Here is a 57,671-nt window from a genome sequence, read left to right on the forward strand (position 1 = left end):
ATAAAAACAAAACTCCATCATTGATTCTTGCATCTGAGCCAAATTCTAAGGGGAAAGTACCAACCGACTGGTCTTTAATCCCTGAATTTTCATTGACAAATAATAAGGCAATTGCGGTTTTGAATTTGAAAGGTGACATTAGTTTATATGGTGGTGGAGAAGTTACAGGACCATTATTGCGTAACGGTCAGTCTATAAAATTATGGAATACAGATACAGGTGCTTACAGTGTCGAAGGTGGTAAAAGATTATACCAGACACATCCATGGGTAATGGGTGTACGTCCTGACGGATCTGCTTTCGGGATTATTTTTGACAGTACCTGGAAAGCAGAGCTAATTACAAATTCTAATCAGATTATTTATAATTCTGAGGGTGCTTTGTTCAGAATATATATTATCGACAGAAAATCGCCTCAGGAGGTTATGAAAGGGCTTTCTGAATTAACAGGAACAATCAAATTACCTCCGCGCTGGGCATTAGGATACCATCAATGCCGATTCTCTTATGACAGTGAAAAGCGTGTTATGGAAATAGCTGATAACTTCAGGGAAAAGAAAATTCCATGTGACGTAATCTGGATGGATATTGACTATATGCAGGGATACAGGGTTTTTACATTTGACAGTATCAGGTTCCAAAATCCGAAACGATTAAATGCTAATCTGCATGCAAAAGGCTTTAAGGCAATTTATATGATAGATCCCGGAGTAAAAGTAGATAAAGAGTATGCAGTTTATCAATCCGGTTCAAAAAATGACGTGTGGGTGCAGCAAACTAACGGAGAGGAATATCACGGTAAAGTGTGGCCTGGAGATTGTGCATTTCCGGATTTTACAAGTCCTAAAACCAGAAAGTGGTGGGGAGGACTTTATAAAGACTTTTTAAACACTGGTATTGACGGAGTCTGGAACGACATGAATGAACCTGCCGTAAATGATAATGATTTCCCTGAAGATAAACGTCTGGGGACAATGCCTTATGATACTCCGCACAAAGGTGGCGGAAATTTACCTCAGGGTTCTCATTTGCTGTATCACAATGCGTATGGGCGATTGATGGTGGAAGCTTCTTATGATGGGATTCTAAAAACAAATCCTGAAAAGCGGCCATTTCTTTTAACGAGATCAAACTTATTAGGAGGACAGCGTTATGCGGCTACATGGACAGGTGATAATTATGCTGGTGAGGAGCATATGAAATTATCTGTCCCGATGTCGCTTACACTCGGATTATCAGGACAGCCATTCAGTGGCCCGGATATAGGAGGTTTCCTTGGAAATACTGATGGCGATCTATGGGCAAACTGGCTTGGATTTGGAGCCTTCATGCCTTTTGCAAGAGGTCACGCCTGTGCAGGGACAAATGATAAAGAGCCCTGGGCGTACGGTGCTGAAATAGAAAAAACATCCCGTATTGCTTTAGAAAGACGCTATCGTTTGTTACCGTATCTATATACTCTTTTTTATGAATCTTCTAAAACCGGAATGCCGGTTATGGCGCCAGTATTTTTTGCTGATGTTAAAGATTCACGCTTAAGAGCAGAGGATCAGGCGTTTTTATTAGGAGAAAATCTTTTGGTGGTTCCGGCATTTGCAAAAAATCCGGTACTTCCATCAGGAATTTGGGAAGAATTAAATCTTATTGAAGGAGAAAAGACAGACAAATACCAGGCAAAATTGAGTATCAGAGGCGGAAGTATTATTCCTGCCGGGAAAGTGATCCAGAATGCCGGAGAAAATTCATTCGATCCGTTAAGTCTTTTTGTTTGTCTTGATAAAGAAGGTAAAGCAAAGGGGGAATTATATGTAGATTCAGGAGACGGATTTGGGTTTCAGAAAGGAGATTATGCCTTGCTAACTTTTACAGCTGAGAAACACAATGATACTGTTATTGTTAAAGCTGCTCATGTTGAAGGCAAGAGAAATACCAATGAGGATATAAAAGCCGTTAATGTAAGTTTGGTACTTGACACTAAAACATATAGTGGTTCTGGTACGCTTAAAGCAGGTATTACAATTAGTTTGAAATAAAATCATTAATGAATACGGAGCAAATTGAATAATAGTTTAAACATGAAAAAAAATGTGGTGAGATTCTGGATTATAAGTGCTATCTGTTTAGTCAGTAATACAGTTACAAGCCAAAAATCAGATAAAAAGTTATCCGATTATGTAAAGCCTAATATTGGAACGGCACACAGCCGTTGGTTTTTTTATACTCCTGCTGCAATGCCTTTTGGACTGGCGAAACTTGGTCCGTCAACTAATGCGCATTTGGGAAACAAGGACGGATGGGAAGCTACAGGTTATGATGACAGGGATACTTCTATTGAAGGTTTTGCATGTTTGCATGAATTTCAGATTGGTGGTATTGTCCTGGCACCTTCAGTTGGAAAATTACAGACAATACCGGGAACTCTTGAAAACCCTGATGAAGGTTACAGGTCCAGATTCGACAGAAAGGATGAATATGCAACAGCAGGATATTATTCAGTATTGCTTAAGGATTATAAAATTAAGGCAGAACTTACGGCTACAAAAAGAGTAGGTTTTCAGCGATATACTTTTCCAAAATCATCTCAGTCCAATATCATTTTTGATATTGGAAACAGGCAAGGTGAAAGCGGAGCTGTTAAGGAATCAAAAGTGGTCATCACTAAAGAGGGAAGGATAGAAGGTTATGTGATTACCATGCCTGAATATGTAAAAAAATACCAGAAAGGTGCTGATGTAGCCATGTATTTTTCGGCTATTTTAGATAAAAAGCCAAAGAGTTTTGGTGTATTTACTAAAGAAGAGATTCTAGGAGGTAACAAAGAAATTTCAGGTAAAGGAGCCGGAGTTTACCTGACTTTTAATACAAAAGAAAATGAAACAATCACCGTTAAAATTGGTTTATCATACACCTCTGTAGCTAATGCCAGACTTAATCTGGATGCAGAAGCAAAAAAGTTAAATTTTGATACAGCAAAAAAACAGAGCCTTGAAGTATGGAATGATTATTTAGGCAGAATAACCGTAGAAGGTAAAAACCAAAATGATAAAATTAAATTTTATACTGGACTTTATCACGCTTTGTTAGGTCGCGGCTTAGGAAGTGATGTAAACGGAGCGTATCCAATGAATAACGGACAAGTAGGGCAGATTCCACTTGACGCGAAAAGAAAACCTCAGCACAATTATTACAATACAGATGCTATTTGGGGAGGGTTTTGGAATTTAACCCAATTGTGGGCACTTGCTTATCCGGAGTATTATGCTGACTGGGTTCAGGGACAAATATTGGTTTATAAAGATGCAGGCTGGCTCGGAGATGGTATTGCAAACAGTAAATATGTATCGGGAGTAGGAACAAACTTTACGGGGCTTGCGATAGCATCAGCATATAATTCAGGTATTCGAAATTTTGATGTAGAAAAAGGTTACGAAGCTGCATTAAAAAACGAATTAGAATGGAGAGATAGGATAGAAGGTGCAGGAAAGATGGATGTAAAACAGTTTGTAGAACTGGGCTATTCGCCATATTTAGATAATATGGATTATAATACGAATACTGAAGGCTCAGGATTTTCAGCTTCACATACGCTAGAATATTCGTATAGCGCTTATGCTGTTGCCCAATTTGCTAAAGCATTAGGAAAAACAAAAGATTACGAAAAACTTATAAAATTAGCTGACGGATGGAAATTGCTTTATGATAAAGAAACGACTTTTATAAGACCTAAATATGCAAATGGGGAATTTATAAAAGATTTTGATCCATCGCAGCCGTGGAGGGGTTTTCAGGAAGGAAATGCCTGGCAATATACGTTTTATGTCCCTCATAATGTTCCTGAATTAGTGGCGACTTTAGGAAAAGATACTTTCAATAATCGTCTGGATGATATCTTTATAAAATCTCAAAAAAATGTATTTGGAGGAGGAACTAAAATAGATGCATTTGCGGGACTATCAGGTTTTTATAATCATGGAAATCAGCCAAATCTTCATATATCTTGGCTTTTTAATTTTTCTGGAAAACCTTATTTAACTCAAAAATGGGTACACGCTATCTGTGATGAATTTTATGGAACCGAAGGAATTCATGGCTATGGCTACGGTCAGGATGAAGATCAGGGACAATTAGGTGCCTGGTATGTAATGTCTTCTATCGGATTATTTGATGTTAAAGGCCTTACTGATATCAATCCGTCATTTGAAATCGGAAGCCCGTTATTTGATAAAATCACTATTAAAAAAATGGGAAAAGAACGTAATAAAACTTTTGTTATTGATGTAGAAAATAATTCAAAAACGAATATTTATTTGCAGGAAGTGAAACTGAATAAAAAGAATCTAAATAAGCTTTCAATTGATCTTGATGTCATTAAGCTGGGAGGTGTTTTAAAAATGAGAGTAGGCGCAAAACCAGGAAATATGCCTTAATTGGTTTTGTAATTTTTTTTTCATAGTTATTTAAACTAAATACAGATATTATGAAACAAGTTTTATTTTTTCTTTTGATTATTTCCTATTCAAAAATAGCTGCACAAGCAAATCCTTCTGTATCCCCTAATAACAATCCCATATTCAAAGGCTGGTATGCAGATCCTGAAGGAATTATTTTTGATAAAACCTACTGGGTTTATCCTACTTTTTCTGCCCGTTATGAAGATCAGGTTTTTATGGATGCTTTTTCTTCAAAAGATTTGGTGCATTGGACAAAACATCCCAGGATAATAGATACCGCAGCAGTCAAATGGGCTAAAAAAGCAATTTGGGCGCCTTCGGTCATTAAAAATAAAAATAAATACTTCCTGTTTTTTGGAGCAAATGATATTCAGAGCGATAATGAACGGGGCGGAATTGGTGTTGCAGTAGCTACAAAACCTCAGGGGCCCTATAAAGATTATTTAGGAAAACCATTAGTTGATAAATTTTATAATGGAGCACAGCCCATTGATCAGTTTGTGTTTAAGGATAAAGATGGTCAGTATTATTTAATTTATGGCGGATGGAGACATTGTAATATTGCAAAATTGAAACCTGACTTTACCGGATTTGTACCTTTTCAAGATAAAACAGTTTTTAAAGAGATTACACCAGAAAACTATGTTGAAGGTCCGTTTATGTTTATCAGAAACAATAAATATTACTTCATGTGGTCTGAGGGAGGCTGGACCGGCCCTGATTATTGTGTTGCATACGCTATCGCAGATTCTCCACTGGGACCTTTTAAAAGAATTGGAAAAATAGTAGAACAGGATTCTAAAATTGCCAACGGAGCAGGACATCATTCAGTTATAAAACATCCTGATTCAGATGTTTATTATATTGTTTACCACAGAAGACCTTTAACAGAAACGAATGGAAATTCAAGGGAAACTTGTGTTGAAGAAATGCATTTTGATGAAAATGGTTTTATAAAACCTGTTGTAATCACAAATGAAGGTGTAAAAGCCCATTTGATTAAGTAATAAATAATATAGCCGTAGAACGTAATGTTACGTTATGGTGTAAAAAAATCAGGTTTTCTATTTTACTTTTCAGTTAGGTATTTCTGTTAGACGAATAAAACACTTTATTACTACGATTTCTTGCAGGGTATTTACTTTTGAAATTCACAATCCATTCAATGGTGGATTAAAATCACGATTTTTTGTCTCGTTTCAAAGTATTAACTTCTAACTTTCTTAAATTCAGTTATCTGTCAAATTTCAAAAATGTCTTTTCTGCTTTACATCGTTTGTTACAAATATTCTTAAAATATAATTGTCAAAGCTCGAAAGTATTTACTTTTCTACAAGGCTATTTAAAAAACTATTTTCAATGTTTTATGATAAAACCCTTGTATTTGCAAGAGGGGTCATGGCAGCATTTTTATCCAGACGATTTTCGATCATAATAAACATTAAATTCTATTTTGAATAAAAATTAAGCCTAAAAATAAAATAGAAAACCACGATTCTATCCTTGAAAATACTTCACTTTTATTGTAATTGTCAAAATAGATTTTCCGGTTGTAGCATATTACCTATTTATTTTAATCATAATGTATTTTTTCAGTGTTTTCGGGGCTCTGTGAACCATTTGAACATAATTTTGAAACAAAATGGGATTAAAATTACATGACCAATACCCTAATTTGGTCAAAAATTAAAATGATGTTTTTTGGACTATAAATTATTTTATTGATAAAAAAATGATATTAAAATTTAACATGCTTTAAAAAAGAATATAATTTGATGATTTATCAATATTTGAGATTTCTTTTACAAAATCAAGAAAGTACTAAAATCAAATTCATAAGAGCACATCTTAATTTAAAAAAAACTAACTAATTAAACCAAAAAATTAACTCAGATGAAAATCAAAACGACTTGGAAAATGCCATCCACGCCACCGAGCTTATTTGCCTTGAGTAAAAAGTTCAGTACAAGTGGATTGATTTGCTTATTTTTTCTAATGCTCTGCGCAAGAAGTGCTTATGCACAAACCAAAAATTCACAGGATCCCATAAAAATAACGGGAAAAGTAACGGATTCTAAAGGGTTGTCACTACCCAGTGCTACCGTTATTGAAAAAGGGACAAAAAATGCTGTGTCAACAGACTTTGATGGAACTTTTACTATCACGGTATCTTCTCCTCAGGCAATACTTGTATTTAAGTACATTGGAATGAAAGAGGTTGAAAAGCCTTTAAATAATGCTAAAAAAATAGAGGTATCGCTTGCAGAAGAAACCAGCGACCTGCAAACAGTTGTAGTTGTGGGTTACGGAACGCAGAAAAAAGCTTCGGTTGTAGGAGCCATAAGTACCATAAAACCTTCTCTGTTGCAGGTAGGAACTGCCCGTACATTAGGTAACAACCTGGCAGGACAAATTACCGGAGTAATGGCTGTTCAAAGATCTGGTGAGCCAGGTTATGACCAATCGGATATTAGAATTCGTGGAATCTCTACTTTTGCAGGATCAACAAATCCGCTTGTATTGGTAGATGGAATTGAAAGAAACCTAAATGACCTTGATCCATCAGAAATTGAGTCTTTCTCTGTTTTGAAAGATGCTGCTGCCAGTGCTGTTTATGGTGTAAGAGGTGCAAACGGGGTTATTTTGATTAATACAAAAAGAGGTTTTGTAGGTACTCCAAGAATGCAATTGAGAACTGAATATTCAGTTCAGGAGCCTACTAAATTGCCAGGTTTCATTGGTGCTGCTCCTTACATGAGTTTATTAAATGAATTATCTGGTACGCAACTATATTCTCAGGATCGTATTGAAAAAACGGCGAATAAATATGACCCTGATTTATATCCTGATGTAAACTGGATTGATGATATAACAAAAGATTATGCTTTTACGTCAAGGACTAATTTTAATGTTGCCGGAGGATCAGAAATTTTGCGATACGCATTAACTGTTTCTCATTATAACGAAAAAGGGATTCTTGCAGGAGACCCTAAACAAACGTATGATTCAGAAACCAAACTAAACAGAACAAATGTTCGTTCAAATGTTGATGTTAACTTATCAAAAACAACTTTATTGAGAGTAAATATTGGAGGTTTTTTACAAAATCTTAATAAAGGAAACAGCAGTACGGATGAATTATTTGGTTTTGCTTTTGAAACAACTCCTTTTGCGCATCCGGCTGTTTATTCAGACGGAACCCTTCCTAAAATTCCGCAACGACCAAATCCGTGGGCTGTAAGTACGCAGCAGGGATATTACAAACAGGGAGCCAGTAAAATCGAAAGTTTAGTTTCATTAGAACAGGATTTTAAAGCTGTTACTCCTGGTTTGAAAGCGAAATTTACTTATTCATTTGACTCTTTTTCTCAAAACAGAGTAACACGTGGTAAAACTCCTTTTTACTATAATGTTGCTACTGAAAGAGATCTGGACGGGAGTTTAATTAAAAGCAGGCTCGATAACAGTGGTCAGGAATATTTAGGATATACTACCTCTCAGGATTTTGGAAACAAACGTGTTTATCTGGAAGCAAGCACAACGTATAGCCGTACTTTTAATGGTAAACATGATGTAAACGGTTTATTGTTATATAATCAGGATGAATATCAGGATGATAGAGGTCCTCAGGCTTTCAGGCATCAGGGACTGGCAGGAAGAGCTTCTTATACTTTTGATCGTAAATATATTGCCGAATTCAATTTTGGATACAATGGATCAGAAAATTTCGAAAAGAAAGATCGTTATGGATTTTTCCCATCTGTAGCTCTAGGATGGATTGCAAGTGAAGAAAAATTTATGGAGCCATACAAAGACGTTTTTAATAAAATTAAATTCCGTGGTGCTTACGGACTTGTAGGAAATGATCAGATTGGGGCCAATAGAAGATTTGCTTATTTAACTACCATTAGTGATAATAATAATTCAGACTATACTTTTGGTACAGGAACCGGAGTGAAATTCGAAGGAATTGAGGAAGGTGAAATTGGAGTAGGAGGTTTGACCTGGGAAAATGTAGCCAAAGCAGATTTAGGTTTAGAATTAGGAATACTGAATATGATTGACTTGACAGTAGATGTATTTCAGGAAAAAAGAAAGGACATCTTTATTTCTAGAAATACTGTTCCAAGTCAGGCAGGTTTTATTAATGCACCGTGGGCCAATTTTGGAAAAATGGAAAACAAAGGGCTTGAAATCTCATTAAATATCAATAAACAAATAACACCTGATTTTTTTATGAGCTGGCGAGGTAACTTTACTTATGTTGAAAATAAAGTAACTGAAAGAGATGAAGCCGCTTCTTTAAAGGGGACTTACCGCTCAGCGACAGGTATTCAAAATAATACTTTGTGGGGGCTTACTGCAACAGGTTTATATACAAATGAAGATTTTGCTACTATCAGTGATAACCCTCAGCAAAATGTTTTAGCTCCAGGTATGCCTATACCGCAGTTTGGTGTAGTACGTCCGGGAGATATTAAATATAAGGATAGAAATGCTGACGGAATTATCAGTGGTTTAGACGAAGGTTATATAGGAGGAACAACTGACCCTCAAATTGTTTACGGTTTTGGAAATACTACAAAATACAAACAATTCGATTTTAGTTTCTTTTTTCAGGGTGTAGCAAAATCAGAAAGAATTATTGGTGGAGCTAATTTTATACCAGGAAGCGGTCAGGGTACTTTAGGAAATATTTATAGTAACTACAATGACCGTTGGACAGAAGAAAATCCAAGTCAGGACGTGTTTTGGCCTAGATTAAGTTATGGTACTAACGCAAACAATTCTGTTGCTTCTACCTGGTGGAAAAAAGATATGAGTTTTGGCAGACTGAAGACTTTGGAGTTAGGATATACATTGAAAAAAGCGGTAGCTGAAAAAATCAAATTACAAGGAGTAAGAGTGTATTGCAGTGGCAATAATCTATTCTACATCTCAGATTTTAAACTTTGGGATCCGGAGTTAGGTACATCAAATGGTTTAAAATATCCAACAACAAAATCTATCCTTTTTGGATTAGATGTAACCTTATAATTTAAAAAAAATGAAAATGAAACATATATATATCAGATCAATATTCCTTTTCTTAGGATTATTATTATCGTCATCTTGTTCAGATTACTTAGATAAAGAGAGCGATACTGAACTTACTCTTGATGCTGTTTTTCAGAGCAAAACAAAAGTAGAGAACTGGCTGGCTTCCTGCTATTCAAGGATTCCTGATCCTATCTGGGGAGGAACTGTTCGTCAGACCGGATGGGAAATCTTAGCTGATGATATTACTCCGTCTGAGAGATGGCGCCAATATGGCTGGGATGTAATACCATTTATATTGGGCGACTGGTCGGTAGGTTCGCAATGGGCACCAGGATACTGGAATGGACTTCCTCAAAGAATTAGAGAATGTAATATATTTATTCAGAATATCAAGCCATTACCTGAAGATGGTTTGACACAGGATGAGGTTAAGCTAATGATTGCGGAGTGTCGTTTTTTAAAAGCCTATTATTATACACTTTTATTAGATACTTACGGACCGATTCCTTTTAATCCGGATGCCATTACACCTGTTGATTATAATCTTTCAGATTTACAGGTAGGCCAGACTCCTTATGATGAAATCGTAACCTGGGCTGATAAAGAATTGAGAGAGGCTGCCCTGATTTTGCCAACCTCTTATTCAGATGGTAGAAAATTTGGACGCGCAACATCCATTATGTGCGAAGCTGTTAGGGCGAGAATGTTACTTTTTGCCGCAAGTCCGCTTGTAAATGGTAATCCTGAGTATGTTGGCCATAATACTAAAGACGGAAAGCCATTATTTAACCCAACCTATGATGCCAATAAATGGAGAATTGCTGCAGATGCCAGTAAAAAATTAATTATGGATGCAGAAGCTGCCGGTCATAAATTATATACAGAATTGAATGCAGCAGGAAAAATTGATCCTTTTATGTCTTGTCAAAACCTGCATCTTGTAGAGGCTAACAATGGTAATAAAGAAGTATTGTTTGCACGTCCAAGTGGTGATTACAGAGAGTATGACAGACATTCGGCACCAAGTGGAAATGGAGGAGCAGGCGGATTAGGAGTTACGCAGTCACTGGTAGATGCTTTTTTTATGGATAACGGTCTGCCAATCACAGATCCGTCTTCCGGATATGTTGAAACAGGTTTCTCTTCAGAAGATGGATACTGGACTGGCGGATCAACAAAATTTAATGAAGTTAAAAGCCCAGGTCTGGTTACAGTAGCAGGGACATATAATATGTATTGCAATCGTGAACCAAGATTTTATTTAGCAGTTAATTTTGATAAAGCCTGGTATACTGAAGGCGATAATGCCGGAAAAGATAATGGCAGAAAACTGGAATTTTTTAACGGTGGAAAAGATAATAATCATACGCATGATGCCCCGCAAAATGGTTATTTAGTAAGAAAAAGAACTGATCCGACAAGAAATCCGCGTTCAGGTTATTTTGCGGCACGCCACGGAATTCTATTTAGGTTAGGTGAGGTGTATCTGAACTATGCTGAAGCACTTAATGAATCAGATCCGGGTAATGCTGATATCCTGATTTACCTCAATAAAATCAGGGAAAGAGCTGGTGTAAGGACATATACAACAGGACCATCTGATGCTTCAAATATACATGTTAACAGTGATCAGGAAAGTATTAGAAAAATAATCAGAATGGAGCGCAGAGTTGAACTTTGCACTGAAGGAATACGTTATAGTGATTTAAGAAGATGGAAATTAGCAGAAACAGTTCTAAATGGTCCTTTCTACGGAATGAATTACAATGGTTCTAATGCAAATGATTTTTACAAAAGAACCGTTTATCAAAACAGAGTATACAAAAAAGCTTTTTACTGGTTTCCAGTATATTTAGCAGAAATTGAAAAGAATCCAAATTTAGTACAGGCACCTTTCTGGGACAAATAATTTAAACGAAACTAAAATGAAAAATATAAAAAATATTATCTCATTTATCATAATGAGTATCGTTCTTGTCTCTTGTGACGATAAAGGACTTGAGAATGCTGATTGGCTTAAAGAACCCAATTTTGATAATCCGATGACTTTAAGTCTTTCCGTTAACGAAGTTGTATTGGTAAAAGAAAATGAGGGACAAAATGCCATAACTTTTACCTGGACAAAAGGAAATGACAGGGGAGCCGGAACAAATTTGACTTACTTTTTCCGTATGGATATTGAAGGCAAAAATTTTGGTGAAGGTATGGAAGAGGATAATAGCAATTATACAACCATTACAGAAGAAATTCCGGAAGGCGTTTTTACTAAGTCCTACACAGTAAAGCAGTTAAACGATTTATTGTTGAAAAACTTTAAACGCCCTGGAGGTGTTGTAACAAACCTTCAGGTACAAATAATAGCAAGAGTAGATAATAGCAAACAGTTTCAGCTGCCTGAAGTATCTACATCCACTTTTTCTGCCACGAGTTATAGCCCTGGGCCGTTACCATTGTTTATGGTTGGAGATGCTATAAGCGGCAGCTGGGATTACAGTACAGGTACAAGCTTACCAGAAATTACTGAAAGAACAATTTATAATTATATTGGAAATTTTTCAGTAGGCTCATTCAAGGTTATTGAAAAACCGGGAAGTGAATTGCCTTCTTATGATCCTGCAGCGGGAAATACGCTTGTGTATAATGAAACTGATGCTAGAACTGCCGATAATGTTTTCAAAGTAGCTGAGTCAGGCCGTCATTCGTTATATATAGATATTGATCAGAAAACCTATGTTTTTGGATATGTGCCTTACGAAAATATTTATATGGTTGGAAATGCAATAACTGGTATAGGCTGGGATATTGGAAAAGCCAAACAAATGGCATGGGATCCTAAGAACCCTGAAGTTTTTTCATACAAAGGACAATTTGATGCGGGCGAATTTAAACTTTATACACAGCAAGGCAACTGGGGAGGCAGAGCTTTAATGCCTGCAGTAAATCTTACGAAACTCATACCTGATGCATCCCCAATACCAATGTCTTTGATGCCAAACGCTAATCCTGATAATAAATGGCTTATTGAAACGACAGGGAATTACGAACTTATTGTTAATCCTGCGAAAATGACTATTGCGCTAAAAAAACTGTAGATATAGTAATAAATATTTTCAGTTAATAAAATTGTCCCAACAAAATGAAGACAAAACTTTCCAATCTGATGTATTGGAAGGTTTTTGATTCTTTTTAGTATTTGTAATAATTATAATTTTCTAAGTAAACCATACAGGTGAATTTTAAGTTCTCTAAGTAAACGTTTGTCTACTGTTTGCTTAAATATTTATTGCTAAATATTAAAAAGCAATCACAAAAAATCCCTTAAAATAACGAAACAATTATGAAAAAAGGATTACAATTACTCCTATTGATTCCTTTATTGGTATTCAATGGACTTATAACCCGGAGTCAGACTTCACATATGACCGGGGACAATATTGCGGTATTTTATCCAAACAATTTTAATCCTTCAGGCACATTGCCGTCTCTGATTTTTATAAATGATCTTACCAATCAGGGCAGTGTTCCTGCAACATGGACCATAAAGCCTGTTTTTAGCATTGTAAATGGTAAAAGTGTAGTGAAAATTCCCTATACAGGAAGTATAGATTTTTATGGAAACGGAGAAGTAACAGGACCGCTGAGACGTAATGATACTCAGGTAACATTATGGAATAGCGAAGCACCAAATTACTGGATTGATAATGGTACCCGCCTCTATCAGTCCCATCCGTGGATTATGGGGGTTCGTCCTGACGGTACTGCTTTCGGAATTATTGCAGATCATACCTGGAAACAATCTTTTGTAATAACAAATCCGGTTACCATAACTTCGGATGGCCCTGAATTCAGAGTGATTGTTATTGAAAGAAGCAGTCCGCAGGAGTTATTAAAAACCCTCGCGGAGTTAACCGGTAAAATAGAGCTTCCTGCTTTATGGACACTTGGTTTTCAACAAAGCAGATTCACTTATACTCCGGACTCAAAGGTAAAGAGTATTGCTGATGAATTCAGGAATAGAAAAATCCCATGTGATGTAATCTGGATGGATATTGACTATATGGATCAATATAAAGTATTTACCTTTAATCAGGGTACATTTGGTAACCCTAAAGGGCTGAATGATTATTTGCACAGTAAAAATTTCAAAGCGGTGTATATGATTGATCCCGGCGTAAAAAAAGAAACGGGTTATTTTGTTTATGACCAGGGAAAAGCAGGCAACCATTGGGTACAAAATGCTGATGGTACAGAATTTAACGGTCAGGTATGGCCTCCTGTTGTAGCCTTTCCGGATTATACCAGGCCGGAAACCCGTACCTGGTGGGCTGGATTATATAAAAATTTCATGGCAACCGGAATAGACGGAATCTGGAATGACATGAATGAACCTTCTGTATTTGACACTCCGAACAAAACAATGCCTGAAACCAATTTGCACCGTGGAGGAGGTGGTTTGCCGGCAGGCACACATGCAAGGTATCACAACGTATTTGGTTACCTGATGGTCAAAGCCAGCCGTGAAGGCATCGTTGCATCTAATCCGGATAAACGTCCGTTTGTTTTATCACGCTCCAATTTTTTGGGAGGTCAAAGATATGCAGCAACCTGGACGGGGGATAATTCTTCTACTTGGGCACATTTAAAGCTGTCGATCCCAATGTCTATAACATTAGGACTTTCCGGTCAGCCTATTTCGGGTCCTGATATTGGTGGTTTCAACAACGATTGTACGCCTGATTTGCTGGGGCATTGGATGGCTCTTGGAGCGTATTATCCTTTCTCAAGAAATCATGCTGCTAACAACGCTGTTAATCAGGAACCATGGGTTTTTGGATCCAAAATTGAAAATGTTTCCCGCACAGCTGTGAATAGAAGATATCGTCTTCTTCCTTATATGTACACCTTGTTAAGAGAAGCTTCCCAAACAGGAATGCCTTTGATGAGACCTGCTTTTTTTGCAGATAATACTGATTTGAGTCTGCGAAATGAACAGCAGGCCTTTTTGGTGGGGAAAGATTTACTGGTTGTTCCGAGATGGGCTGTAAATCCGAATTTACCAAAAGGAAACTGGAATAAAGTAAAGCTTGAAAATACAGAAGACGATAAATATCAGGCCACTTTATATGTAAGGCCAGGCTCAGTAGTTCCAATTACTGATGTTGTTCAAAGCACGTCAGATTACAAAAGTGACAATATTACTTATCTGATCAATCCATTACAAGACGGAACTGCCTCAGGAGAACTTTACCATGATGATGGGGACGGATTTGGATACAAATCAAATGATTATGCACTTCACCGAATTAATGTGACAAAACACAACGCTGATTCATTAAAGATTGTAATCAATCAAATAGGAGGAAGTAAAAACATTAATCGTGTCAGCAGAATAGGATATGTTACAGATAACGGAATAGAATATTCTGAATGGTCAACTAATACTGTACGTTATATACCGATAATAAAAGATGAAAATCAGAACCCTGATTTAGGAATGATAAACACCATGTTTCTTAAAGGAAGCTTTAATGCAATTTTAGCTCCAATGGTAAATGTTGGCGAAAAGAAATGGAAGTTTGATTCCCTTAATTTAAAAGCGGGGCAGACATATACTTTCAAGTTTATTCAGAGTAAAAATGCAAACGGATTAGAATGGGGAGGCGCAACGGGCTTAACCGGAAAAGCCACACAAACAAATGATAGCAGTAATACAATTTCATTTTCTGTAAATACCGATGGTAATTACAGTATAACATTTGATGAATCCACATTAAATTATGTAATTCAGAAAACACCGGCAATCAATTCGCTATCGATTGTAGGGGATGCTACAGATCTTATGAATTTTGATATGCTGGGATTGCCAATGAATTAGTCCCTTGAAGATTTGAATGTTTTTACATGGACAGGTCATTTATTTACCAGTAATGGTAAAACGGAAGGGAAATTTAAATTTCACAGTGGTACAGGCGGACAATGCGATGATGTTTGGATTTATTCACTCTCAGCAGATCAGGCTTTAGCTTCAACATCAATGGTTATAGCAAATGGCTGTTCGTACCCGGATAACAAATGGAAAGTAAAAGCGGGGGAAAATGGTACATATAAGATAACTGTTAATACTGCTACAAAAGTAGTCAAGATAGAAAAGATACATGGATTTGCAACTTTGGCTATAGTTGGAGATGCTACATCAATAGGGTGGGATCCTAAGGGACTGCTAATGGATCATTCTCCGGATCAGCCAAATATTTTCAAATGGACAGGGAAATTAACAGCAAGTAATGGTACAACAGAAGGAACATTCAAGTTTCATTCCGGGCCTAATAATTTTTGCGATGATATTTGGCTGATGGCCACAGACGTAGATCAGGCTTTATCCGGAACTACATATAAAGTAGAAAACGGCTGTAATAATGATAAAAAATGGAAAGTTCGTGAAGGTCAGACAGGTACCTATAATATTACTATTGACGTAATAGCGAAAACAATAAAAATAGAACAGGTTGTAAATTCTCTGTCAATAGTTGGTGATGCTACATCAATAGGATGGAATCCAAAAGGAATTCCGATGCAGCAGTCTACTGAGAATATAAATGTTTACACATGGACAGGAGTATTGTTGGCAGGGAATGGCAGTACTACAGAAGGAAAATTCAAGTTTCATTCCGGCTCGAATAATTTTTGTGATGATATTTGGCTGAATGGTACTGTTGCCGATCAATCGCTGTCTGCAAACTCATTTATAACAGTAAACGGATGTGCTTCAGATAATAAATGGCAGGTAAAGCCTGGAGAAACCGGGATTTACAAAGTAACTGTGAATCTTGGAACTCAAAAAGTAAGTTTTCAAAAAACACAAGTTCAGTCGCTTTCCATTGTTGGTGACGCCACTTCTGCCGGCAATGATACGAAAGGCTTATTGATGGAACAATCTGCAACGGATTTAAATATTTTTATCTGGACAGGAATACTAGCGGCTTCAAATGGCAGTACTGATGGAAAATTCAAATTTCATTCAGGCACTGGCAGCTGTGATGATACATGGTTGTACGCATCAGTAGCAGACCAAACACTATCCGGAACCGCATTTACAAAAGCAGCAGGCTGTACAGCTCCTGAAAATATGTGGAAAGTACCTGCAGGAGGAACAGGAACGTATAAAGTGACGGTTAATTTGGGAACTAATAAAGTAAGTATTAAAAACATTTCTGGAAATCTTGGTCAGCCTGATTTTACTAAGGAAGAAAGTTTTATTTATCCAAATCCGGTAAAAAACACACTTTTCTTTAATATAGATATGAAAGGAATTCAGGTTCGTGTTTTTTCTCAAACAGGAAGTTTGGTTATGGAGCAAAACACAAAGGATAACAGTTTAGATGTTTCGGATTTAGCAAAGGGAATTTATTTTGCTGTTTTTGAAAAAGAGAGTGAAAAAATTACGAGACAATTTATAAAGAAATAATGTGACAACATGTTTTTAAAATAACAATTAAGTTAATGTAAACATCTCTAAAAATGCCCTTTAAAATTCAAATAAAAAGGTAACTTTTTAGGGATGTTTTAAAAATAAAAATTATGATACGAATTTTACAAAAAAGTTACAATCTGCCTGATCAGCTAAAATTACGCCTTGCCGTCTTTTTTATGTTGATGATTTTCGCTGCTCCGGTACAGGCACAATTAAGTGGTAATCCGTTGTTTTCCGGTGCAGATCCTGAAATTCATTATTTTAACAACAAATATTACATCTATCCTACGGCGTCGGCAGGGAAACAATTTCATGCTTACTCATCGGTAGATTTGACAAACTGGACAGATGAAGGGGTAATTTTTGATATTGGTCCCCAATGCAGCTGGGCCGAAAATAATGGCTGGGCTCCCGGAGTTGCATTCCGAAATAATAAATACTATTTCTATTATACGGCAGAAGTTAAGATTGGGGTAGCAGTGGGGGATTCCCCAACTGGTCCTTTTACAGATTTAGGTGCGCCGCTTATCGGAACAGATCCATTTACAGATGATATTATTGATGCCATGGTATTTACAGATGATGACGGTCAGGCATACATTTACTACGGAGGTTCTGGCAAAAGCAAACTGGCAGTACGTAAATTAAATCCGGATATGATTAGTTTGTCTTCGGCATCAACCAACATAACACCTCAAAATTATACCGAAGCTCCTTATATGGTAAAGCGCAAAGGAATTTACTATATGATGTATTCTAATGGATATTGGGGTAACGATTCCTATAATGTACAATATTCAACATCCAATTCTCCTATGGGGCCATGGAGATATCGCGGAACTGTACTTAGTTCCAATGTACAGGATAAAGGACCGGGACACCATTCTGTTATAAAAATGGGTGATTGCGACGAATATTATATTGTGTACCATCGTTATGAAAATGCATCCAGCGGGGACAGAAAAGTGGCGATTGACCATATGTATTTTAATGCAAATGATTTAATTGAACCGGTAAATATGACTAATTATGGTGTGAAGCCAAGAGTACCGGATAATTCATGTTCTGCATTGCCTGTAGCACCAATTGTTTCGGGAGGTATTTACAAATTGACGCACAAAGGAACGACGCAGGTTTTAGAAGTGGCCAACAATAGTAATCAGCCGGGCGCTAATGTACAGCAGAATACCGACAATGGTAATGATTCGCAGCGTTGGGTTATTACGCTTGAGTCGAATGGGTTTTATAAATTGACTCACAAAGGAACCAATCAATGTTTGGAGGTAGATAGTAACAGTAATCTGCCTGAGGCAAATGTGCAGCAGGGAACCACTGGTACAGGAAATGATTCTCAGTATTGGAGTTTTGAAAAGATGACAGACGGTTATTTTAAGCTGACCCATAAAGGAACCAATCAATGTCTGGAAGTAGATCAAAATAGTAGCGCTCCTCTTGCTAATGTGAGACAAAATACAGACAATGGAAGCGATGGACAGCGGTGGAAACTGGAATTAATCGATGTTCCAATTGTTTCTGGAGGATTATACAAATTAACACATAAAGGAACGAATCAGGTTATTAGTGTAGACAGGGATCTTACGACACCGGGAGCCAATGTTCACCAATGGACAGACAGTGGGAATGTGGATGCTCAGCGTTGGTATATTACATTAGAAAGTGATGGATTTTATCAGTTGAAACATAAGGGAACCAACCAGGTTTTGGATGTTGTTAACAATAGCAGTAATGACGGTGCCAATGTACACCAATGGGATGATACAGATAATGATGCCCAACGCTGGAAAATTGATTTAATGCCTGACGGTTATTTTAAATTAACGCACAAAGGCACTAATAAATGTCTTGATGTTGCCGATGACTTTGCTGAGCCGGGAACTAATATTCAGCAGTGGTCAGATTTTAATAACAATGCCCAGCGCTGGAAACTGGATTTAATACCGGATGTAAATCCGGTAATTGGTACCGGAACCGGTTTGTCAGCGAATTATTTCAACGGAATGAACTTTGAAACATCTGTATTGAACAGGGTAGATGCGACCATAAATTTTGACTGGGCTTTTGGTTCTCCTGCTTCGGGTGTAGTAAATGCTGATCGTTTCACAGTGCGCTGGACAGGTCAGGTGCAGCCAAAATATAGTGGCGAATATACTTTTTATGTAACCAGTAATAACGGAAGAAGACTTTGGATCAACAATCAGTTAATTATTGATAAATGGCTGGATGACACAGGAGAAAACAGAGGAAAAATTTACCTGGACGCTGGCCAGAAATACAATATCAAATTAGAATATTTTGAAAACACCAGCGCCGCTACCTGTAAACTCGAATGGTCAAGTTTCCTTCAGGGCAGGGAAGTGATAACAAAGTCGCAGTTTTATGAAACGACTTTAGGGATTAATGAGCAGCAGTTAAGCCATCAAATTATGCTGACAAATCCTGTAGATCAGCTATTGCATATTACGTCAGATATTGATTTAGCAGCAGCAGATATGAAAATATATGATATCCAGGGCAGACTAGTGAGTAATCCTTTAAAGTTCTACAACGATTTATATGTCGGAAATCTGACATCAGGCCTTTACATACTGCAGATTCAGCTAAACGGAGCCAGATATGTAAAGAAATTTATTAAAAAATAAACTCCGAATAAAAAGCATATACTTCAAATTAAGGATTAGATTATAATGTGGCTGTTAGGTTTAATGAAATAATTTGAAGTATGGATTGAGATTAATTTTAAAAGTGAATATGAAAACAAAACAATTTTTAGTTACCATTTTTTATCTTGCGTCGGCTGCTCTATCGGCTCAGGAATACAAACCTGAAGCCAATCCACAAGCAGTAGTTGTTTCAGGAAATGCGAGATTTACAGTACTTTCACCCCGCGTAATCCGTATGGAATGGAACGCAGACGGTAAGTTTACAGACAATGCTTCATTAACGTTTGTAAATCGAAACCTTCCCGTGCCAACTTTTAGTAAAAAAGAGAGCAAGGGTGAATTGCAAATTGCTACCGATGTGCTAAAACTTAAATATAAAACAGGATCAGGTAAGTTTAACGACAAAAATTTAAGTGTAGATTTTATTGTAAATGGTAAACCTGTTTCATGGAAACCTGGTTTGGCGAACAATAAAAACTTATTAGGAACAACCCGTACTCTGGATGGAGTTGACGGTCCTGCCAAAGAACTTGAAAAAGGAATTATCTCACGCGATGGATGGTATATGATAGACGACAGCGAGCGTCCGCTTTTTGATAATTCGGAGTGGCCATGGGTAATGGCACGTCCCGGAGATAAACCACAGGATTTATACCTTTTTGCTTATGATTCGAATTATAAAGCGGCTTTAAAAGACTATACTGATATCGCAGGTAAAATAGCCATGCCTCCACGATTTGCCTTTGGTGCCTGGTGGTCAAGATACAGGGAATATTCGGATACTGAATTCCGTGACCTTGTGGGTGAATTCAAAATGCACGATGTGCCGCTTGATGTTTTTGTAATTGATATGGACTGGCATATTAAATCATTACCTGAATTTTTCAAAAACGGACAGAGACAAAGAGACCAGGCTGGAGAAGATTCAGGATGGACCGGATTTACATGGAACAAAAATCTGTTTCCTTCTCCTGAAAAATTTTTGAAATGGACCAATGAGCAGCATCTAAAAACGTGTCTGAACCTTCACCCGGCTTCAGGAATACAGCCTTACGAAGAAGCATATCCTGAAATGGCGAAAGCAATGGGAATCGATCCGGCTTCAAAAAAATATGTGCCTTTTGATATTACCGATAAAAAGTTTGCAACTAATTATATGGATCTTGTATTACGCCCTATCGAAAAAGCGGGAGTAGATTTTTGGTGGTTAGACTGGCAGCAATGGGGAAGTACCAATATTCCAGGTGTTAATCCTACGATTTACTTAAATTATGTACATTATAGTGATATGGAACGTCAGAACAAAGTGCGTCCATTAATTTTTCACCGTTGGGGAGGTTTAGGAAATCACAGATACCAAATCGGATTTTCAGGAGATACGCATGTAACCTGGGAGTCATTGAATTACCAGCCTTATTTTACGGCTACTGCTGCGAATGTAGGATTTGGTTACTGGAGTCATGATATTGGAGGACATCAGGGCGACGCCGGAACTGCTGAGCTTTACACCAGATGGATTCAGTGGGGAATCTTTAGTCCAATATTCAGAACACATGCAACGGCTGCACCTCAGCACGAAAGACGTATCTGGGCTTACCCAATCGACAATTTCCTTATTATGAGAGAGGCGTATCAGCTGCGATATTCACTGGTTCCTTATTTATACAATGAAGCACGTAATACTTATGAAACAGGAGTTTCTACCGTTCACCCAATGTATTATGATTATCCAAAAGAAGAGAATTCATATACTATCCCAAACCAATATATGTTTGGTCGTGATATGGTTGTGCATCCTATTACAAAGCCTATCGAAAAAGGAAATGTATTTTTATCACATGAAACGTGGTTACCGGAAGGAAAATGGTATGAATGCAGTACCGGGAGCATCATAAAAGGAGGCAGAAAAGTTACAATGCCTTTCACTATAGGTGATATTCCTGTTTTTGTAAAAGAAGGAGCCATTATTCCGATGCAGTCAAAAGTTGAAAGAACGGATGAAAAACCATTAAATCCGCTGATTCTTTCTTTTTACCCGGGTAAAAAAGGTGCTTTGAAATTGTATGAAGATGAAGGAAATAATAACAATTTCAAGAAAAACGCTTTTAGTTTCACACCTGTGACTTCAGAGCAAACCGGAAACAAAATGAATATTGTGATAGCTCCTGTCGAAGGATCTTTTCCTGGAATGCTGGCGTCAAGAGGTTACGAACTTCGTTTCCCATGTTCATTTCCTCCAACAGCGGTATCAGTAAACGGACAAAATATTCCGTACAGTGAAGAACCCAAAGTGGGCAGATGGTCTTATGCCGGAAACGATTTTGAAACACGTGTTTATTTACCGGAATCTCCAACGAATACAAAAGTTGCTGTTGAGGTTCAATTCCCTGACTACGATCAACAACTTCTTTCAGGTAAAAAAGGACAAATCAAATACATGAAAAATTTCGAAGCATTCCGTTTGTTAAATAATTGGAATGACGGATTGCACAGTCCTTTTGAAATTATGTCTCTTTCACAATTTGGTCAAAATCTGGAGTATAATATTGCAGATATGAAAAAAGAAATTGATGGATTTTCAGATCGTTGGAATAACGCGCTTCTAACTATTCAGTCTGTCAGCGAAGCAGATAATGTATACAAACCATATTATAATTTGCTTAAAATCTACGGTAAAATTGCCGAAAGACCAGAATTTGCCAGTAATGCTACCGAATTAGACTCCGATACAAAAGCAAAAGTAGCGTTTGTACAAAATGGTACTGATAAAATTTACTATACAACAGACGGTTCTATTCCAACACGCAGTTCTCAACTGTATACAAAAGCATTTGAAGTGGCAGTTCCGGCTCGTGTAAATGTGATTGCTGTTCCGGCAGGTGAGGGTTCTCAAAGTTCTGTTGTTTCAAAAATATTCTATAATAAAAAGACAGGTTTAAATTATAGTTTATATAAAGGAAGATGGAGTAAAATGCCTGACTTCAGTAAACTTACCCCGGTTGATAAGGGATTTGCCCCTGATTTTGATCTGAAGAAAATTAAACATGATACATACAATTATGGTTTAGTGTACAATGGATTCATCAACATCCCGGAAGACGGAAAATATACTTTCTATATGGCTTCTGATGATGGAAGTAAATTATATATCAATAATCAATTGATTATCGATAATGATGGTTTACACGGTTTTGACGAAAAGAAATCCGAAGTAACACTGAAGAAAGGTCTTCTGCCTATTCGTTTAGAATACTTTCAGGAAAGTTACGGCGATGGGCTTTCTGTTGATTTTTCATCAGATAAAATTACCAGAACAAGTCTTTTTCCTTCAATTTGATAGTGTTACAGGACTTATAGATTAGATTTAAATTCAAAGTAAAAGTCACATTTAAAAAAATGTGGCTTTTTTAATTTGATGCTGGATTACAGTATTTTGCATCATAAAAATTCCATGATATTATTTTTTTTAGGTAAAAAGAAAACCAAATCCTATAGTACAGCGTAAATCATCTTATAACTTAAAACATTCATTATGAAAACTAGAAAATTTTTAGCAGCAGCAGTTTTAGCTTTAGGATTTGCATTTACATCAAACGCACAAAAAACAGTAATGGTTGGCGGAGCTGCCATGTATCCGAGTAAAAATATTATTGAAAATGCTGTAAACTCAAAAGATCATACCACATTGGTTGCAGCAGTAAAAGCGGCGGGATTAGTAGAAACATTACAAAGTAAAGGACCATTCACTGTTTTTGCTCCAACAAACGCAGCGTTTGATAAATTACCAAAAGGAACTGTAGAAACATTATTAAAACCGGAGAACAAAAAGAAACTTCAAACCATTCTTACTTACCATGTGGTTGCCGGAAAAATGAACGCTTCTGACATTGCAAAAGCAATAAAAATGGGTAAAGGAAAAGCAACGCTTAAAACTGTCAGTGGTGGAACTTTAACAGCCTGGATGAAAGGTAAAGACTTATACATCTCAGACGAAAGTGGAAACAAATCTAAAGTTACAATTGCTGATGTCAATCAGTCAAACGGTGTAATACATGTAGTGGATACTGTATTGTTACCAAAAATGTAAAATAAAAATATAAGGTTAATTGATTTTTTTATAAGTGTTTTAAGTCCCGGTTTTATTGTATTAATGAAACCGGGACTTTTAAATTATATCTTCTTAACGTATTGCGTAATAATGACAATTTGCTGACCATCGACTTTTCCTTCAATATATTCAGCATTTTCATGGTCCAGACGTATGTTACGAACAGCAGTTCCTTGTTTGGCAACCATACTGGATCCTTTTACTTTCAAATCTTTTATTAAAACAACAGAATCTCCGTGCTGTAAAACTACGCCGTTGCTGTCGCGATGAACCAGTTTATTTTCGTCATCTTCACCTTCGCCCGTAGCTTGTGCCCATGCCAGAGTATCTTCGTCTAAATACATCATGTCAAGTAGTTCCTGAGGCCAGCCGGCAGAACGCATACGGCTTAACATTCTCCAGGCCACAACCTGAACCGGAATGTTTTCATTCCACATACTGTCATTCAGGCATCTCCAATGATTTAAATCGACATTGTCCGGATTTTCAATTTGGTCAATACAAGTGCTGCAAGCTAATACAGCTTCATCAATACCTCCTTTTTGAGTCGGTAAAACCTGATATGCTTTTAGGTTTTCTTCTGCGCCGCAAAGTTCACATTTAGATCCGCTGCGTTTATTTAATTCTCTTTCGATGCTCATGGTTTGATTTTTATTTGAGGGAGCGAAATTAGTTTTAATTTGTAAGGGTTACAAATTTATATTTTTGTTTATTTTTTAGAGCGATGAGACATTCTGGATGTGCACAAGAATTATTAAAATTAATTTTATTGAGGTTTAATTCGAACTATTTTGCCGTCTTTCAGAACAACTAGTTCGCTATTCATTTTCTTTTTGAACTCTATTAGTTTTTCATAAACCTGATCCATTCCTTCAAGAATTTTAGTTTGGTTTTCAGTTCTTTTATGAGTTTTCATTGTAGTAATTTTTTAAATTATTGAATTTTGTTTCGTTTAAAACGGTAATTTCTGATTCTAAAGTTTTTTCTGCAATTAATTCAGGCTTTCCATATGAGTTGTCGAATATCATTGCTTCGTCAACAAGAGACAAATATATTTCGAATAAATTTTTGACTCCATTTTTATACCTGCGATAAATAACATCAGTTTGAATATTGTGACCGCCTTCTAATACTCTTGTTTTAACCCTTTCTATAGCCAAATCGACATTTTCTAACCAAAAAAAAAGAAGTGTAACCGTATAATTATTTTTTTTTGCATCAATCACTTTTGATTTATAGCTTTTGGTAGCCAAAGTAGTTTCGAAAGCAAAATTTTCATTCAAAAGTAAAAGATCATTTATTCTGTTTAGCATTATTCTTCCTGCTTCAAACGAAACTTTTTCTGGTTGAAAAGGAGACAGACCCTTTGCAATTTCATCGGCATTTACAAATTCTTTACAATTTAATATTTCTGGCAAAATTGTAAAAGAAGCGGTAGTTTTACCAGCTCCATTGCAACCTGCAATTATGTAAAGATTTTTTTTCATTACTACAAATGTACTTAATTTGGAATCAAATATTTATTTCTTAATCCTCACCGCATCCGGAACCAGCATTTCATATTCACCTCCGTGGCGTAATACATCACGAACAATACTCGAACTGATGAACGAAGTACCTGCAGCAGTTAATAAAAAAACCGTTTCAATTTTAGAAAGTTTTCTGTTCGTGTGGGCAATGGCTTTTTCGAATTCGAAATCAGCCGGGTTACGCAAGCCTCTTAAAATGAAATTGGCTTTTAGTTTTTTTGCGAGATCTATAGTCAGGCCTTCGTAAGTAATCACCGAAACTTTAGGTTCATCTTTGAAAGTTTCTTCAATAAAGCGTTTTCTTTCTTCCAGTGAAAACATGTATTTTTTTTCGGCATTAACTCCAATAGCGATTATAATCTCATCAAACAAAGGAATGCCTCTTTTGATAATGTCTTCATGTCCAAGAGTAATAGGATCAAAAGATCCCGGAAATATAGCTTTTTTCATTTTTTAAGTTAAGGTTTAATTCAAATGCGGATCTAGGAGATTGATATTAACATTGACATTGAATTTGATTTTTGAATCTGATATTGATTTTTGTCAGCTAACTCTTTTTGTATTTATAGCTTCAACCCATTCTTCTTTTTGGCAGACCTGGCATTTTGCGGTTCCTGCTTTTTGTTCTTCGGTATGCCCACAAAAAGTGCAGGAATAAGTACCGTCAGTTGGAATAATTTTGTTTTTTTTATTAAACAAAGCTGGTAAAATCGGTAATCCATATCCAACTTTTTCATCTTCGTAATAAAAGATGCTTACTTCACCGCTTGGTTCTATAAATGCATGTTTTACCTGTCCTAAATGTTCAACAGAATTTACACGGAGCTCAGAGAAAAATTCATCCTGGGCCAAAGTCTCTTTTTTGAAACTGGTTACAGAGAATTTTCCGTCATTAATAAGGCATTCCGTTTTGCCTTCAATAAATTCTTCAAACTTTTTGCTTTTTCCGGTCAGCCAGGTTACAGCCCGGTATAAAATCATAATAACAGCAAAAACGATAATAGCCGGTACAATCCCGACATCTTCATAAAACATAGGGTCTCCGGCTGCAGAACCTAAAGCAATGATAATTACGGTTTCGAAAATAGACAATTGTTTTACGCCACGTTTTCCGGCAAGTTTCATCGTTAATAGTAAAATGATGAACATCACGCTGGAACGAAATATTACTTCGAGAAGGAATACTACGGGTAATTCGTTAAATAACAATCTGTCCCATTCAAATATTTCTTTCATTTTTTTGAGGAGCTAAGGTTCTAAGTTACTAAGATTCTGAGTTTTTTAGTTTAATTGCTGAAATCTAAATCAGATTTTTTGCGTATTATTTTTAAAATACCATCTTCCTGATAAAGTTTTAATAACCCTTTTCGGGAATAATTAACTTTTTTGTCTGAATAGTTTTCAGTTTTATTTAAATTATCAATTTCATAAGGCATATAGGCATCAAAATCATTATGAGTTGTATAAATGCTGTCTTTGATTACTTTATCAATTCTCATATTTGAATAAAAACCGTTAGAAAATTTCAAATTATAGACATCTCCTTCAATTGGATTTTTTATCAGAATGCTGGTTTCGTTTTTTTTGTCAAAATAATTCGTAATTGTAAAAATAAGAAATAATGCTAAAATAAAAGAGCCTGCAAACATCCAAATTGGATTCTCTACTTTTTCAGTTCGTAGTTTTAACTGAATACTTTCTGATAAATCTTCGTAATCAAATGATTCTTTGCAATGGCTGCATTTTATAAAAACAAGTTTGCCCACAGGAAACAAAGGGATCAAAGTCAGGTATGTGTATTTTCTGTAAATGCTAAAAAGCAATGTGCTTTCTGCTTTACATTTCGGGCATTCTTCGTTTAAAATTTCTCCGTTTTTAATATTTGAATCACGAGTTCCAACTAGAAAGAGCATATTGTTTGATTTTGTGAGGTATGAAGATTAGACTTGAAGTACTTCAACTCCGCTCAGTCTGACAAGTTTTATGAATTTAATAAAAAGGTGCTAAAAATCTTAGCACCTCAGTATCTTAGCATCTTTAAGCCAGCGCCAGCTCAATTGCATTAGTAAATAAATCTTCAAGCGAAATTCCCGCTGCTTTGGCTTGCTGTGGAATAAGGCTTTCGGTTGTTAAACCCGGAATAGTATTCATTTCCAGCATGTGTGGTTCGTTGTTTACGATAATGAATTCGCTTCTTGAGAATCCTTTCATTTTCAATACTTCGTAAGCACGTTTGGCGGTTTCGCCTATTTTTTGTGTCAGTTCATCTGAAATTCTCGCAGGTGTAATTTCCTGTGATTTTCCTTCGTATTTTGCTTCGTAATCAAAGAAATCATTGTCTGATACAATTTCAGTGATGGGTAAAACGATGATTTCGCCTTTGTAATTGATTACGCCAACAGAGACTTCGGTTCCGTCAAGGAAACTTTCGATGATGATTTCGTTGTCTTCTTTGTAGGCTACTTCAATAGCGATTGGCAATTCGGCTTCGGTTTTTACTTTTGAGATTCCAAAACTTGAACCTGCTTTGTTTGGTTTTACGAAACAAGGCAAACCTACTTTTTTGACAATTTCGGCTGTATTGATTACATCACCTTTATTAAGGAAATAGGAAATTGCCGTTTTGATTCCGTATGGTTTTAAAACCGATAACAAATCACGTTTGTTGAACGTCACAGCAGCCTGATAATAATCGCATGAAGTCTGCGGGATTCCCAGCAATTCAAAATAGGCCTGCATTAGTCCGTCTTCGCCCGGAGAGCCGTGAATAGCATTGAAAACACAGTCAAATTTGATTTTCTCACCCTTTACGGTTACAGAGAAATCGTTTCTGTCAATCGGGAATTCAGCATCATTTTCGTCAACGTAAACCCATTTTTCTTTGAAAATATGAATTCGGAAACCGTTGTATTTAGTTTTGTCAAGGTATTGTTTTACAACGTTTCCGCTGATTAGAGAGATTTTATATTCGCTTGAATATCCGCCCATGATGATGGCTATGTTTTTCATTGACTTTTGGTTTATGTGTTTATTCGTTAATTTTATTTGTTTAAAGTTTCAGGTTTTCGCTACTGAGTGTTCTCATTTTTGTCATCCCGAGGAACGAGGGATCTTCGCAAGAAACTCTACAATCAAAATCGCCAATCTTTGCGGAGCTGCTAATGGAGATTGCTTCGCCAGTTCACTATCGCTCGTGTCCTCGTTCCTCGGGATGACAAAGCAATATCTATAGAAAAAAACTTCTAATGAAACCTAAAGCCCTAGCCCTGATGGTAGCGGCATCCTTTTGTGCCGGGGTTCGGCGCAAAAGATACAGCGGACAGCAGGAAACAGCTCCTTATAATAACGTGTATTATTAGCTTTCTTTCTTAAAACAAAATTATCATTTTTTTTGAAACGAAATAGCTTTATCTTTGCGTTCATCTAAAAATAAATTTATGAGTTTACGTAAGTATTTAACGAGCCGTGTGTTTTTTTTACAAGTATTGGGTGCAGCTGCTATTATTGCCGTTTTAGGTTATTTGTTTATGCACTGGCTGACGTTTACAACGGACCACGGACATGAAATTGCGGTTCCGAATTTAGCTAAACTGACAGAAGAACAGGTAGAGGAAAAACTGGATGAGCTGGATCTGGATTATGTGCTTTTGGATAGTGTTGATTACAGAAGTGAATATCCTAAGTTTAGTGTCGTAGAACAGGACCCGCTGCCGGGAACGATGGTAAAAGTAGGACGAAAAATATATATTAAGATTAATGCATCAGGATTTTCGTCTGTTAAAATCCCGGATTTAATTGATAAAACATATCGTGAAGCGGTTCCAACGTTGAAAGCGTTAGGGCTTCAGGAAGGAACGATTACATATATTCCGAATCTTGGAAAAGATATGGTTTTGGAACTCCGATATAAAGGCAGAAACCTGAAACCAGGTGACCGCGTATTGAAAGCATCTAAAATCGATTTGGTTTTAGGTGACGGAAAAGCAAGTTATGTAGATGAAAGTGAGGCTGTAGACAGTACTGCTGCGCCAATTGAAGAAACCCCGGCTGATGAACAATAATAATGAAGAAAATTTAGATCTGGAAGACGAGTTATTCGAACATTACAGATTTGAAGTCCCAAAAGGTCAGGCGTTTTTGCGTATTGACAAATATTTGATGTATTTGATTCCGAATGCCACGCGAAATAAAATTCAGAATGCGGCCACGAACGGAAACATTTTTGTGAATGATATTCCGGTAAAATCAAATTACAAAGTAAAACCTTTTGACGTGATAACGGTAATGTTGTCGCATCCGCCGTTTGAAAATAGGGTAGATGCGGAGGATATTCCGCTGGATATCGTTTATGAAGACAACGCGCTTTTGCTTATCAATAAGCCACCCGGACTGGTAGTACATCCGGGACATGGTAATTATACCGGAACTTTGGTGAATGCTTTGGCTTTTCATTTTGAAAATTTACCGATGAACAGCAGCGAACGTCCAGGTTTGGTTCACCGAATTGATAAAGATACATCCGGACTTTTGATCATAGCCAAAACGGAAGCTGCAATGACGCATTTAGCAAAACAATTTGAGGCTAAAACCACAGAACGTGAGTATGTTGCGCTGGTTTGGGGAAATGTCACTGCAGACAGCGGTACCATCGAAGGAAATCTTGCAAGACACTTAAAAGACCGCATGCAAATGGCCGTTTTTGCGGATCCTGAAATCGGGAAACCAGCCATTACGCATTATAAAGTTTTGGAGCGTTTTGGTTATGTTACTTTAATTTCATGTAAACTGGAAACAGGGCGGACACACCAGATTCGCGCGCACATGAAGCACATCGGGCATCCGTTGTTTAATGATGAGCGTTACGGAGGTCATTTGATTTTAAAAGGAACTACATTTACGAAATACAAGCAGTTTATAGAAAATTGTTTTAAAGCTTTGCCACGTCAGGCACTGCATGCTAAAACACTTGGATTTGTTCATCCGAATACAGATGAAATGATGCGTTTTGACACCGAATTGCCTCAGGATTTTCAGGATTGTATTGAAAAATGGCGTAATTATGTGAAATCGCATAATACTGAAGATGAGGAGTAATAATTTGATAATGAGATAATTTGTCAATTAGATAATTCTTTTGAACATACTTAAAGCTCCTGATGGAGCTTTTTCTTTTTAATACTTTTTAATTCACTTTATGGGAATTTTGAAATCGAAAAATCGATGAAGTATAAGAATTCAATTGTCTAAAAGAGTAAGTTTGTAGTATAGTAAATACTGTATATGAAATATATTTTACTTATATGAAAAACAATTTCGATCTCAGAACGGTCAATGTAACCCGATATATTACGCCGTTGCGCGAAGGCGGTTCTTTGCCAGCGTTGGCGGAAGCCGATGATGACTTTAAATATGTCCTCAAATTCAAAGGTGCCGGGCATGGTGTAAAAGCCCTGATTGCCGAATTGGTAGGAGGACAGATTGCCAAAGCCTTAAAATTACAGCTGCCGGAATTGGTTTTTGCCAATCTGGATGAAGCTTTTGGGCGCACTGAAGCTGATGAAGAAATTCAGGATTTACTGCAGGGAAGCCAGGGACTCAATCTGGCATTGCACTTTTTATCCGGTGCCATAACGTTTGATCCGGTGGTGACGACTGTAGATGCTAAACAAGCCTCGCAGATCGTCTGGCTGGATGCTTATATTACCAATGTTGACCGGACTTTTAAAAACACCAATATGCTGATCTGGCATAAGGAATTATGGCTCATTGATCACGGTGCTTGTTTGTATTTTCATCATTCCTGGAACAATTGGGAGCAACATGCCAAAAGTCCGTTTGCGCTGATAAAAGATCATGTTTTACTTCCTCAGGCTTCACTTTTAAAAGAAGTCGATGCCGAATTCAGAGCGATTTTGACACCCGAAATTTTAGAAGAAATTGTCAATACAATTCCGTTGGAATGGCTACAGTGGGAAGACACAGATGAAACTCCTGAAGGTTTGCGAAATGTGTATTTGCAGTTTTTAAAGACAAGATTAGAAAATTCAGAAATTTTTGTAAATCAGGCTCAAAATGCAAGATAATCACTTATATGAGTACGCCGTAATTCGGGTTGTACCAAGGGTAGAACGCGAAGAATTCCTGAATATCGGAATTATTTTATTTTGCAAAAAAGCGAAATTTATAAAAGTATTATCGCATATCGACGACGCTAAAATACAGGCTCTTTCGAACGATTTTGATCTGGAGCAGCTGCACTGCAATATAGCAGCCCTTAAGAAAATTGCCAGTGGTGACAAAGATGGCGGCCCAATTGGTGAAATGGATATTCCGTCTCGTTTTCGATGGCTAACAGCGATTCGAAGTTCAGCTATTCAGACTTCAAGGCCTCATCCGGGTTTGTGTGAAGATTTGGAAAAGACGATTCAGAGGCTGTTTGAGGAGTTGGTTCTTTAATTAGAGCCAAAGGGACGTTATTCTCATTTTGTCATTCCGAGGAACGAGGAATCTTCGCGATGATATTCCGTAAAGTATATCACTTTGTAGAGCTACTTGTAGAGATTCCTCGTTCCTCGGAATGACAAACTACGTTGTACTTTGTGTTGACGATAAGAAAACTCTTCGAATCCCACCTTATTTTTAATTAATTTATTCATTTGGGTTAACTGTTGCTTTATTTGAGTTAATATTTGATATCGTAATACTATAACTTGTCTCAAAACAAATAATCCAAATTTAGATTACAGAATGCGCTCAAAACACCTATTCATTTTTATTATTTTATTTTCAATCAAAGTAAATTCCCAAATTTTAGACCCTATTTTAGAACCTAATAAAAATTTTCGTGCAGCAGATTCGCTGTTGAAAGAACCTAGTTTCTCGGTTCACAGAGACAATTATTTTTTGACAGGAATACCAGTCAATACAGATGTTACCAATGATAATGCCGATGTTAAATACCAGGTAAGTTTTAAACTTAGATTGAATTCAAAACCTTTGTGGGGTGGTTTTTTTCCTTATTTGATGTACACACAAAAAGCTTTTTGGGATATTTATGCTAATTCAAAGCCATTTTCAGAAATTAATTTTAATCCGGGTGTAGCTCTTGTCCGTCCTTTTTATTTGAAAGGTGGAAGGCTCACGTATGGGGCAATCTCAATGGAACACGAATCTAATGGCAGGGATTCCATTTATTCACGAACCTGGAACATGCTTGCTTTCTCTTTAAAATCACAGATTTCACCACGCTGGGTAGTGGGTTTGAGAGGATGGATTCCTCTTGTGGATAAGGAAGACAATCCCGGACTTACGAAATATGTCGGATATGGCGAAGCGAGTGCAACTTATCAGATACAACCCGGACGATGGAGTGCCGACATTCTTTTCAGAAAAGGAAGCGGTCTTATCAATTATGGGTCTTTACAGACACAGCTAAACTGGCGGCCATACAGAGACGAAAATTATTATCTCACCCTGCAATGGTTTGTAGGTTACACAGAAAATTTAATCTACTATCAGGAGCATAGAAGCATGTTGCGTATTGGATTTACGATAAAGCCGGAGAATATGGGAATTTTCTAATATTAAAAGCGATAATTTTTTTTATTTGTGCAAACTCTTAAAAACAAGCTTTCAGACTTCGCGTCTTTGCGGGATTGAAAGAAAATGTTACGAATCTCAGTATAACCCGTAGCGAATTGAAAATAGCTGCTTAAGGATTAAAAAAATATTTCACGCAGATTCTACAGATTTGAGCAGATTTTAAACAGATAATCTGCGTATATCTGCGTATATCTGCTTAAATCTTTTTTAAATCTGCGTGGAAGTCTTTGCTGCTTCACAATATAAAAAAAACTTAGTGAATCTCTGCGTAACGCTTAGCGAATCTTTGCGGTAAAATTCTAAAGTTTCTTCTCCAAATAAATAAACTCCAAAGGCTCATCAGAAACCGTAACATGAATTTCGCTTTCAGGAAAAGCTTCTCTTTCACCAGTATCAGTATAACCGTGACGTTTGTACCAGGCAATAAGCTCTTCGCGAACCGAAATAACCGTCATAATAATAGAAGATAATCCTAATGTCTTTGCCTGATTTTCAGCTTCAGCTAAAAGCTTTTTCCCAATGCCGCTGTTTTGAAGTTCAGGCGAAACCGTCAGCATTCCTAAGTACAATTGATACTCTTTTTGAACCAATAAAACCGAACCGATAATGGCATTTTTATCAGTATATTTCAGAATCGTGTTTTTTGAATCCTGAAAGATTTCAGTCATTTCTTGTTGATCCGTTCTTTTTCCTTCGAGTAAATGCGCTTCTGTTGTCCAGCCTTTTTTGGAGGATTCGCCTCTGTAAGCAGAGTTGATTAGGGTTACTAATGCAGGAATGTCTTCTAATGATGCTTTTGTAATCATATTATTAAGTGAAAAATGGATTGCCTCCAGCTTTAGCTGGAGGAGCAAAATTACATCAGAAAATGGCTTTAGCCTAATCTTTACATTTTTTTGGCTAAAGCCGAATTCCAATTCCAAAAAAAACTCCCGCTAAAGCAGGAGGCAATTGAAATTTTAATTTATGTAAGTAAATGTAAAATCTGCTGAATTCAATTCAGTTTTTGTGTACCCAAGCGTGACGCCTGCGCTGGGAATATTTTAAATTAACTTCTTCCTGATTACGAACTTATGTGGTGAGTTGTTGAAAATAGAACAAAGTACTTAAGTAAAAATACTTATTTTTTTCAAAAAACTGCGTTTTGGCAGTTTTTATTACAAGTTTAGCTTTTATTTTTGCTGTATAAATAAGTAAAATACTTAGACGTAAGTTTAAATGCTTAGAAAATAAACAGTACTAAACGATTAATTTTTTTGATATGAGTTCAATTTCAACAAATCAACCGCTTTCAAGTTTAAACATTTTTAGTGGCAAAGGAGTTCAGATGCGTACCTTCCACATTACATGGTTAACATTTTTCTTTTGCTTTTTTGCATGGTTTGGTATGGCATCGCTTATGCCCATCGCCAAAGAGCAATTGAACCTGACAAAAGACCAATTAGGTAATATTCAGATTGCGTCGGTATCGGCAACCATTATCGCCAGATTATTAATAGGCCGATTAGTCGATAAATTTGGGCCAAGAATAATTTATACCTGGTTATTACTGATTTGCTCCGTACCAGTATTATTGATTGGTATTTCACAATCGTATGAAAGTTTCCTGTTTTTTAGATTGGCTATCGGAGTTATTGGTGCTTCTTTTGTGATCACACAGTTTCATACTTCAGTAATGTTTGCACCGTCCATTAAAGGAACTGCCAATGCTACAGCAGGAGGATTCGGTAATGCAGGTGCCGGTTTGGCTAATATTACCATGCCTCTTATTGCAGCAGGATTCGTGGGATTAGGAGTGTGCACTAAGGAAGACAGCTGGAGATATGCCATGATTGTTCCCGGAGTACTATTATTGGTTTTTGCTTTTTTATATTTCCGATTTACCAAAGATTTGCCAAATGGTAATTATAAAGAGCTTGGAATAGAAACATCCAATAAAGAAAATACCTTTATGCTGGCTGTAAAAGACTACCGTACCTGGGTTTTGACCATTGCTTATGCAGCTTGTTTTGGAGTTGAGATCACGATTGATAATTTTGCCCCGATTTATTTTACAGATACTTTTGGTGCTAGTTTGAAAACGGCAGGAATCTGCGCAGGTATTTTTGGATTAATCAATCTTTTTGCAAGACCATTAGGCGGAATCGTTGCTGACAAAGTGGGTAAGAGATATGGTTTTTCAGGGAAAAATTTATTGCTTGCATTACTGCTTCTTTTAGAAGGTGTTGGTGTTATTTTCTTTGGTCTGACAAATCAGTTAGGGGTTGCTATATTTTTAATGTTCTTGTTTGGAATGAGTTTAAAAATGGCAAATGGAGCAACTTATAGTCTTGTACCTTTCGTAAATCCAAAAGCGGTAGGTAGTGTTGCCGGAATTGTAGGAGCAGGCGGAAATATAGGGGCGATGTTGATTGCTTTCCTGTTCAAAGCTAAAGCGGTTAAATTTACTAAAGATGTGATTGACGAAAGCGGAGTATCTCAAACTAAGGATTTAATTGATTACACAAGTGCTTTTTATGTATTGGGAATCATTATTCTGGTAACAGGATTTGTAGTTTTGGCTATAAAACTTTTAGTTAAAGATAAAGAAGAAGAGAAATTACCTGCAGCTGTAAATTTAGCTTATCAAACAGTAAAATCTTAAATCTAAAAATAGAAATAGTAAATGTTTTTTGTTTAAAAAGAAAGGCTCTCTAGATAACGAGAGCCTTTCTTTTTTGCAATTGTTCCAGATAGCGAACTGACGAAGTAAATTCACGTTATCGGGTTAATTTTTAGGAGCAGAAAATTCGTTTTCATAAGAAATTCAGTCCCGCTTTCCGCTACAATCTTCTGTGCCGAACCCCGGCACACAAGGATTTTCACTGCAATCGGGGCTAGACGAGAAATTTAATTTTCATATTTTTTTGCTAATTGTAGTCGTTAGCGCTGGTGCGAGCGTCCCGCTCGTACCCACAAGGATGTAATAATATATTTCATTGCGCTCTCGCTAGTACAGGGCTTTAATGTTTGTTTCTCTAATTATCGTTAAATTTAACTTTGTTTTCTTAAACTTTCAGGTAAAAATTTATCAATTTCTTCGTCTGAAAATGTAAATTCTTCATTTTCCTTTAAGGATTTTGAGGCAATTCTATATGCCTTATTTATCGTTTTCGGAGCACCTCTATATGTATTTACCAATTGTTCATTTAACTTATTTCTTTCATTTTGGTAATCACTTAAATCTTTATTGCCAATTCTAATATCAACTAATAATGATAATAATTTTTCTCTAATTTCTAAAATATCCAATGCGGCTTGCTTATGCTTTTCCGCTAATGCCAATAAATTATAGTCTTTGGAGTATAATGTTAAACATAATAGAGTTGTAGAAAATAACGCTGCTAAAAATTGAAAAAAAATACCATCCCCAAATATAACTACTAAAATACTTGTTGTAGTTAATGCTGAAAGTATTACCTCTATTATTTTTAAACAATCATTTCTTTCTTTTAAAACATCAGCACATTTTTCATGTGTTTTATGAGTATAAACTACCCTTCCATATATTTCTCTAATTTGAGATTCTAATAAAACTTTTTGTTCGCTCATGATTTAGTTTTTTATAAAAATTATGCAGAAATAGGCACATCAATTAAATCTCTTGCTACTACTATATTATTTTTAATAATATAGCATTCAACATAGTGCTCACCATTAAAATTAGTAGTTTCAACTATTTGTTCATTTCCAGAATCACTAGTAATTTGTCCTCTAATGCAATTTCTTTTAATGGCTTCATCTCCTCTATTTGTAACTTTCCATTTTACAATATATGGATGTGGTATATTTATTTCTGAAATGTAAAACCTAAGTGATTTACCACTTAACAAAGGATACTTTTTCCTTAAATATTCTCTTAATAGACCTTCCCTAAAGCCCTTTTGTTTAATTTCACAATCAATCTCAAGATTATATCTAATTTCGACAGGATATAAATTTTCTATGTATTCCTCATTACTTTTATAGAACAAATTAAGTGCTCTTGCTTCACTTTCTTCGTTTTGGTATTTAGGGAAATCATTACCATAAATATCTCTCCATTTATTATGTTTTGTTTTATCCGAAGCGGCATCAATAGCCTTGCATGCTAATTCATACGCTTTTTTAGATTTTCTCCTAAATGATTTCCTCACTTTTACACGCTGTTTACTTCCTAAAGCTCCATATTCTTTCTGATCTTTAGGTTGATCGTATAAATATTTAAAAAAATCCCGGCTCATTTCATCAAAATAAGCAAAGCTTTTATTATCAAAATAAGTAGTGGAATTTAAAAAATTATATGCTAAAGTATCGATTAATAATCCTCCCATGCAAACACCGTGCTTATTCTTCCAAGACCTAGCCATTTTACAGAGTCTCCTAAGATTTCTGTTCTTATTAGGTTCTGCTTCTAACATTGCATCCATTTCTTTTCGTGGTTTAGTAATCTTCCACAATCCATCTCCATATGTGTCAGGATACTTATAGTCTTGATCTTCTATTTCAAAAACGGGTTGAACATCTATATGTGTTCCATCTGAAAAACTAACAGTTACAACACATCTATCCACTTTTATATCTGAAGCGGAATATGTTTTTTCAATTGCTTTTTTTGTGTCTTGTAATAGTTTTATTTGTCCACTATTCTTATTGTATTCATGCCACTTAGAATTAGGTATAATGTAGAGCATATCTAAATCTGAAATTCCCTTGATCCCACTATATCTACCATAAGAACCAACTTGCAAACTATTTGCAGTTGTTGATTCTGTGTCACGAAAATATTGGTTTAAAGCTTTGGTTATTCGTGCATATCTGCTAGAAATTGTATTCGCTTTATCATCTATAATTTTAATATTTCCTAGAAATTCTTGAAAGGTTTCAGAAGTATTCATGTTGTACTAGAATTTATTTATGCTTTTAAAGTCCGACTTGCTATTTATCATAATTTAATGCTATTATTTCAAGTAAAACTTTTTTATTTTCATCCTGAGGAAGTCTAAATACATAACTAAATGATGATTCTCCTTTTTCTCCATTTGAGCTAACGTAGTATTCATGATTTATAACTTCATTTTTAATTGTACTTAGCACGTTACTAAAGTTTTTATTGGTTACAAATAGAATTAAAGCAGTTTTTGAATCACGCCAAGTTAAGTATCTATCAAATAATTGAGAAATTGCTTTTAAAAATTCTGAAGTGCCATGCCAAAATTTGCACTCTGCAACAAACAAATTACTATTATCATTAGCATATTTTAGTATAATATCTGTTTTTCCTCCACGATTAAATGTTTCTCCCGTGGCAGTTGTTCCGTCATATCTTGTTTCTAAAAACAACAAAATTTGATCTCTTAAAGCTTCTTCATCTTTACCTTGATATGTAGAAGGTTTTTTTTCCATGCTTTTGCCTAAATCATATATTACTTTCAAAATATCGTTATACATTTTCATTGACATAGCTGGTTCGCTAGAAAATTCTTTGTTATTTGGTTCTTTGGGTTGCGGAATATCTTTTTTAGTAATAGTTGGAATTGTAAAAATGGATTCAGTGTTTTTATTGACATTAACGTTTATAGCTGCAAAAAAATCATTTTCCTGTTTGAATTTATTTTTTTCATTATGAAATGTCCGTTTCACAGCACTTTCAAAACTATCGCTTATAGATTGTACATTATTATTAATTCTCTCTAAGTTATTAAAAGCGTAAGAATAAGCTTCTGATTTTGCTCTATTAAACTCTCTTACATCTTGTTGGTAAATTGAAAATAAAAAGGACACTCGATTATTTTTTACATTTATATCATAGCTGACCATAGTTCTAGGATTTGGTTGAACAAAAAATAATTCTTCACTTCCTGAAAATTCATAGCTCACAGTAAAATAATACACTTCAGCATCAAAATAATATCCCCAAGGATCGCTTCTTTTTTCTATTTTTTTTTGGGGTTCTGAAACGGATTCAGTTTCCAGATAGATCTGTAATGGTTCAACTTTATATTTTTCAACTAAATATTCAATAAACTCTTCTTCATCTATTTTAAGGATATAATCTTTTCCTTTAGATAATATTTCTTCTTTTATTCTGCCAAAATGTTGTGCTGGAAAATCCAACCAAGAAATACCTGAAAATGATTTCATTCTATTTAAGTTTAAATTTGATAAGGTATTGATAATTAGTTTTTGTTTTTTCAAATATATGTATTTTTCATTGCTAATTTTTACGGATTTCCGTAGTAACAAAAAAAGCGAGTAAAAATTGTTTACTCGCTTTTAATAATTTATTATATGTTTTTCTATCCCAAGAAACTCTTCAACTCCTCATAAGTCCCAATCTTTACACTAACTTTCTCCTCATTAATAACGCTCTCAATCTGAGCAGGAATCGGAAGCGTAATGCCTAAAGCAGGTTCTACCACATCTAAGAATTTAATTGGGTGAGCGGTTTCTAAGAAAATACCAATTGCGTTAGGATGTTTTTCAAGCTCTTTTTTCAAACCTAAATACCCAACAGCCCCGTGTGGTTCTGCGATATAACCGTCTGTGTTATAAATATTTTTTAGAGCAACTAAAGTTTCTTCATCGGTATAGCTATAAGAAGAAAAGTCTTTTTCGAAAGTTTTTAAGTCATTATTGTACAATTCCTGAATCCTGATAAAGTTGCTTGGGTTTCCAACGTCCATGGCGTTAGAGATTGTGGCTTTAGAAGGTTTCGGGTCGTATTTTCCGTTTTCTAAAAATCTTGGCACCGTGTCGTTTACGTTTGTAGAGGCTACAAAATGCTCAATTGGCAAACCTAATTTCTTTGCCATAATTCCGGCGCAGATATTCCCGAAGTTTCCGCTTGGGCAAGAGAAAACCAATGGTTTGTTTTGGCTCTTCAATGCTTTGTAAGCAAAGAAGAAATAAAACATCTGTGGCAGCCAGCGCGCAATATTAATAGAATTCGCCGAAGTCAGGTTTTTGTGCGCTAAAGTTTCGTCTAAAAACGCTTTTTTCACCATATCCTGGCAATCGTCAAAAACACCGCCAACTTCTAATGCTTTTATATTCTGTCCTAAAGTAGTCAATTGTTTTTCCTGAATATCGCTCACTTTTCCAGACGGATATAAAATGACAACATCAACGCCGTCAACTCCTAAAAATCCGCTCGCAACAGCACCTCCCGTATCTCCGGAAGTGGCTACCAAAACCGTATTTTTAGAATCTTTTTTGTCTTTGTTGAAATAACCCAAACAACGCGACATAAAACGCGCTCCAACGTCTTTAAATGCCATTGTCGGCCCGTGGAATAATTCTAACGAATAGATTCCGTTTTCCACTTTTACCACCGGAAAATCAAAGACTAAAGTCTCAGCGATAATTTCTTTTAGTTTTGCTGCAGGTATTTCATCACCAACGAATTGTTTGATTGCTTCAAAAGCAATTTCTTCGTGGCTTAAACTTTCGATTTTGTCAAAAAAGGAAGAATCAAGAGGCGTAATGCTTTCCGGGAAATATAATCCTTTATCACTCGCTAATCCTTGTATCACAGCTTCCTGAAAAGAAACTTTTGGGGCATTATGGTTTAAACTGTAGTATTTCATTGTGTTGTTTTTGCTTTAGAAAAAAGAGAATAGAAAATAGAATATAGACTTTTGTGAAATCAAATCCCAATTTTTTAAATTCCAATTTCCAATATTTTATTTATAATTTTTTTAAGTTCTTTTGTCATTTCGACGAAGGAGAAATCACACTAGAAACTCGACAACAGGGCGTTGCTCTCCCTCAGTGATTTCTCCTTTCGTCGAAATGACATGCTAGACGTGGGCTTCGACACCGATCAGCACGACAAACGTTCCGTATAAATCTTAATACTTAATTCTTCGTACTTAATACTTTTTACAATTCACATCTCACATTTTACAAAACCCGAACTCCATCCGGATTAATTTTCGAAACGTGAATTTCATACGGTAAATTCATTTTTTCGTAAACGTCGCTCATGGCTTTTGCGATTTTTTCAGCGGTGTCTTTTCCTTTGCTTAGAGCGAAAATTGACGGACCGGAACCTGAAATTCCGGAGCCTAAAGCGCCGTTTTCGTAAGCTTTTTGTTTGATTAAATCAAATCCCGGAATTAAAACGCTTCGTACCGGTTCAACGATTTCGTCGTGAAGTGATCTTCCAATCAAATCGTAATCTTTGGTGTAAAGACCAGCAACCAGTCCGCCTACGTTACCCCATTGCGTGATAGCGCTTTTCAGGGAAACGTTTTGTTTTAAAACCGAGCGGGCATCAGACGTTTTTAATTCAATCTGTGGATGAACCACGGTTGCGTATAATTCTTCCGGACTGTCAATTCTGATAATATCTAAAGGCGAATAACTTCTTACCAAAGTAAATGCGCCTAAAAGGGCAGGAGCGACGTTGTCAGCATGTGCGTTTCCGCTGGCTAATTTCTCGCCCTGCATCGCAAACTGAACCAGATCTTTACGGGAATAAGGTCTTCCTAATAATTCATTAATTCCGAAAACTGCTCCCGCAGAACTGGCAGCGCTGCTTCCGATTCCGCTTCCGGCTTTGATGTTTTTATAAATTTCAATTTCAAATCCAAAATCCAGTTCGTCCAAAGTTGCTAACATCGCCAAAGCCGCCACACCCGAAACGTTTTTCTCGGTTTCAAGAGGCAAATCGGCACCCACAATTTTAGTGATTCGAACACCTTTTTGATCTGATTTTCGAACAATCATTTCATCACCCGCATTGTCTAAACAAAGTCCCAATACGTCAAATCCGCATGACAGGTTTGCGATAGTTGCCGGGCAAAATAGTTTTATTTCTTTCATTTCTGGTTGTTTCAGGTTTCAGGTCTCAGGTTTCAAGTTTAACCGCAAGGTTCGCAAAGTTTGGCAACTTGAAACATGAAACCTGAAACAAAAAAAATTATATGTTTCCAATTCTAATTACATCCGCAAAAATCCCTGAAGCCGTAACAGCTGCACCGGCACCAGCTCCTTTGATCAATAAAGGCTGATCTACATAACGATCGGTGTAGAAAAGCACGATATTGTCTTTTCCTTCTAAGTTATAGAAAGGATGATCTTTTGGAATAAACTGAAGACCTACGCTTGCTTTTCCGTTTTCGAACTGTGCTACAAATTTTAGGCGGGATTCTTTTTCGTTGGCTTCTTTCAAAAGATTTTCAAAATGCGAAGCATGTGTGATCAATGATTTGAAAAAATCTTCGTTATTTGTCGTTTTCATGCACTCTTCTGGTAAGAAAGACAGATTCTCGATGTCTTCGATTTCCATTTGATAACCGCTTTCGCGAATAAGAATCAGGATTTTACGGGCAACGTCGATCCCGCTTAAGTCGATTTTCGGATCCGGTTCTGTGAATCCCTGAACTCCGGCTTCTTTTACTACATCGTGGAAAGAATTATTTTTATCAAAATTGTTGAAAATAAAGTTCAGACTTCCGGATAAAACGGCTTGTATTTTATGCACTTTATCTCCTGATGCAATAAGATTTTTTACGGTATCGATAATTGGTAATCCGGCTCCAACATTCGTTTCAAATAAAAACGGAGCGTTGTATTGACGAGATAAGCTTTTTAGTTTTTTATAGTTGTCGTAGGCAGATGAACAGGCAATTTTGTTGCAGGTTACAACGGCAATACTTTCTTTTAAAAATTTCTCATACATCTCAGAAACACTTGCATTTGCTGTGATATCTACAAAAATGCTGTTTCTTAAATTCAGTTCTTTGGCACGTGCAATGAATTCTGTCGGGATAGCCGCTTCTCCTTTGTCTAAAGTTGCCTGCCAGTCTTTTAGGGAAATTCCGTCTTCGTCAAATACCATTTTTCTGGAGTTCGACAATGCAATCACACGAACATTGATTTTTAAAACATCTTTCAGGAATTTTTTCTGGTTGTGAATCTGCTCGATGAATTTTTCACCCACATTTCCAACACCCATTACAAATAAATTCAGCTGTTTGGTGTTTTCTTCGAAGAAGTTTTCGTGTAAGGTATTCAGTGCTTTTTTAACATCTCTTTCGTTGATTACGGCTGAGATATTTCTTTCTGAAGCACCTTGTGCAATCGCACGGATGTTTACGTTGTTTTTTCCTAAAGTACTGAACATTCTTCCGCTCAGACCCTGGTGGTTTTTCATGTTTTCACCTACCAAAGCAATAATGCAAAGGTCTTTTTCAACAATACAAGGATCAATTTTATTTTGTAAAATCTCAACTTCAAAAGCTTTATTGATGGCTTCCTCAGCATTTTCAGCATCAGAATTTAAGATTCCGATACAAATAGAATGCTCAGAAGAGGCCTGAGTGATGAAAATAACATTGATTTTTTCGTGTGACAACACTTCAAACAAACGTTTTGAAGAACCTGAAACCCCAATCATTCCCGGGCCTTCCAGTGTTAACAACGAAATGTGATCGATATGGCTGATTCCTTTTACAGGAGTAGTCTGTTCAGAAACCTGATTCGAAATCAGAGTCCCTTCTGCTTCCGGTTCGAATGTATTTTTGATAAGAATTGGAATGTTTTTTCTTAAAACCGGCTGAATTGTTGGTGGATACAACACTTTCGCACCAAAATGAGACAATTCCATTGCTTCCTGATACGAAATTGCAGCAATTGGCTGTGCCTGTTTTACAATTTTTGGGTTTGCAGTAAACATTCCGTTTACGTCAGTCCAGATTTCAAGCTGTTCTGCGTCAATTGCTCCTGCGATAATAGCAGCCGTATAATCAGAACCGCCGCGACCTAGAGTAGAAGTGATTCCGTCAAGGGTCTGGGCAATGAATCCAGGCAAAATAGTAATTTTTGAATCATTTCCTGCGAAATATTCCTGAATCAAAACATTTGAAATTTCAAAATTCACAACCGCTTTACCAAAATCAGCATTTGTTTTAATTAACTCACGGCTGTCTTTATAAACGGCATTTTTATCGATTTGCTGGTATGCCTGTGCAATAATGAAAGAAGAAAGCAATTCGCCGAAACTCAAAACAGTATCAGCCGTTCTTGGAGATAATTCCCCCAATAAAAAGCATCCGTCCAATAAGGTTTCCAGATGGTTGATGATTCTTTTGATATGGCTTAACAAACTGCTTTGTTCGCTAACCGGAATTAATTCTTTTAAAGTGTCAAGGTGTTTTTTCTCGATTTCAGCAACGACTTCACGAAAGCTTTCATCATTTTCAGCTGCTTTTGCTGCAGCCAGTTGTAACAGATCAGTTACTTTGCTTAATGCGGAAACCACTACAACGAGCTTGTCTTTTTCAGCTTTTTGTTTAACAATTTCGAGAACGAGCTTTATATTTTGTGCATTGGCAACCGAAGTTCCGCCAAATTTTAATACTTTCATTTTTGATGTTTTTTCTTTTATGCAAATATTTTTATGTATCCAACGACTTTCTTCTTTCAGAAAGAAAAATATAGATAACCAGGATTATATGTAAAAATGTATACCCCTAAGGGGTAGTAGTTGTTGTAGTAAATGTTGTAGCAGCAGTTGCAACTCTTGTTTGAGCTGTCATTGAAGATTGATATTTTATGCTGTTACGTTTCATTTTTGATTTTTCAAAAGTACAATTTTTTATAAAAGTTAAAAAGCTAAATTGCCTTTTTGCGAATATTTTAATAAAACAAATGATAAAAAATCAATATTGAGTATTTGTTAAAATTAGATGCTTTAACTTGGTTTTTTGATATATTTTGGACTGAAGATTATTTGATATGTGATTTGTTTTTTTGCTTGATATGCGTTAAAAGCGATATTACACTTGTTGAGTTAGTATTGTGAAATAAATAATTTTGAAAAATAGCTTCTTTATAAATTTTAATTATTGTGATAAAATGTTGCTTTTTAATGTTGATTTGTTGAATTTTGATGTTTTAATTTGAAATCACCATGAGGGAAATCCATTATATTAGTACTGAAACCATAACTTTAGAGACTTTACAGGAAATTTTAAGTTATGATAAGGCACTAGAATTATCTGAAGAAGCAAAAGTAAATGTTCAGAAATGCCGGGATTATCTGGATAAAAAAATGGCCTCACATCCAGAACCTATTTATGGGATCAATACTGGTTTTGGATCACTTTACAGTGTGAAAATCTCGGATGAAAACTTATCTAAACTTCAGGAAAACCTGGTGAAGTCACATGCCTGCGGAACCGGCGAAGAAGTTCCTTCTGAAATTGTAAAATTAATGCTGTTGCTGAAAATTCAGTCTTTGAGCTACGGACATTCTGGAATTCAACTGCAGACGTTAAATCGTCTGATTGATTTTTACAATCATGATATCTTACCGGTAATTTTTACTCAGGGATCACTTGGCGCTTCGGGAGATTTAGCGCCTTTAGCACATTTATCTTTACCATTATTAGGAGAAGGCGAAGTTTATTTTGAGGGTAAAAAAATAGCTGCTGCAGAAGTTTTGCAACATTTTAACTGGGAGCCAATTGTTTTGCAGTCAAAAGAAGGACTGGCCTTATTAAACGGAACACAGTTTATGGGGGCTTACGGGGTTCATATTTTGATTAAGGCCTATAAATATTCGTATCTGGCTGATTTGATTGGAACGATTTCACTGGAAGCTTTTGATGGAAGAATTGAGCCATTCAACGAATTGATCCATTTCATACGTCCTCATAAAGGTCAGATTATAACGGCACAAAGAATTAATGAGTTTCTGGAAGGAAGTGAAATCATTAAACAGCAGAAAAAACATGTTCAGGATCCGTATTCTTTCCGTTGTATGCCTCAGGTTCATGGCGCTTCAAAAGATGCGATTGATTATGTCCGAAAAGTATTCAAGACCGAAATTAATTCGGTTACAGATAATCCTAATATATTTATAGAATCCGATCAGATTATTTCAGGAGGGAATTTCCATGGGCAGCCGTTGGCTTTAGCTTTGGATTTTATGGCAATAGCGTTGGCGGAACTGGGAAGTATTTCAGAAAGGAGAACCTATCAGTTAATTTCAGGATTGCGAAATCTTCCGGCGTTTTTGGTGGATAATCCGGGGCTCAATTCAGGATTTATGATTCCGCAATACACTGCGGCAAGTATTGCAAGTCAGAACAAACAACTGGCAACACCGTCAAGTGTAGATAGTATTGTTTCGAGCAACGGACAGGAAGATCATGTTAGCATGGGAGCAAACGGAGCAACAAAGGCCTTGAAGGTTATGGACAACTTAGAGCGTATCCTGGCAATTGAATTGTTGAATGCTTCGCAGGCTATTGCATACAGAGAGCCTTTAAAATCAAGCGATTTCATCGAAATGTTTTTAAGCAGTTACAGGGAAATTGTGCCTTTGGTTAAGGAAGACAGAATCTTACATTATGATATTGAGAAGACTATTTTGTTTCTGAGTAGTTTCCAAATTGAAAACGATTTGTTAACAATGGCTTAACATTGTAAAATATTAATGAAGTAATTTTGCACTATCAAAAATATAAAAATGTCAATAAACAGTATTTTCCAATTTTTAGTGCCGAAAGACAAGAAATTCTTTCCACTTTTTGAAGAGGCTTCAAGCAATTTAATTGAATTAGCTTCTAACTTACACGAAGCTGTAAACCTTCCATTAAAAGAAAGAGAAGTCCTTTTTCAGAAAATCGATGAATTAGAGCAAAAAGGAGAAGACATTACACGTCAAACCAATCTGGAGCTGAGCAGAAACTTTATCACTCCTTTTGACAGAGAAGATATTCATACCTTAATTACTTCTATTGATAACGTTGCGGATTACCTGCACGGAGCATCAAGCAGAATGAAATTGTATCAGGTTGACAAGATTACAAAGTCAATCAGAAAAATGACAGAGATCAACCTTGAGGCTTGTCAGAACATTGACAGTGCGGTAAAGGAATTAAGAAATTTAAAGAATTTCAAAGTTATTAAGGATGCCTGTTCCAGAATCAACAAACTGGAAAACAAATCTGATAACGTTTATAACAAAGCAGTTTTTGAAATTTTTGAAAACGAAACAGACGCTAAAAATATTATTAAATATAAAGAGGTGTTATCTGTTTTAGAATCAGCAACAGACAAGTGTAAGAGCGTTGCAAATATACTTGAGTCTATTTCTGTAAAACATTCTTAATTCAATTTATTTCAATTCTGAAGTTATAATTTTATGACTATACTTATAATTATTATAGTATTAGCTTTAATTTTTGATTACATCAATGGTTTTCATGATGCGGCAAATGCTATAGCTACTGTTGTTGCTACAAAGGTTTTATCACCTTTTCAGGCGGTTGTCTGGGCAGCGTTTTTTAACTTTCTGGCTTATTGGGTTTTTGGATTTGGTGTTGCAGATACTGTTGCTAAAACAGCGCACACTATGGAAATTAACCTTGTAGTTATTTTAGCTGGTGTTATTGCAGCAATCTGTTGGAATTTACTGACCTGGTGGTTGGGTATTCCTTCAAGTTCATCACACACCTTAATTGGAGGTTTTGCCGGTGCAGCTATTGCACATGCTATTGCAGTTCACGGTTTTTCAGGTTATGCAGGTGAAGACGGAACCACACATTACTGGTACGAAATCGTAAGCTGGTATAAAGCAGGAAAAGATGGCGGAATGCCTTCAGGGGTTATCATTATTATTGCTTTTATTGTACTGGCACCGTTAGTAGGAGCATTGGCTTCTTATTTAATTTCGATCTGGTTATTGAATGCTTCGCGTAAAAATATTGGTCCTAAAATTTTTACTGTAGCAGTAATGATTGCTACTATTTGGTTTGTTTACACCCAAATGGTACCTTTTTCAGAAATTGAAAAGCCTAGATTTGAATCCCATTTTTGGAGTGTAGCTTTTGAATCGCATAATATAAAATGGTTTTTAGTTGCTTTTATCATCCTTACAGTTAGTGCTTTTTGTTTGATATTCAGCAGTCTGAATCTTCATCAGGCTGACGCGGCTTTGAAAAAAATGCAGTTATTATCATCTGCTGCTTTCAGTTTAGGGCATGGAGGAAATGATTCTCAAAAAGTAATGGGTATTATCGCAGCTGCGGTTGCAGTTTATATCAATACGAATCCGGGAGTACACATGGATTCATGGTTAGATGTTGTTTTGCCAAATGATGACAAGGGAATAAAAGGTGTAATGCCGGGATGGATTCCATTAGCGTGTTACTCTGCTATTGCTGCGGGAACTTTGAGTGGAGGATGGAAAATTGTAAAAACAATGGGTTCTAAAATCACAAAAGTAAGTTCGTTTGAGGGTGTTGCTGCTGAAACTGCGGGTGCTTTGACACTTTACTTTACGGAGCATTTGAAAATTCCGGTAAGTACAACTCACACTATTACTGGTTCTATCATCGGGGTTGGATTAACGAAACGTGTATCTGCTGTAAGATGGGGGGTGACTGTAAGTTTGATCTGGGCATGGGTATTGACAATTCCTATTTCAGCTTTATTAGCAGGATTAGTTTATTTTGTTCTGAGTGTTTTTATCTAAATGGGTAAAATGATTTTTGTGAAATGTGAGATGTAAATCGCATTTTTAAAATATATAAAAAAGCTGGTTTCTTAATTGAAACCAGCTTTTTGTTTTTTTGTGGATATTATAAAAAGGCTTATTTTTTCCAGTTTAACTGTAATGCAAAACAGGTTTTTTCTCCTTTTGTGATGCTGAATCTGGAGTTTTCTTTATCATCGTTTTCGTGAATTTGAACGGTATCTTTCAGGGACAGTTCTTTCATGAAATTCATTTCGAAACTTTGTAGTTGTTGTTTCAGGATTTTTTTTGGTTCTACATGATCCAGGCACCATTCCAGGTATTTTACATTATTAACGTGATTGACAATATCCAGATCAGATAAATACACGGTTTTTTCAAACACAAATTCTTTTTCGTGGTTGATGTTTATTTTTGAAAAGCCTTCTGTTGTGGCTCTTTTATCCGGAAATAGCTCAAAATGTTCATAAGGCAATGCCAAAGCTTCCGGACGACGTAATTGCGTGTTAAAAACCGCCCAATACGTTTCGCAGCCTACAATCTTTTTTCCATTTACATGCATTTCCAAAGCACGGACAGAACGTGAATTTTCCAGACTGTTGATCCAGGTTGTTACAGTAACGATATCTCCTGATTTTGGCAAAGCACTTACTTCTACCCGCATTCGGCTTAAAACCCACGCCTGATGAAATTCCTGCATGTCATAAAAACTGATGCCTCCAATTTCAGAATGTGCTGCGGCTGTTAATTGTAAAATATTGCATAAATCTGTATATTTTAAGTAACCGCTCGGAGTACATTGTGTAAAATTGATTTCCCAGTCTTTGCTTAGAATGGATGTGAAGTTTGGTGATATTGGCATTTTAATTTAGACTTCTTAGATTGTTGGACTTCTTAGATTTTAGATTTTTTCGAAAATAGAATAAAGAGTAGAGAAAGATTTTATTTTACAATTTCCTCAATATAATTTATAATTACTTTTCTATCTTCAGCATAATCAAACCATTTGGTGTTTTCGTTTCGTTTGAACCACGTTAATTGTCTTTTAGAAAATCGTCTTGTGTTTTTTTTGATTTCGTCTATAGCGAAAGGCAAAGTGAATTCTCCGTCAAAATAACTGAATAATTCCCTATAACCCACAGTTTGAAGCGCATTTAACGCTTTATTAGGATATAAAGCTTTGGCTTCTTCCAGTAAACCTTCGTTTATCATAATGTCAACACGCTGGTTGATCCGGTTGTAAATGATTTCTCTGTCGGCTTCTAAACCAATAAGAACAGGAGTGAAGTTCCGGTTGTTCTTCTTTTGATTTAAAAAGGATGAATATGGTTTTTTAGTCCCGATGCAAACCTCAACAAAACGCATCATTCTTTGAGGGTTTTGAAGTGTCTGCGGATTTTCTAAAGTGATTTTCTGAAAGTAATCCGGATCCAAAGTTTTTAATTGCTCCTGTAAATATTCAATTCCGAGTTTTTCGTAATTTGAATTGATTTCTGAACGTACTTCGGGATTGATTTCCGGAAATTCGTCGAAACCTTTCAGAACAGCATCGACATACAATCCGGAACCACCAATCAGAATAGCGAAATCATTTTTTTGGAATAATTCTTCGAGTTTTAAAAGCGCTTCTTTTTCGTAATCGCCAACGGTATAATTTTCAAATATCGATTTGTTCTGGATGAAATGATGTTTAGCAGCTGTTAATTCATTTTTATTGGGAACTGCTGTGCCAATGGTCATTTCTTTAAAAAACTGACGGCTGTCACACGATATGATCTCGCATTTAAAATGTTGTGCCAAAGCAATACTGAGGGCTGTTTTGCCTATAGCTGTTGGTCCGACAATGGTAATTAGGTATTTCATATGTTTTTTAGCCTGGATGGAAATGGAAACCCCGGACTTATATTTGTTCGTTTTTGTGGCGTAAAAGAAGCGACTTTAGAAGCTGCTTTTAGGACTTAAAAAACAACAAAGATAAGGAGGAGTTGCAATGTACAGCCGGAATAGCTTCTAAAAATTATGCATGTAATTCACTTCCGCACTCGTGACAAAATTTAGCGTTATCAAAATGAAGTTGTGAACCGCAGATCTGACAGGAGTTTTTTGTACTGACAGTATTGTCCCGAAGGCTTTTCTTGGCAAATTCGGCTGTAACTATTCCGGTAGGAACTGCTATGATTCCGTAACCTAAAATCATGACCAGTGCGGCTATAAACTGGCCTAAAGGGGTTTGGGGTGAAATGTCTCCATAACCCACCGTTGTTAGGGTTACAATTGTCCAGTAAATTCCCATTGGAATACTGGTAAAACCTGATTCTTTACCTTCGACCAGATACATTACCGAACCAATAATTACGGTGCTGATGAGTACAAAATAGATAAAAACGAGAATTTTTTCTTTGCTGGCTTCGATAGCTTCCTTAAGCTGAAAGGACTGATGCGAAATTTGCGGAATATGGAGAATTTTGAATAGCCTGAAGAAACGCAATGCCCTTACGATAGACAATATGCTGGCTCCCGGAAAAAATATGGATAAATACATGGGTAAAACGGCGAGTAAATCGATGATTCCGTAGAAGCTGAAAATGTATTTGACTGGTTTTTGGATAGAAATAATCCGTAAGATATATTCAATGGTGAAAAAGATGGTGATTACCCATTCGCAAATCCATAACTGGTAATGGTATTTTGAACTAATGCCTTGAACAGTGTCGAGCATTATTAGTAAAACGCTCAATAAAATCAAACCTAGCAGCACTAAATCGAACATTCGTCCTAAAATGGTGTTGGTGCCATACAGAACGATTTTGACTTTTTCCCTAAAGATTTCGTATTGTGATTTTTTGTTTTTCATATCCTTAAAGATAATGAAAGTTTTGTTTTTACTAAAAATGATGTATTTTCAATGATTTACTTTTTCGGATATACTGCTGAATGATATTCTTTACATCACGATTGTGCTGCATTGGAATTAGAATTTTTTTCAGAATTTCGATATTGGTAATCTGATAATTTAAATCATAATAAGCATACCCTTTATAAATTCCGTTTTCGATTAAGATAGCGCTTCTTTCGTTTATGTTTCGTCCTCTGTCGAGCAAAATCATGTTTCTGTTTTCAAAACTGTTTTCAGAAATAAACTGCTGTACCCTTAAATTGTAGATTTCAGGAGTGATTTCGCCAATGCAGGCACCATCGCATTCCTTTATTTTGTATTGAAAACACTCTTTTTTAGTTTGATATAAACCGGTTAGTTTCTGGCATAAATGATACTTTGCAGCAAATTTGAAAAGCGCATTTTTGCCTTCCTGCAACGAAGCGAATGACGTAATTTCTTTTTTGCGTCCATCTGCTTTTCCGAGGTTTACATTCAGATAACTGTTTGCATCTTTTTCTACATAAATGGCGTACGGGAAAACACTCTTTTTTTGTGATCGATTGTATCTCGGGCGGTTTATTTTTACTTCCTGGCTTTCTTTTAATAAAGCAATTAATTCGCTGCCTGTTTCTTCGTAGGTTATGGTAAAAACTTCTGCCTGAATTCTTTTGCTTTTGGTTGTAATTCCGGTAAAATGCTGATTGACTCTTTTTCGGATATTTTGGCTCTTGCCGATGTAAATTAAATTTCCTCCTTCGTTATGAATGTAATACACACCGGTTTTAGCAGGCATCTGATTTACAAGATCCTGAAGTTTTGGTGAAATCCCTTTTTCAATTTCAAATTTCACAAAATCTTTGACAATGGTTTTTTCCAGGTCTTTTTCGAGTAATATTTTGAATAGCTTAGTTGTAGCGATAGCATCTCCGCTGGCGCGATGCCTGTCGGCTATCGGAATTCCGAGTGAACGGACTAATTTCCCTAAACTGTAAGAAGGCTGCTCGGGAATTAATTTTTGCGCTAATTCTACGGTACAAAGTGTTTTAGATTCGAAATTATAACCTAAGCGTCTGAATTCAGTACGCAGGATTCTATAGTCAAATGAAGCGTTGTGTGCTACAATAATACAATCAGAAGTGATTTCGATAATTCGTTTGGCAACTTCATAAAACTTAGGCGCAGAGCTCAGCATAGCATTGTTGATTCCGGTTAATTTAGCCACAAAAGGCTGAATTGGAATTTCGGGATTGACAAGGCTAATGAACTGATCAACTACTTCATGACCATCAAATTTATAGATGGCGATTTCGGTAATTCCTTCTTCATTGAATTGTCCTCCGGTAGTTTCTATGTCTAATATTGCGTACATTTTCAAATGTCAAAAATCAATGGCAATATCAAAAATCAATATCAATTCCAATGTCAAAAATCAATGTTTTAAAATTGAAATTCTTTATTGAAATTGTCATTGTATTGATATTGTTATTGAAAAAATTACTTTTTATTTATTATCATTTTTGATGAAATTGCAATAAGTTGTTCTACTTCAGTAAGAAGCTTGTTTCTTTTATCGTTATCACCTTCTTTTATATAATCTAATATTTTTAAAGAATTTCTGGATTCCTTTAATTCTTTTACAACTAATGAAACTTTAAATATAAAATCTTTATCAGTTACTGTACCCTGTGCTTCACCGAAATTTAAAGAAGCGCTTCCAGACGATCTTATTAATTGGTTTTTATAATATTCATTTTCAAAAATTCTTTCTAATTGTCGTGTAAAAAATATACATTCTCCAGCAAAACGAATCAGACGATCATCAAAATTGAATATTTTTTCCATTAATATTTTATATTTTAAAATTAATATTGTCATTGCCATTGATTTTTGATATTGACTTTTATCGTCCTCCAAAAATACTGCTTCCTATCCTAACCATCGTACTTCCACATTCGATGGCAAGCTGATAATCACCGGACATTCCCATTGAAATGGTTGAAAAATGTGCTGCTGTAGAAATACATTGCTGTGCATCCCGGCATTGTGCGTCTTTGTTTTGCAATGAATCAAAAATGGATTTTAAATAGAGGAATTCTTTTTTGATCTGGTTTTGGTTTTCTGTAAAAGTTGCCATTCCCATTAAACCTAAGATACGAATATTTTTCATCTCTTTAAATTCCGATGAAGACAATAATTCTGAAAGTTCTTTTTCGTCAAGACCAAATTTAGTTTCTTCCTCGGCAATATATATCTGAAGCAGACAATCTATAACGCGATTGTTTTTTAGCGCCTGTTTGTTGATTTCCTGTAATAATTTCAAACTGTCAACCCCATGAATCAGACTTACAAATGGCGCCATAAATTTGACTTTATTCGACTGAACATGACCAATCATATGCCATTGAATATCTTTTGGCATTTGCTCATATTTATCGGCCATTTCCTGAATTTTATTTTCGCCAAAAATACGCTGACCGGCTTCATAGGCCTGCATCAGATCTGAAACAGGTTTTGTTTTTGAAACCGCAACAAGAGTTACGTGTTCAGGTAAACTTTCTTTGATTTTATTTAGGTTTGATGCTATTGACATTTGCTATTATTTTATTAATATTCGTCCAATAATAATTCCTTTAGGATTTATCTTGTCATAATATTTTAAAAGGATTGTTGCATTTTTATATTTTTCAAATAATCGAATTATCTGTTCTCTTTTTATTTTAAAAGCTGAACAAGCATAGTTTTTGTCTTCTGCGTATTGAATTACTTTTTTATCAATAATGAACTCAATTTTTTTAAATGTTTCATCTCTAAAAGAATCATAAAAAATATTGAAATTTAAAACTTTGAAATTGTCTTTCAAATTAATTATTCCAATTTTAGACCCTCTTTCAAATTCATTACTTTTAAAAAGTATTTTATTATTCTTATACAGCTGCCAATTTGTGATGGTATCTATTTCTGTTTTGGCAATCATTGAAATAGACTGCATCATTATAAAGAATAATAGAATTTTTTTCATAAGACTACCAGATTAAATAAACTGCTTCGAGATCTTCTCAGCCTTTTTACTTTCGCTGTAATCATAAAAACCTTCACCGGATTTTACGCCTAATTTACCTGCTCTAACCATATTTACCAATAACGGGCAAGGAGCATATTTAGGGTTTTTGAATCCGTCGTACATTACATTCAAAATAGCAAGACAAACGTCAAGACCAATAAAATCAGCCAATTGAAGCGGTCCCATTGGATGCCCCATGCCCAATTTCATTACTGTATCAATTTCATAAACTCCCGCCACTTTGTTATATAACGTTTCAATTGCCTCGTTTAGCATAGGCATCAAAATTCTATTGGCAACAAAACCCGGATAATCGTTTACTTCAACAGGTGTTTTACCTAATTTCTCAGATAAATTCATGATAATTTTGGTGACTTCATCGCTGGTATTATAGCCGCGAATGATTTCTACCAGCTTCATAATAGGAACCGGATTCATAAAATGCATTCCGATAACACGCTCGGGATGTGCGACGACTGCTCCAATTTGTGTAATTGAAATCGAAGAAGTGTTCGTTGCTAAAATCGTATTGTGTGAGCAGGATTCGTTTAATTGTTTGAAGATATTCAGTTTTAGTTCAACGTTTTCAGTTGCTGCTTCTACTACCAGATCAACCCCGACAACTCCATCCTTAATATCAGTATAGGTAATGATATTGGTGATTGTTCTGGCTACTTCTTCCTGCGTTATTGTTCCTTTAGCGAGCATTCTGTCGAGATTAGCAGCAATAGTTGCCATTCCTTTGTCTAGTGCTTTTTCAGAAACATCAATTAGTTTTACAGTAAAACCGCTTTGCGCAAAAGTATGTGCAATTCCGTTTCCCATTGTTCCGGCACCAATTACAGCTATAGTTCTCATTTAATTTTGTATTTATATTTTAAAATTTAAGGTTTAAAGTTACTTTGCAGCAAGCTTTAAACCTTAAATTTACAATTTATATTTTGTCTTATTTTTTAAAACAGTCAATTATTTGGTATGCCACACGTAAAGCATCTGTTGCCTGTTCCAATGTTACAACCGGAGTTGTATTATTATTGATGGCATCAGCAAATGCATTTAATTCGTCTAAAATGGCGTTGTTCTGTTCTACATCAGGATTGGTAAAATAGATTTGTTTTTTCACGCCTTCAGCATTTTGAAGGATCATGTCAAAATCTCCCGGAACTTCCGGGGCGTCTTTCATACGGACTACTTCACATTTTTTCTCTAAAAAATCAACTGAAATATAGGCGTCTTTTTGAAAGAAACGTGTTTTGCGCATGTTTTTCATCGAAATCCGGCTTGCAGTTAAATTGGCAACACAACCATTTTCGAATTCAATTCGGGCATTGGCTATATCCGGAGTTTCACTAATTACAGAAACACCACTCGCATTAATGTGTTTTACTTTTGAATTTACAACACTCAAAATCGCATCAATATCATGAATCATTAAATCCAGGACTACTGGTACATCTGTACCGCGAGGATTAAATTCGGCTAAACGATGTGTCTCTATGAACATCGGATTTTCTATCATGTTTTTGGTAGCGATAAACGCAGGATTAAAACGTTCTACATGACCGACCTGACCTTTTACATTGTACTCGTTTGCCAAAGCAATTATTTCTTCGGCTTCTTCAACAGTGTTGGCAATTGGTTTTTCTATGAAGATATGTTTTCCTGATTTGATGGCTACTTTAGCGCATTTATAGTGCGAAAGGGTTGGGGTTACAATATCAATTACATCCACGGCGTGGATTAATTTTGCTATTGTGTTGAAGTTTTTATAGCCGAACTCTTTTGAGATTCTTTCAGCATTTTCCTGATTTTCATCGTAAAATCCAACTAATTCGTATTTGTCAGACTGTTGTAATAAGCGTAAATGTATTTTACCTAAGTGACCGGCACCTAAAACTCCTACTTTTAACATTTGAATGTATTTTAAACAAAAATAGAATTTATTTGTCGAAAGTGAAAAAGAATTTAGCTAATTGTTAGTTATGGGTTATTTGTTATGAGTTAAAAGTTATATGCTGAAACTATAAATCATAAGTTAAGGCTTTCCACTTTGAAATATTTAACTACACCCTATAATCCGTAACTCTTAACTTATAGCTTTATTAATTTAAAATCAATATTTGATTTCCTGTTTTGTTTCTTATTTTTGCGAAAATAAAACCTACCTATTTTGAAAGATACTGCCAAACATCAAGGACTTCGCAATCAATTAGTAAGCACTTTAGAGCAAAAAGGGATTACTGATAAAGCGGTTTTGGATGCGATAAAAAAAATCCCAAGACACCTTTTTTTAAATTCGAGTTTTGAAGATTACGCTTATCAGGATAAGGCTTTTCCTATAGGAGCAGGGCAGACTATTTCCCAGCCTTATACTGTTGCCTTTCAGTCGCAGCTGCTGGAAGTTAAAAAAGACCATAAAATTCTCGAAATTGGTACAGGATCTGGCTATCAGACTGCAGTTTTGTTTATGCTGGGGGCCAAAGTGTATAGCGTTGAAAGACAGAAAGAGCTGTTTAAAACGACTTCTAATTTATTTCCAAAATTGAATATCAGACCTAAACATCTTTCGTTTGGCGATGGGTATAAAGGACTTCCAAATTATGCCCCGTTTGACAGTATTATTGTTACTGCCGGTGCTCCTTTTATTCCGAAGCCGTTGATGGCACAGTTAAAAATAGGAGGAAGACTGGTGATTCCGCTTGGCGAAGACGTTCAGATTATGACTTTACTGATACGAAAAAATGAAACACAATTTGAAAAACATGAGTTTGGAGAGTTTAGATTTGTGCCTTTGTTAGAAGATAAGAATTAAAAAAACTAAACAGTTAATATTAAAGACAATCTTGTCATTCCGTAGAAATCTCTAGCCAGATGAAGCAAAAGATGTCATTGGTCCAGTTTCTGTAAATTTCATTGTCGATATTAATGACTTTATAACTCATCTTGACCTAAGAAAAAATATTGGATATAAAACAGGAAAAGAACTTATGCGAACTGTAATGAAGTCGCCAAAATGGTTACCTGGCGAACAGGATGGATATCACGTTAAAACGGAAATAAAATTTACTTTCAACGTAAAATAATATTAAGGAGCCGTAATAATTTCAATTACTCATAAATGTCGTTACAAGATATTTGCGAATTTAGTAAAATTAACGTTTTTCATTACGTTTATGTTTAGCCGAAAATACTCGTTTCATAATTAACAAAGATCTTCTAGCGCCAAAAAGATTCCCTACGGAATGACAAGTTTGTGGATACTTATCATTTAATTTGGATTATTATTTAATTCTTCCAACCGATCCCGTTTCAGAAGGAATAAGTTCAAGAATCGATGTA

45 protein-coding genes (2 of these 45 cut by a window edge) are annotated in these 57,671 nt (G+C 35.8%); 21 read left to right on the forward strand and 24 right to left on the reverse strand.

Annotated features, from left to right (window positions below):
* From K8B81_RS08165 to K8B81_RS08215, 11 genes are all read left to right on the forward strand, one after another.
* A protein-coding gene (locus K8B81_RS08165) for a TIM-barrel domain-containing protein (protein WP_223680717.1) crosses the window boundary here: on the forward strand, positions 1-2,033 show its 3' portion. It extends 133 nt beyond the left edge of the window; only the last 2,033 of its 2,166 coding nucleotides appear in the window; its start codon lies beyond the left edge, outside the window; the stop codon is at positions 2,031-2,033.
* 42 nt (positions 2,034-2,075) lie between these two features.
* Positions 2,076-4,427 (forward strand): GH92 family glycosyl hydrolase, encoded by a 2,352-nt coding sequence (locus K8B81_RS08170; protein WP_223680719.1) that lies wholly within the window; start codon positions 2,076-2,078, stop codon positions 4,425-4,427.
* A 50-nt stretch (positions 4,428-4,477) separates the two neighbouring features.
* Entirely contained in the window at positions 4,478-5,458 is a 981-nt protein-coding gene (locus tag K8B81_RS08175; RefSeq protein ID WP_223680721.1) for a glycoside hydrolase family 43 protein, read from the forward strand.
* An 886-nt stretch (positions 5,459-6,344) separates the two neighbouring features.
* The gene (locus K8B81_RS08180) at positions 6,345-9,488 is read left to right on the forward strand and encodes a SusC/RagA family TonB-linked outer membrane protein (protein ID WP_223680723.1); all 3,144 of its coding nucleotides are present in this window, start codon (positions 6,345-6,347) and stop codon (positions 9,486-9,488) included.
* A 16-nt stretch (positions 9,489-9,504) separates the two neighbouring features.
* The gene (locus K8B81_RS08185) at positions 9,505-11,400 is read left to right on the forward strand and encodes a RagB/SusD family nutrient uptake outer membrane protein (RefSeq protein ID WP_223680725.1); all 1,896 of its coding nucleotides are present in this window, start codon (positions 9,505-9,507) and stop codon (positions 11,398-11,400) included.
* A gap of 16 nt (positions 11,401-11,416) precedes the next feature.
* Complete coding sequence (locus tag K8B81_RS08190; protein ID WP_223680727.1) at positions 11,417-12,583, forward strand: SusF/SusE family outer membrane protein; 1,167 nt, start codon at positions 11,417-11,419, stop codon at positions 12,581-12,583.
* Positions 12,584-12,828: 245 nt separating this feature from the next.
* Complete coding sequence (locus tag K8B81_RS08195) at positions 12,829-15,366, forward strand: TIM-barrel domain-containing protein (RefSeq protein ID WP_223680729.1); 2,538 nt, start codon at positions 12,829-12,831, stop codon at positions 15,364-15,366.
* A gap of 12 nt (positions 15,367-15,378) precedes the next feature.
* On the forward strand, positions 15,379-16,956 hold the full coding sequence (locus K8B81_RS08200; protein WP_223680731.1) for a T9SS type A sorting domain-containing protein: 1,578 nt from the start codon (positions 15,379-15,381) through the stop codon (positions 16,954-16,956).
* Between the two features lie 113 nt (positions 16,957-17,069).
* On the forward strand, positions 17,070-19,622 hold the full coding sequence (locus tag K8B81_RS08205; protein ID WP_223680733.1) for an RICIN domain-containing protein: 2,553 nt from the start codon (positions 17,070-17,072) through the stop codon (positions 19,620-19,622).
* Between the two features lie 109 nt (positions 19,623-19,731).
* Complete coding sequence (locus K8B81_RS08210) at positions 19,732-22,980, forward strand: TIM-barrel domain-containing protein (protein WP_223680735.1); 3,249 nt, start codon at positions 19,732-19,734, stop codon at positions 22,978-22,980.
* Positions 22,981-23,175: 195 nt separating this feature from the next.
* The gene (locus K8B81_RS08215) at positions 23,176-23,730 is read left to right on the forward strand and encodes a fasciclin domain-containing protein (protein ID WP_223680737.1); all 555 of its coding nucleotides are present in this window, start codon (positions 23,176-23,178) and stop codon (positions 23,728-23,730) included.
* An 83-nt stretch (positions 23,731-23,813) separates the two neighbouring features.
* On the opposite strand, the gene K8B81_RS08220 is transcribed toward K8B81_RS08215, so the two are convergent.
* The 7 genes from K8B81_RS08220 to K8B81_RS08250 form a co-directional block, all read right to left on the reverse strand.
* Positions 23,814-24,392 (reverse strand): PhnA domain-containing protein, encoded by a 579-nt coding sequence (locus tag K8B81_RS08220; RefSeq protein ID WP_223680739.1) that lies wholly within the window; start codon positions 24,390-24,392, stop codon positions 23,814-23,816.
* 125 nt (positions 24,393-24,517) lie between these two features.
* On the reverse strand, positions 24,518-24,667 hold the full coding sequence (locus tag K8B81_RS08225) for a hypothetical protein (RefSeq protein ID WP_223680741.1): 150 nt from the start codon (positions 24,665-24,667) through the stop codon (positions 24,518-24,520).
* Entirely contained in the window at positions 24,654-25,238 is a 585-nt protein-coding gene (locus K8B81_RS08230; protein ID WP_223680742.1) for a zeta toxin family protein, read from the reverse strand. The genes K8B81_RS08225 and K8B81_RS08230 overlap by 14 nt, the downstream gene beginning before the upstream one ends.
* Before the next feature lie 33 nt (positions 25,239-25,271).
* Positions 25,272-25,730 (reverse strand): pantetheine-phosphate adenylyltransferase, encoded by a 459-nt coding sequence (gene coaD, locus K8B81_RS08235; protein ID WP_223680744.1) that lies wholly within the window; start codon positions 25,728-25,730, stop codon positions 25,272-25,274.
* A 93-nt stretch (positions 25,731-25,823) separates the two neighbouring features.
* Positions 25,824-26,516, reverse strand: a complete 693-nt coding sequence (locus K8B81_RS08240; protein WP_223680746.1) for a DUF421 domain-containing protein — start codon at positions 26,514-26,516, stop codon at positions 25,824-25,826.
* A gap of 50 nt (positions 26,517-26,566) precedes the next feature.
* Complete coding sequence (locus tag K8B81_RS08245; protein ID WP_223680748.1) at positions 26,567-27,193, reverse strand: zinc ribbon domain-containing protein; 627 nt, start codon at positions 27,191-27,193, stop codon at positions 26,567-26,569.
* A 124-nt stretch (positions 27,194-27,317) separates the two neighbouring features.
* Entirely contained in the window at positions 27,318-28,289 is a 972-nt protein-coding gene (locus K8B81_RS08250; protein WP_223680750.1) for a D-alanine--D-alanine ligase, read from the reverse strand.
* A 428-nt stretch (positions 28,290-28,717) separates the two neighbouring features.
* Here K8B81_RS08250 and K8B81_RS08255 point away from each other — a divergent pair, with 428 nt between their 5' ends.
* The 5 genes from K8B81_RS08255 (at position 28,718) to K8B81_RS08275 (ending at position 32,861) form a co-directional block, all read left to right on the forward strand.
* Complete coding sequence (locus tag K8B81_RS08255) at positions 28,718-29,341, forward strand: PASTA domain-containing protein (RefSeq protein ID WP_223680752.1); 624 nt, start codon at positions 28,718-28,720, stop codon at positions 29,339-29,341.
* Positions 29,331-30,374 carry an RluA family pseudouridine synthase gene (locus tag K8B81_RS08260; RefSeq protein WP_223680754.1) on the forward strand — a complete coding sequence of 348 codons (1,044 nt, stop codon included), beginning with the start codon at positions 29,331-29,333 and terminating at the stop codon, positions 30,372-30,374. Before K8B81_RS08255 ends, K8B81_RS08260 begins: the two co-directional genes overlap by 11 nt.
* A 206-nt stretch (positions 30,375-30,580) precedes the next feature.
* A complete protein-coding gene (locus K8B81_RS08265; protein WP_223680756.1) occupies positions 30,581-31,363 on the forward strand; it encodes a HipA family kinase in 783 nt (260 codons plus the stop codon).
* Positions 31,353-31,736, forward strand: a complete 384-nt coding sequence (locus K8B81_RS08270) for a DUF3037 domain-containing protein (protein WP_223680758.1) — start codon at positions 31,353-31,355, stop codon at positions 31,734-31,736. Before K8B81_RS08265 ends, K8B81_RS08270 begins: the two co-directional genes overlap by 11 nt.
* A 291-nt stretch (positions 31,737-32,027) precedes the next feature.
* Positions 32,028-32,861: a phospholipase A gene (locus tag K8B81_RS08275; RefSeq protein ID WP_223680760.1), complete on the forward strand. Its 834-nt coding sequence runs from the start codon at positions 32,028-32,030 to the stop codon at positions 32,859-32,861.
* A gap of 320 nt (positions 32,862-33,181) precedes the next feature.
* On the opposite strand, the gene K8B81_RS08280 is transcribed toward K8B81_RS08275, so the two are convergent.
* Positions 33,182-33,688, reverse strand: coding sequence for a GNAT family N-acetyltransferase (locus K8B81_RS08280; protein ID WP_223680762.1), 507 nt, complete (start codon positions 33,686-33,688; stop codon positions 33,182-33,184).
* A gap of 455 nt (positions 33,689-34,143) precedes the next feature.
* On the opposite strand from K8B81_RS08280, the gene K8B81_RS08285 reads away from it, so the two are divergent.
* Complete coding sequence (locus K8B81_RS08285) at positions 34,144-35,526, forward strand: MFS transporter (protein ID WP_223680764.1); 1,383 nt, start codon at positions 34,144-34,146, stop codon at positions 35,524-35,526.
* Between the two features lie 389 nt (positions 35,527-35,915).
* Here K8B81_RS08285 and K8B81_RS08290 read toward each other — a convergent pair whose 3' ends face one another.
* The 6 genes from K8B81_RS08290 to thrA form a co-directional block, all read right to left on the reverse strand.
* Positions 35,916-36,473, reverse strand: a complete 558-nt coding sequence (locus K8B81_RS08290; protein WP_223680765.1) for an SLATT domain-containing protein — start codon at positions 36,471-36,473, stop codon at positions 35,916-35,918.
* A gap of 20 nt (positions 36,474-36,493) precedes the next feature.
* On the reverse strand, positions 36,494-37,798 hold the full coding sequence (locus K8B81_RS08295; RefSeq protein ID WP_223680767.1) for a nucleotide-binding domain-containing protein: 1,305 nt from the start codon (positions 37,796-37,798) through the stop codon (positions 36,494-36,496).
* A gap of 40 nt (positions 37,799-37,838) precedes the next feature.
* Positions 37,839-39,044 (reverse strand): hypothetical protein, encoded by a 1,206-nt coding sequence (locus tag K8B81_RS08300; protein WP_223680769.1) that lies wholly within the window; start codon positions 39,042-39,044, stop codon positions 37,839-37,841.
* A 155-nt stretch (positions 39,045-39,199) separates the two neighbouring features.
* On the reverse strand, positions 39,200-40,489 hold the full coding sequence (thrC, locus tag K8B81_RS08305) for a threonine synthase (protein ID WP_223680771.1): 1,290 nt from the start codon (positions 40,487-40,489) through the stop codon (positions 39,200-39,202).
* Between the two features lie 316 nt (positions 40,490-40,805).
* Positions 40,806-41,729, reverse strand: a complete 924-nt coding sequence (locus K8B81_RS08310) for a homoserine kinase (RefSeq protein WP_223680773.1) — start codon at positions 41,727-41,729, stop codon at positions 40,806-40,808.
* Positions 41,730-41,826: 97 nt separating this feature from the next.
* Positions 41,827-44,274: a bifunctional aspartate kinase/homoserine dehydrogenase I gene (gene thrA / locus K8B81_RS08315; RefSeq protein ID WP_223680775.1), complete on the reverse strand. Its 2,448-nt coding sequence runs from the start codon at positions 44,272-44,274 to the stop codon at positions 41,827-41,829.
* Positions 44,275-44,820: 546 nt separating this feature from the next.
* Between thrA and hutH the strand changes: the two genes are divergently transcribed.
* Genes hutH through K8B81_RS08330 form a run of 3 tightly spaced genes read left to right on the forward strand, consistent with a single transcriptional unit; the run spans position 44,821 to position 48,393 of the window.
* Positions 44,821-46,335 (forward strand): histidine ammonia-lyase, encoded by a 1,515-nt coding sequence (hutH, locus tag K8B81_RS08320; RefSeq protein ID WP_223680777.1) that lies wholly within the window; start codon positions 44,821-44,823, stop codon positions 46,333-46,335.
* Between the two features lie 48 nt (positions 46,336-46,383).
* Positions 46,384-47,028 carry a DUF47 domain-containing protein gene (locus tag K8B81_RS08325; RefSeq protein ID WP_223680779.1) on the forward strand — a complete coding sequence of 215 codons (645 nt, stop codon included), beginning with the start codon at positions 46,384-46,386 and terminating at the stop codon, positions 47,026-47,028.
* A 33-nt stretch (positions 47,029-47,061) separates the two neighbouring features.
* Positions 47,062-48,393, forward strand: a complete 1,332-nt coding sequence (locus K8B81_RS08330) for an inorganic phosphate transporter (RefSeq protein ID WP_223680781.1) — start codon at positions 47,062-47,064, stop codon at positions 48,391-48,393.
* Positions 48,394-48,511: 118 nt separating this feature from the next.
* Here K8B81_RS08330 and K8B81_RS08335 read toward each other — a convergent pair whose 3' ends face one another.
* The 9 genes from K8B81_RS08335 to K8B81_RS08375 all read right to left on the reverse strand — a co-directional run bounded on the left by K8B81_RS08335 (position 48,512) and on the right by K8B81_RS08375 (position 56,244).
* Positions 48,512-49,255, reverse strand: a complete 744-nt coding sequence (locus tag K8B81_RS08335; protein WP_223680783.1) for an acyl-[acyl-carrier-protein] thioesterase — start codon at positions 49,253-49,255, stop codon at positions 48,512-48,514.
* Positions 49,256-49,335: 80 nt separating this feature from the next.
* Positions 49,336-50,256 (reverse strand): tRNA (adenosine(37)-N6)-dimethylallyltransferase MiaA, encoded by a 921-nt coding sequence (gene miaA, locus K8B81_RS08340; RefSeq protein ID WP_223680785.1) that lies wholly within the window; start codon positions 50,254-50,256, stop codon positions 49,336-49,338.
* 154 nt (positions 50,257-50,410) lie between these two features.
* Positions 50,411-51,247, reverse strand: coding sequence for an ion transporter (locus tag K8B81_RS08345; RefSeq protein WP_223680787.1), 837 nt, complete (start codon positions 51,245-51,247; stop codon positions 50,411-50,413).
* Between the two features lie 31 nt (positions 51,248-51,278).
* Positions 51,279-52,640: an exonuclease domain-containing protein gene (locus tag K8B81_RS08350; RefSeq protein WP_223680789.1), complete on the reverse strand. Its 1,362-nt coding sequence runs from the start codon at positions 52,638-52,640 to the stop codon at positions 51,279-51,281.
* Positions 52,641-52,765: 125 nt separating this feature from the next.
* Positions 52,766-53,146: a four helix bundle protein gene (locus K8B81_RS08355; RefSeq protein ID WP_317196950.1), complete on the reverse strand. Its 381-nt coding sequence runs from the start codon at positions 53,144-53,146 to the stop codon at positions 52,766-52,768.
* Between the two features lie 25 nt (positions 53,147-53,171).
* Positions 53,172-53,861: a YggS family pyridoxal phosphate-dependent enzyme gene (locus K8B81_RS08360; RefSeq protein WP_223680791.1), complete on the reverse strand. Its 690-nt coding sequence runs from the start codon at positions 53,859-53,861 to the stop codon at positions 53,172-53,174.
* Between the two features lie 6 nt (positions 53,862-53,867).
* Positions 53,868-54,290, reverse strand: a complete 423-nt coding sequence (locus K8B81_RS08365; RefSeq protein WP_223680793.1) for a hypothetical protein — start codon at positions 54,288-54,290, stop codon at positions 53,868-53,870.
* A gap of 12 nt (positions 54,291-54,302) precedes the next feature.
* Positions 54,303-55,190, reverse strand: coding sequence for a 3-hydroxyacyl-CoA dehydrogenase family protein (locus K8B81_RS08370; protein ID WP_223680795.1), 888 nt, complete (start codon positions 55,188-55,190; stop codon positions 54,303-54,305).
* 88 nt (positions 55,191-55,278) lie between these two features.
* Positions 55,279-56,244, reverse strand: coding sequence for a Gfo/Idh/MocA family protein (locus K8B81_RS08375; RefSeq protein WP_223680797.1), 966 nt, complete (start codon positions 56,242-56,244; stop codon positions 55,279-55,281).
* Between the two features lie 258 nt (positions 56,245-56,502).
* Between K8B81_RS08375 and K8B81_RS08380 the strand changes: the two genes are divergently transcribed.
* Entirely contained in the window at positions 56,503-57,144 is a 642-nt protein-coding gene (locus tag K8B81_RS08380) for a protein-L-isoaspartate(D-aspartate) O-methyltransferase (protein ID WP_223680800.1), read from the forward strand.
* Between the two features lie 469 nt (positions 57,145-57,613).
* On the opposite strand, the gene K8B81_RS08385 is transcribed toward K8B81_RS08380, so the two are convergent.
* Positions 57,614-57,671 carry the 3' end of an ATP-binding cassette domain-containing protein gene (locus K8B81_RS08385; protein WP_223680802.1) on the reverse strand. 1,175 nt of this gene lie beyond the right edge of the window, so the window shows 58 of its 1,233 coding nt (coding positions 1,176-1,233); its start codon lies off the right edge, out of view; its stop codon occupies positions 57,614-57,616.

This window comes from Flavobacterium hibisci (assembly GCF_020026925.1).
Lineage (GTDB): Bacteria > Bacteroidota > Bacteroidia > Flavobacteriales > Flavobacteriaceae > Flavobacterium > Flavobacterium hibisci.

What these genes read in the sequence shown, in the direction of transcription:
- K8B81_RS08255 (WP_223680752.1), top strand. Translation starts at nt 28,718, where the DNA reads ATGAGTTTACGTAAGTATTTAACGAGCCGTGTGTTTTTTTTACAAGTA.
- K8B81_RS08290 (WP_223680765.1), bottom strand. Translation starts at nt 36,473, where the DNA reads ATGAGCGAACAAAAAGTTTTATTAGAATCTCAAATTAGAGAAATATAT.
- K8B81_RS08195 (WP_223680729.1), top strand. Translation starts at nt 12,829, where the DNA reads ATGAAAAAAGGATTACAATTACTCCTATTGATTCCTTTATTGGTATTC.
- K8B81_RS08245 (WP_223680748.1), bottom strand. Translation starts at nt 27,193, where the DNA reads ATGCTCTTTCTAGTTGGAACTCGTGATTCAAATATTAAAAACGGAGAA.
- K8B81_RS08325 (WP_223680779.1), top strand. Translation starts at nt 46,384, where the DNA reads ATGTCAATAAACAGTATTTTCCAATTTTTAGTGCCGAAAGACAAGAAA.
- K8B81_RS08285 (WP_223680764.1), top strand. Translation starts at nt 34,144, where the DNA reads ATGAGTTCAATTTCAACAAATCAACCGCTTTCAAGTTTAAACATTTTT.
- K8B81_RS08350 (WP_223680789.1), bottom strand. Translation starts at nt 52,640, where the DNA reads ATGTACGCAATATTAGACATAGAAACTACCGGAGGACAATTCAATGAA.
- K8B81_RS08250 (WP_223680750.1), bottom strand. Translation starts at nt 28,289, where the DNA reads ATGAAAAACATAGCCATCATCATGGGCGGATATTCAAGCGAATATAAA.
- K8B81_RS08230 (WP_223680742.1), bottom strand. Translation starts at nt 25,238, where the DNA reads ATGAAAAAAAATCTTTACATAATTGCAGGTTGCAATGGAGCTGGTAAA.
- K8B81_RS08375 (WP_223680797.1), bottom strand. Translation starts at nt 56,244, where the DNA reads ATGTTAAAAGTAGGAGTTTTAGGTGCCGGTCACTTAGGTAAAATACAT.
- miaA (WP_223680785.1), bottom strand. Translation starts at nt 50,256, where the DNA reads ATGAAATACCTAATTACCATTGTCGGACCAACAGCTATAGGCAAAACA.
- K8B81_RS08295 (WP_223680767.1), bottom strand. Translation starts at nt 37,798, where the DNA reads ATGAATACTTCTGAAACCTTTCAAGAATTTCTAGGAAATATTAAAATT.
- K8B81_RS08180 (WP_223680723.1), top strand. Translation starts at nt 6,345, where the DNA reads ATGAAAATCAAAACGACTTGGAAAATGCCATCCACGCCACCGAGCTTA.
- K8B81_RS08355 (WP_317196950.1), bottom strand. Translation starts at nt 53,146, where the DNA reads ATGACAATATTAATTTTAAAATATAAAATATTAATGGAAAAAATATTC.
- K8B81_RS08190 (WP_223680727.1), top strand. Translation starts at nt 11,417, where the DNA reads ATGAAAAATATAAAAAATATTATCTCATTTATCATAATGAGTATCGTT.
- K8B81_RS08175 (WP_223680721.1), top strand. Translation starts at nt 4,478, where the DNA reads ATGAAACAAGTTTTATTTTTTCTTTTGATTATTTCCTATTCAAAAATA.
- K8B81_RS08265 (WP_223680756.1), top strand. Translation starts at nt 30,581, where the DNA reads ATGAAAAACAATTTCGATCTCAGAACGGTCAATGTAACCCGATATATT.
- K8B81_RS08300 (WP_223680769.1), bottom strand. Translation starts at nt 39,044, where the DNA reads ATGAAATCATTTTCAGGTATTTCTTGGTTGGATTTTCCAGCACAACAT.
- K8B81_RS08260 (WP_223680754.1), top strand. Translation starts at nt 29,331, where the DNA reads ATGAACAATAATAATGAAGAAAATTTAGATCTGGAAGACGAGTTATTC.
- hutH (WP_223680777.1), top strand. Translation starts at nt 44,821, where the DNA reads ATGAGGGAAATCCATTATATTAGTACTGAAACCATAACTTTAGAGACT.
- K8B81_RS08370 (WP_223680795.1), bottom strand. Translation starts at nt 55,190, where the DNA reads ATGAGAACTATAGCTGTAATTGGTGCCGGAACAATGGGAAACGGAATT.
- coaD (WP_223680744.1), bottom strand. Translation starts at nt 25,730, where the DNA reads ATGAAAAAAGCTATATTTCCGGGATCTTTTGATCCTATTACTCTTGGA.
- K8B81_RS08215 (WP_223680737.1), top strand. Translation starts at nt 23,176, where the DNA reads ATGAAAACTAGAAAATTTTTAGCAGCAGCAGTTTTAGCTTTAGGATTT.
- thrA (WP_223680775.1), bottom strand. Translation starts at nt 44,274, where the DNA reads ATGAAAGTATTAAAATTTGGCGGAACTTCGGTTGCCAATGCACAAAAT.
- K8B81_RS08330 (WP_223680781.1), top strand. Translation starts at nt 47,062, where the DNA reads ATGACTATACTTATAATTATTATAGTATTAGCTTTAATTTTTGATTAC.
- K8B81_RS08360 (WP_223680791.1), bottom strand. Translation starts at nt 53,861, where the DNA reads ATGTCAATAGCATCAAACCTAAATAAAATCAAAGAAAGTTTACCTGAA.
- K8B81_RS08205 (WP_223680733.1), top strand. Translation starts at nt 17,070, where the DNA reads ATGATACGAATTTTACAAAAAAGTTACAATCTGCCTGATCAGCTAAAA.
- K8B81_RS08220 (WP_223680739.1), bottom strand. Translation starts at nt 24,392, where the DNA reads ATGAGCATCGAAAGAGAATTAAATAAACGCAGCGGATCTAAATGTGAA.
- K8B81_RS08275 (WP_223680760.1), top strand. Translation starts at nt 32,028, where the DNA reads ATGCGCTCAAAACACCTATTCATTTTTATTATTTTATTTTCAATCAAA.
- K8B81_RS08310 (WP_223680773.1), bottom strand. Translation starts at nt 41,729, where the DNA reads ATGAAAGAAATAAAACTATTTTGCCCGGCAACTATCGCAAACCTGTCA.
- K8B81_RS08270 (WP_223680758.1), top strand. Translation starts at nt 31,353, where the DNA reads ATGCAAGATAATCACTTATATGAGTACGCCGTAATTCGGGTTGTACCA.
- K8B81_RS08280 (WP_223680762.1), bottom strand. Translation starts at nt 33,688, where the DNA reads ATGATTACAAAAGCATCATTAGAAGACATTCCTGCATTAGTAACCCTA.
- K8B81_RS08225 (WP_223680741.1), bottom strand. Translation starts at nt 24,667, where the DNA reads ATGAAAACTCATAAAAGAACTGAAAACCAAACTAAAATTCTTGAAGGA.
- thrC (WP_223680771.1), bottom strand. Translation starts at nt 40,489, where the DNA reads ATGAAATACTACAGTTTAAACCATAATGCCCCAAAAGTTTCTTTTCAG.
- K8B81_RS08335 (WP_223680783.1), bottom strand. Translation starts at nt 49,255, where the DNA reads ATGCCAATATCACCAAACTTCACATCCATTCTAAGCAAAGACTGGGAA.
- K8B81_RS08185 (WP_223680725.1), top strand. Translation starts at nt 9,505, where the DNA reads ATGAAACATATATATATCAGATCAATATTCCTTTTCTTAGGATTATTA.
- K8B81_RS08345 (WP_223680787.1), bottom strand. Translation starts at nt 51,247, where the DNA reads ATGAAAAACAAAAAATCACAATACGAAATCTTTAGGGAAAAAGTCAAA.
- K8B81_RS08365 (WP_223680793.1), bottom strand. Translation starts at nt 54,290, where the DNA reads ATGAAAAAAATTCTATTATTCTTTATAATGATGCAGTCTATTTCAATG.
- K8B81_RS08170 (WP_223680719.1), top strand. Translation starts at nt 2,076, where the DNA reads ATGAAAAAAAATGTGGTGAGATTCTGGATTATAAGTGCTATCTGTTTA.
- K8B81_RS08210 (WP_223680735.1), top strand. Translation starts at nt 19,732, where the DNA reads ATGAAAACAAAACAATTTTTAGTTACCATTTTTTATCTTGCGTCGGCT.
- K8B81_RS08240 (WP_223680746.1), bottom strand. Translation starts at nt 26,516, where the DNA reads ATGAAAGAAATATTTGAATGGGACAGATTGTTATTTAACGAATTACCC.